The following is a 57,311-nucleotide window of genomic DNA, read 5'->3' as shown; positions in this document are numbered from 1 at the left end:
GCAACTGCTCGCGCAGCTCGGCGATCACCGCCGGCTTGATGTAGTCGCCACCCTGGGCCAGCAGGCGCAGGCTCCGCAGACCATCGCCCTGGCGGCAGGCCAGGAGCATTTCGAGAATGGCCGGCACCGAGCACCACAGGCTCACACCGTGCTGCCTGACCAGCTGGTTCCAGCGCAACGCGTCCTTTTCCTCGCCGGGCTCGGGCAGCACCAGCGCCGCTCCGGCGCAAAGGCTGCCGAACACGTCGAACACCGACATGTCGTGGTGCAGCGGGGTCACCGAGATGAACACGTCATCGCGGCTGACCTGCCACTGCGCCAGGGTGCTGCCGATGACGTTGGCCGTGGCGCGGTTGTTCAGCACCACGCACTTGGGCTTGCCGGTGGTGCCGGAGGTATAGAGGTAGTAGGCCGGCGCGCTGCTGGCCGACAACGCCGCCAGGCCCGTCAGGTCCAGGACGGCCGGCGGGCTGGCCAGCAGTGGCGCGGCGCTGTCGACCACCAGCGCCGGCTGGCAGTTGTCCAGCAGGTAGCGCAGGCGCTCCTCGGGCGCCGCCGCGTCGATCGGCACCCAGACCAGCCCGCTCAGGGCGCAGGCCAGGGTCGTCATGCTGTGCTCAGGGCCGCGCGGCAGGCAGATCGCGACCACTTGGCCAGGCTGCAGGCCCCGGGCCTTGAAAGCCTGGACGATACGGGCGACACCCTCGCCCAGTTCGGCGTAGCTGATCCGCCGCTCGCCGTGCAGCAAGGCGATGCGTCCGCTGTCCGGGCCGAACAGGTTGTGGGCGATGCGCCCGAGGAAATCGACAGGTTCGGCCTGCGCCTCGCTGCTGTTCAGGCGGTAGTGGTCAAGGTCGATGAACTGCCGTGCCTGGACTTCGAACGCGCCCTGCCCGGCCAGTTGCGCCACCGCCTGGCCAAAGGCCGCGAGCAACTGCCCGACCCAGCGGCCATCGACCGCTTCGCGGGCATAGTCGATCTCGAATGCCAACCCTCCTTCGGCGGTGTTGCAGAAACGGATGTCCATGGCCACCTGGGGCGTCTGGGTCAGGCCCGCGCTCAAGGTCATCGGAGCATCGACCGCGCCCACCGGCCAGGACAGGCCATTGGTCAGCACCACCGGCAGTGCCGGGCCCGGGCCGTTGCTGTCGTACAGCAGGCGCGCCAGGTCCACGCCGGAGAACGCCAGGTGCTGCAGGCCCTCCAGCACATCGGCCTGCAGGCGCTTGGCGCGCTCGGCGAGCGTGGGCAGTTTGTGTTGCCAGTCGAGGGCGATGAAGCTGGAACGGTTGGCGAACGCGCCGTCCTGGGGTGGCGCCACCGGCACCGCCACGCACAGGCTGCCCTCGTCGAGCCAGTGGTCGAGCACTTCCAGCACCACGGCCATGATCGTCGAGTTCTTGAACAGCCCCTTACGCGCACCGGCGCGGCTCAACGCCTTGAACACCGGCGCCGGGATCACCTGGCGCTGGCGTGCGTATCGCGCCACGCCGACCTTGTCCAGGGCGCAGCGCCACGGCAGCCGTGGCGCGCCATCGACCTCGGCCAGCTTTGACTTCCAATACTCGGCATCGGCCTTGCGCACCTCGCTCCGGTCGACGACAGCCGCCGTCGGCTCGCTGGCGGTCAGCGGCTGGCAATGCCCGTCGAACAGCTCGACCATCAGGGTGGCGATGGAGCGTCCATCGAGGATCAGCGCATCGAAGCGCACGAACACCACCAGCTCACCCTGCGGCAACTGGAAGGCGGTGACATTCCAGGGCGGCCCGGCCAGGTCGAATAGCTCATGGGCATAAACCTCGCGGCGGACCTCGAGCTGCGCCTGGGCCTGCTCGGCCGTCAAGGCGTGCAGGTCGATCACCTCCAGGTTGACCTGCACCTGGTCGCTCAACGACTGGGTCAGTGCCTGGGCGTCGATGCGGGTGCGCAGGCCGTCGTGGCGACGCACCATGTCCGTGAGGCGGCTGCGCAGCAGCGCCAGGTCCATGCGCCCGCGGTACTCACGGAACTCCTGCATGGCCACGCCGCCCAGCGGCAGATGCTCGCCACGCCCCAGCAGGTAGGCCTGCTGCAGGGCATTCAAGGGGCGATCCCGGCTGGCCGCGATCGTCAAAGGCTGGTGCAGGGCGCCCGTGTCGGCAGCCACCGCGACGGCCAGGGCAATGAAGCGCTCGAACAGTGCCTGGACCCAATCCGCTGGCAGTGCGTCCAGGCGCACATCCCAGTTGACCAGCAAGCCGCCATCGACCTGGGCCACCTGCGCATCCAGCGCCACCTGCGGACCCTGGGAGATCACCCAGTCCATCGGCCCGAACACCCGGCCCACGCGCTCGGAGAACAGCTCGCCACCGGGCAGGTCCAGCCCTGCGGTGAACACCACCGGCGCCAGTTGCGGCGTGCCGTGATGGCGAGACAGGTCGCGCATCAGATCCACGCCTGGATAGGTGCTGTGCGCCAGGCGTTCCACCAGTTGTCGGTGCAAGTTCTGGCACAGTACGGCCAGGCTACCTGCACCGGTGAAATCGACATCGACCAGCACCAGGTTGGCGAACTCGCCGACGATGCGCTGCACCGGTTCCAGCACCGGCTCGCGCCAGAACACCGGGACGTTCAGGCGCAGACGCCGATCACCGGTGTGCTCGCCCAGGGCGGTGGCAAACAGCCCGAGCAGCAACGCCGACGAGGTGATCCGCTGCACCCGCGCCGCCTGCTGCAAGGCGCGGTACTGGTCGGGTTCGAGGCGGGTGGCAAAGCGCTCGCTGCGTGCAGGGCCCGGGGCAAGCAAGGGCAACGTCGGCGCCGGGGCGATCTGCGCCAGGCGTGCCCGCCACCAGGCGCGGTCGCGGCTGCGAGCATCGCGCAGGTCGGCATCGGCACGCGCCTGGTCCAGCCAGTCGAAGTAGCTCGGCGTGCTCGGCAGCATGGTTTCAGGGGTGTCGTACAGCCGGGCCAGGTCTTCCATCAGCACCCGGAAGCTCGACGGATCCACCGCGATCATGTCGGTGTCCACGTGCAGCCGGGTGGCATTGCCCGGCAGCAGGCTCAGGCCGAAGCGTGCACCCTGGCCAGCGCCCAGGTCCAGGCGCTGGTGGCTCCACTGGCGACGTTTCTCCAGCAGGCGCCGCTCCACGGCTGGACCGTCCAGATCACTGAAATCCTCCAGTTCCAGCTGGGCGCGCAGCGTCTCGTCGATGCTCTGCCGCCCCTGCCCGTCGATGCGCAGCCTGAGCATCGGATGTGCCCGGTACAGCCCCTCAAGTGCGCCCGCAAGGCGCGCCACATCGATGGCCTGGCCATCGAACTCGGCATACAGGTGCGCGCTGACGCCACCCAGTGCCGCATGTGCATCCCGCCCGATCCAACAGGCGGCCTGCATCGAAGTTAACTCTCTCATCGCTTACCCGCGTGGTTGACAAATCCATGTGTTTCGCGTCCTCATATTTACTAACGAGAATGATTATATTTCAAGGTTTTCTTTCTCACCCATCGGCCAAGGAGGCTACCCATGAAGACAGGCACCCTGCGTTTGCAAGACAGGGACACCGTGCCGCTCAGCCAAGAGGACTCGAGTTTTTCATTCACATCCGGCGACCGCGAGCTGAGCGTCAGCGGCCTGCGCGAGCGGATCGACACCCCAGCCCACGGCAGCCACCTGGCCGGCGGCGCGCTGCGGCGCAGCATCGACCAGGCCTTCGAACGCGCCCGCCAGGCCGGGCAGGACAACCCGATCGTGGTCGGCGCCATCCCCTTCGACACCACTCAGGCATCCAGTCTGTACGTTCCCCAGGCCTATGCCTGGCAGCAACGCACCGCGGCGCCCGCCCAGGCCGGCGCGCTGCCGGCGCTGCTCAGCCAGGCCAACATCCCCGACGAACACGGTTTCAAGCGCGCCGTGCGCCATGCCATCGTCAACTTCCAGCACAGCGATGTGCGCAAGGCCGTGCTCTCGGTGCAGCGTGAACTGCACTTCGCCGCGCCCGTGGACCCGGCACAGGTGCAGGCCAACCTCAAGGCGCTGAACCGCGAGGGCTACCACTTCCGCGTGCCCCTGGCCGATGGCGCCACCCTGCTGGGGGTGAGCCCGGAGCTGCTGGTGCACAAGCAAGGCACGGCGTTCGTCAGCAACCCGCTGGCCGGCTCGGTGCGGCGCATGGCCGACCCCGAGGCCGACCGCGCCAATGCGCAATGGCTGGCGGCGTCGGAGAAGGACCACTACGAGCACCGCCTGGTCACCGAGGACATCGCCCAGCGCGTCGGCGAACTGTGCAGCCGCCTGCAGGTCCCCGAGCGGCCGTCGCTGATCAGCACCGCCGCGCTGTGGCACCTGTCCACCCGCATCGAGGGCGAACTGGCCACGGCCGATATCGACGCCCTGCAACTGGCCTGCCGCCTGCACCCGACCCCCGCCGTGTGCGGCTACCCCACCGAGCGGGCCCGCCAGCTGATCCGCTTCGTCGAACCCTTCGAGCGCGGCCTGTTCACCGGCATGGTTGGTTGGTGCGACGCCCAGGGCAACGGCGAGTGGGTGGTGACCATCCGCTGCGGCACCTTCAGCGGCCAGCGCGTGCGCCTGTTCGCCGGCGCCGGCATCGTCGAGGCCTCCAGCCCCGACACCGAATGGAACGAAGTGCAGACCAAGCTCGGCACCATGCTGCGTGCCTGCGGCCTGGACCATTGACCTCAAATCCGCTTTCCGAGATTCCCATGACCATCGAATTCACCCCCTGGCCCGCGGACCGGGCGCAGCGCTATCGCGCCGCCGGCTACTGGAACGAACAGCCGCTCAGCCAACTGCTGATCGAGCGCGCCGCCGCGCAGCCACAGGCCCCGGCGATCCTCTGCGGCGAACGCCGCATCAGCTACGGCGAACTGGACCGGCGCGCCTCCAACCTGGCCTCGCGCCTGGCCGCCCACGGCCTGGGCCAGGGCGACACGGCACTGGTGCAGTTGCCCAACGTCGCCGAGTTCTACATCGTGCTGTTTGCCCTGTTCAAGGCCGGCATCGCCCCGGTAAACGCGCTCTACAGCCACCGCCAGCACGAGCTGGGCGCCTTCGCCCGGCAGATCCACCCCGCCCTGCTGATCGCCTCGGCCGAGCATGAAGTGTTCCGCAACGACGCGTTCCTCGACGACCTGGCCAGGGAAGGCCTGCGTCCAAAGTTGACACTGATGCTCGATGCCCTCGACGAATGGAGCGCCAGCGCCGATGTGCGCGGCACCCACTACGCGCCCAGCCCCGCTGGCGAGGTGGCGCTGTTCCAGCTGTCCGGCGGCAGCACCGGCACCCCCAAGCTGATCCCGCGCACCCACAACGACTACGCCTACAGCGTGCGGGCCAGCGCGCAGATCTGCGCCCTGGACAGCGCCACGCGCTTTCTCTGCGCCCTGCCCGCCGCGCACAACTACACCCTCAGCTCCCCCGGCGGCCTGGGCGTGCTGCATGCCGGTGGCTGCATCGTCATGGCGGCCAATCCGGAGCCGCTCAACTGCTTCGCCCTGATCGAACGCCATGCCGTGACCATGGCCGCCCTGGTGCCCAGCGCCGTGGCCCTGTGGCTGCAGGCCGCGCCCGGGCACGCGGCCAAGCTGCGCAGCCTGCGCCTGCTGCAGGTCGGCGGCGCCAGCTTCGCCGAGGCCCTGGCCCGCCAGGTCCCCGAGGTATTGGGCTGCCGCCTGCAACAGGTGTTCGGCATGGCCGAGGGCCTGGTCAACTACACCCGCCTGGACGACAGCGATGAACAGGTGTTCACCACCCAGGGCCGGCCGATCAGCGAGCTGGACGAAGTGCGCATCCTCGACGAGCAGGGCCAGCCAGTCGCCGACGGCGAGCCAGGCATGCTCGCCACCCGTGGCCCCTATACCTTCTGTGGCTACTACAAGAGCCCCGAGCACAACGCCCAGGTGTTCGACCAGGACGGCTTCTACCACTCCGGCGACATCGTCCAGCGCAGCGCCGACGGCAACCTGCGGGTGGTCGGGCGGGTCAAGGACCAGATCAACCGCGGCGGCGAGAAGGTCGCTTCGGAGGAGATCGAGAACCTGATCGTCATGCACCCGGACGTGACCCACGCCGCCCTGGTGGCGCTGCCCGACGACCTGCTCGGCGAAAAGAGCTGCGCCTTCATCGTCTCGCACAACCCACAGCTCAAGCCGATTGCCGTGCGCCGCCACCTGATGGGCCTGGGCATCGCCGAATACAAGCTCCCGGACCGGATCCGGCTGATCGACGCCATGCCGCTGACCGCGGTGGGCAAGATCGACAAGAAGCAACTGCGCGCGCTGCTCGCCGTCGCCCCGACCGCCTGACCGTCCAAGGACCCGACATGACCATTCCAACCATCCATGACTATGCCATGCCACAGCGGGCCAGCTACCCGGCCAACAAGACCCAGTGGCAACCCGATCCGGCCCGGGCCGTGCTGCTGATCCACGACATGCAGCGCTACTTCCTGCGCTTCTACCAGCCCGACGGCGCCCTACTCACCGCCCTGGTGGACAACCTGTCGCGGCTGATCCTGTGGGCCCGCGAGCAAGGCATTCCGGTGGTCTACACCGCCCAGCCCCATGAACAGCCGCCCGAGGACCGCGCCCTGCTCAACGCCATGTGGGGCCCGGGCCTGCCGGCGGCCAGCCCCGAGCAGCAACCGATCATCGACGCCCTGGCGCCGCAAGCGGGCGACACGGTGCTGACCAAGTGGCGCTACAGCGCCTTCCAGCGCTCCGACCTGCTTGAGCGCATGCGCGGCTGGCAGCGCGACCAGTTGCTGATCGGCGGCGTTTACGCCCATATCGGCTGCATGATCACCGCCGCCGACGCCTTCATGAACGATATCCAGGCGTTCCTGGTGGGTGACGCGGTGGCCGACTTCTCCGAGGAGGAGCACCGCCTGGCCCTGAAGTACGTGGCCACCCGCTGCGGCCATGTGACCGACACTGCCGCCCTGCTGACCCAACCCGCGGGCGAGACCACCCGCGACTGGCTGCATGGCCGGGTGCGCCAGATGATCGAGGACGACAGCGACCTCGACCCGCAGGAAAGCCTGATCTTCTACGGCCTGGACTCGCTGCAGGTGATGAAGCTGGCCGCCGAGCTCAAGCAGCGCGGCATCGCCGTCAGCTTCGAGGAGCTGGCCAACGCGCCGACCCTGGACGGCTGGTGGTCGCTGGTGCAAGCGCGGGGGGCCGCATGATGGCCATGGCCCGTTTCACCGGCCGGCGCGTGCTGGTCACCGGCGCCGCCAGCGGCATCGGTCGCTGTGTGGCGCAGCAGTTTCTCGAGGAAGGCGCCGAGGTCATCGGCCTGGACTGCGAGGAGGCCGACGTGCCGTTCGCGCTGCTGCATGTCGACCTGACCGACCCGGCCGACGTGCAGCGGGTCTGCGACCGCCTCAAGGAGCAGGCGCAGTACCTCGACGTGCTGGTCAATGTCGCCGGCGTGCTGCGCCTGGGGCGCAGCGACGAGGTGTCCTGCGAGGACTGGCAGCGCTGCCTGGATGTCAACGTGAGTGCGCCGTTCTACCTGATGCGCCAGTGGACCCCGGTGTTCCGTCGCCAACGCCGCGGCGCCATCATCAACGTCGCCTCCAACGCCGCCCACGTGCCGCGCCTGAACATGGCCGCCTACTGCGCCTCCAAGGCCGCGCTGGTCAGCCTCAGCCACTGCGTGGGCCTGGAGCTGGCGCCCTACGGCGTGCGCTGCAACGTGGTGTCGCCGGGCTCGACGCGCACGCCGATGCTCGCCGGCATGCTCGGCGACCCGGCGGGCGAGCGCCAGCTGGTCGACGGCCTGCCCGGGCAGTTCAAGCTCGGCGTGCCGCTGGGCAAGATCGCCACGCCCGACGACATCGCCCAGGTGGTGCTGTTCCTGGCCTCCGAGCAGGCCGGGCACGTGACCCTGCAGGATATCGTGGTCGACGGCGGCGCCACCCTGGCCGCCTGAGCCTGATGCGGCATTGACAAGGACTTTCACCCGCACCGCGCTCGGCCCTGGCCGGTCGAGCGCGCACCATGGAGCTGGACATGACATTCTCACCCGCCAACCACAAGCGCCTCGAGGCCTTCTGGCAGTACTGCCTTACCCACCAGTACTTCAATGTCGGCTACCCCGAGTCGGCCGACTTCGACTACAGCCTGCTGCACCGCTTCATGCGCTTTTCCATCAACAACTGCGGCGACTGGAACGAGCCCAGCAACTACCTGCTCAACTCATTCGACTTCGAGCGCGAGGTGATGCGCTTCTTCGCCGAGCTGTTTCACATCCCGTTCGAGGACAGCTGGGGCTATGTCACCAATGGCGGCACCGAAGGCAACATGTTCGGCTGCTACCTGGCCCGCGAGCTGTTTCCCGACGCCACCCTCTACTACTCCAAGGACACCCACTACTCGGTGGCCAAGATCGTCCGCCTGCTACGCATCAAGGCCCAGGTGGTGGAGTCCCAGGCCAACGGCGAGATGGACTATGACGACCTGGTCGCGCGGATCGCGGCCGACGGTGAACGCCACCCGATCATCTTTGCCAACCTCGGCACCACCCTGCGCGGCGCCACCGACAACATCGCCACCATCCAGCAGCGCCTGGCCCGGGCCGGCATCCGCCGCGAGGACTACTACCTGCATGCCGACGCGGCCCTGAGCGGCATGATCCTGCCCTTCGTCGACGCCCCCGAGCCCTACTCGTTCGCCGACGGCATCGACTCGATCTGCGTCTCCGGGCACAAGATGATCGGCTCGCCGATGCCCTGCGGCATCGTCGTGGCCCGGCGCGGCAACGTCGAGCGCATCTCGGTGGAAATCGACTACATCAGCGCCCGCGACCAGACCATCAGCGGTTCGCGCAACGGCCACACGCCACTGATGATGTGGGCCGCCCTGTGCAGCCGGTCGCTGGACGACTGGCGCGCACGCATCCAGCGCTGCCTGGACCTGGCCCAGCATGCGGTGGACCGGCTGCGGGCGGCCGGCATCGAGGCCTGGCGCAACCCCAACTCGATCACCGTGGTGTTCCCCTGCCCCTCGGCCAGCGTGTGGAAACGCCATTGCCTGGCCACCTCGGGCGACACCGCGCACCTGATCACCACCGCCCACCACCAGGACAGCACGCAGATCGACGCGCTGCTCGACGAGGTGATCGCCGACCTCAAGGCCCGCACCCGAAACCCGCTGCAGGCGCCCCTGGTGGAGGGTCTGGGCAGTCGTACCCGGGTCTACAGCACGGCAGGGCAACCCCGGTCGGAACCACTGCCGGGCCATGCCAGACCCGCACGCGACAGCGGCCTTGCCCGCCTCAAGGACAGCGATATCTGAACGCCTGGTCGTCATTACAACCATTTACATGTAAGCCTTTTCCTACAACGCACTGCTCCGGGACCTGACGTGCCGAAAAACAGGGGGCGGGCCTGCTCGCCGCCTCGGCACCTTGCCTACGCAACGCGTTGCCGCTTCCTGCCGATACCCGTTTGACGGCCCCCTGCGTGGCTCTATAGTCCCTTTCCTGCCAGCGCCAAGGATTTGCGCTGGCCTTGGACAAGAACCCTCCATGTACAGGAGTCGCATGATGGCCATGCTCACGGATGACGCCCCCTCGCCTCACCCTCTATACGAATCGCCCCGCCGCGCCGACCTGCGACGACATCCCCGTCACTGACCCCAGCCCCGCCACGTGCCCGTGACCTGCCCTGGGCGGTCACTGCCTTCGTTCGCCTTCAATAAAGACAAAAGGTGCGTCATGACTGCGACCCGTTCGCCGCAAACGGCCGTTGCGCCGTTGCCGGAAACCGAAACACTGCGCTATCGCTCGGCCAGCCCCGCCGATATCGAAGCCCTCGCCGCGCTGTTCCAGCAGGTCTATGGGCAGACCACCCACCCTTGCCAGAGCCCGGACTATATCCGCCACTCGCTCGGCAGCGGGCAACAGCAGTGGTTCGTCGCCGAGGCCCAAGGCCTACTGCTCGGATGCTGCTGCATCGCCCGCCGCCCCTGGAATCGCTCGTGGGAAGTCTGCCACGGGGTGATCCACCCCGATGCGCGCAGGACCGGCGCCATTTCCAGCCTGGTGCGCCTGGGCTTCGAGACCCACCGGCCCGAGCCCCTGGAGCTGGGCTTCTACATCACCCGCAACATCGCCAGCCACGGCGTCATGAAGAAGATCCGCCCCGCGGTGCTGGTGGGGCACGACGGCGGTCCGGACAAGGTCGACGGCCTGCGCGAGTATCACCTGACCGCCATCCACCCGGTGCCCCAGGCCGGCTTTGTGCATGTCGCGCCCTGGTACGTGACCACCCGCGCCGCCGACTTCGTCCGCCGCCTGCTCTACCCCGCCCTGCAGCTCGCCGTCACCCCCGGCAACTACCCGGACACCTTCCTCAGCGGTCCCACCGGCGCCGAACGTCATGGCCAGCTCAGCTACAGCCACGATCCCCAGGCCGGCGCGCTGATGCTGTCGGGCCAGTGTGGCCGTTACCCGTCGACCCAGGCCGTGCTGGCCGAGCTGGGCGCGCTGCTGCGCCAGCATGCGCAGGCCGAGTACGTCAGCCTGCTGATCCTGGCAGACAAGCTGGAGCTGCTGGCCAGCCTGCGTCGCCTGGGCTTTGCCATCACCGCCTACCTGCCGGCCTGGCACCTGGAGAACGGCAGCCGCTACGACTGCCTCCAGCTGGTGTTCCAGGACTTCGCCGTGGCCCCGCGCAGCCATGGTTTCGACGACGACATCGCCCGTTTCGACCTGGCCTACGCGCACCTGGCCAACAACCTCTGCAGCATTCCCGCAGCCCCGGCTTCCCGGGCCGCCAGCTAACCGATCGGAGTTTTTGCAAGTGACCAAGGACCAATGGCTTAGTGTAAGAAAACAGATCCCCGACGGCGCCCGGGAACCCTGGACCGTGATGCTCTGGGTCGCCGACCTGCTGTTGTTGGCGGTGGCCTGGAACCTGTGGCTCGCCGACTCCTCCGCCTTGCAGTTGCTGGGACTGGCGCTGGCCGGCCTGGCTACCGTGCAGCTCTACCTGATCATGCACGAGGCGACCCACGGCGCCGCCTCGGCCAACCGCCGGCTCAACGACTTCATCGGCCACTGCGACGGCTGGCTGATCGCCTTGCCGTTCCTGGTCCGCCGGCGCTTCCACATGGCCCACCACACCTGGACCGCGCACCCGGTGAACGACCCGGAGAACCGCGGCATGATCGAGCGCTTCTCGGTGATGACGAAAAAACAGGAGCGCACCCTGGAGTTCGTCTGGAAGCACTGGATCCCGATGATCGCCGCCAACCATTTCCTGCTCAACTGGCGCGCGCCATTCATTGCCCGGGCCAAGGGCGACAGTTCGCCGAGGATTCTCAAGGAGATCCGCTTCGCCCGCCTGTACCTGGCCGGTTATCTGGCGGCGGCGGTGCTGGCCTGGAGCCTGGGGCACCTGCTGGACCTGGTGCTGTTCTACGGGATCACCTGGGTATTCCTGTTCTTCATGGTCGAGCTGCTCAACCTGCCTCACCATGCCGAGGCGCCGTTGCTTGCGCGGGACGCCGACCGCCTGCAGTTCTGGGAGCAGGACGGGGTGTCCCACGACTGCAAGGACCTGCCGCTGTGGTCGCGCTATGTGATCCTCAACTTCAACCTGCACATCGTCCACCACGCCTTCCCCTCGGTGCCGTGGTACCGGTTGGCCCAGGTGCAGAAGCTGCTGAGCGAACATGAGGTCGGCCATGCGCCGTCGCAGACCCATGAGTGGGAGTTCGCCGTGAAGAACCGGCGGCGGCCGTTGTTGCAGCTGATGGGGCATTTCTTCGATCAGCGGGGTTGAGCTGCCCCTCCGGGTCAGTACAGGTATTCGTGGGAGCGGGCTTGCCCCGCGATAGCGTCAGTTCGCTAATGACGCCATCGCGGGGCAAGCCCGCTCCCACAGCTGCCATGCTCAGTTCGAAAAATGGCGATTGGGCACATACCGCAACCCCAGATTCTCCCGCAACGTAAGCCCCTCATACTCACGCCGGAACAACCCCAGCCGCTGCAACTCGGGCACCACCTGCCCGACAAAGTCATCCAGCCCACCCGGCATGTGGGTGAACAGCAGGTTGAAGCCATCCGCCGCCCCTTCCTCGAACCAGCAGGCCATCTCCTCGACGATCTGCCTTGGCGTGCCCACCAGCAGCCGGTGCCCGCCCGCGCCGAGCCTGGCCAGCAACTGCCTGGCGGTGGGCCGTTCGCGGCGGATCAGGTCCATCACCAACTGCTGGCGGCTCTGGTGCCGCTCAGTCAGCGGCAACGGCTCCGGCAGCACCACCGGGGCATCCGCCGGCAGCCGCTCCAGGTCGATGCCAATGTCCAGCAGGAACGACAACGCCTTGAGCGCCGCCTCTGGATCCACCAGCGCCTGCAGTTGCTCGTGCTTCTCCTGGGCTTCACTGGTCGTGCGCCCCACCACCGGCGCCAGGCCCGGAAACACCAGCAACGACTCCGGCGCCCGCCCGGCCAGGGCCAGGCGCTGGTGCATGTCGGCGTAGAACGCCCGACCCTCGCTCAAGGTCTGCTGGGCGGTGAACACCAGCTCGGCGCTGCGTGCCGCCAGCGCCCGGCCGGCCTGTGAGGAACCGGCCTGGGCGATCACCGGCCAGCCTTGCACGGGTCGTGGAGCATTCAACGGGCCCCGTACGCGGTAATGTTCGCCTTGGTGATCGAGCAGCCGCATGCGCGCGGGCTCCAGCCAGGTGCCGGAGGCCTTGTCCAGCGGGAAGGCGTCGTCTGCCCAGCTGTCCCAGAGCCCGGTGACCACGTCGAAGAACTCCTCGGCGCGGGCATAGCGATCGGCATGGGGCAGGTGCGCCGCCTGGTTGAAGTTCTCGCCACCGATCAGCGCGGTGACCAGGTTCCAGCCGGCGCGTCCAGCGGACAGGTGATCGAGGGAAGCGAAGCTGCGGGCGATGTTGTAGGGCTCGTTGAAACTGGTGTTGGCGGTGGCGATCAGGCCGATGTGACGGGTCACCACCGCCAGCGCCGGCAGCAGGGTCAGCGGGTCCCAGCGCAGGCTGTAGGCGCTGCTGCGCAGCACCCGTGGGTCCAGTTCGCCGACGGCGACATTGTCGTTGAGAAACAGCGCGTCGAAACGCCCGCGCTCCAGGGTCTGGGCGTACTGCCGGTAGCGCTCGAAGTTGATCGAGGCGTCGGCGTCGGCCTGCGGGTGTCGCCAGCTGCCGGCGTGAGCACCGGAGCCGGAGAGAAAGGCGCCCAGCCGCAGGCGGCCGTCACGCCTTGCCATGGCTGGGCTCCTGGGCGGGTACGCTTGCCTGCTTCGCTCGCAGCAGCAAGGTCACGCCACCCCAGACCAGCAACAGGCTGACCGCAAGGAACACCATCAGCGCCTGGTAACCATCGAGGAATGCGGCATGCACCCAGCTCTGCAGCACATCGCCGCCCTGCCCCAGGTGCTCGCCCAACAAAGCCGCCCCCTGCTCCGGCGCCGCCGCCGCCCGGGCCAGCCAGTCGGTCTGCGCGGGCACGCCGCTGGCGGCGGACAACGTATCGGTGGCCACCGCCCGGTACAACCCGACTCCCACCGCCAGCCCGAGCCCACCGCCGACGTTGTGCAGGGTCATCAGCGAGCCCATGGCCACCGAACTCACCTGCTGCGGCACCGAGGAAATCCCCAGTACCGTCGAAGGCCCGAGGATGCAGGCCCAACCCAGCCCCATCACGGCGAATGCGCCCAACAGATGCAACAGTGAGGTGTGCTCGCCAAATGCCGCCTGCAGCACGGCGGACAGCACGAACAGCAGCAACCCGGCCTGCACCAGCAGCGCCGGGCCCTTGCGATCCACCAGACGCCCCACCAACGGCGACAACAGCGCCACCCCGAGCGTCGTCGGCAGCAACAGCAGGCCGCTGGCCTGCACGCTCTCGCCACGGATCAACGCCAGGTACAGCGGCATCACGAAGAACGCCACGCAGTAGAACACCGCCAGGCCGAAGCTGGCGGTGACCGCCGCGACGAAGCGGCGGTTGGCGAACAGGCGCAGGTCGATGATCGGCGCCTCGACCCGCAACTCGACCGCGACGAAGGCCAGCAAGGCAAACAACGCCACCGTCGCAAGGCCCAGGGTAGTGGCCGAAGTCCAACCCCAGGCAGCACCCTGGACGATCACCAGCACCAGGCTTGGCAAGCCCACCAGCAACAGCACCGCACCCAGCCAGTCGAGCCGCGCGCCCTCCTCGCCGGCCCGCGACTCGTCCGCCGCCACGGCGATGATCGCCAGGCTCAGCAGCACGAACGGCACGTTGACCAGGAAGATCCACTGCCAGCCGAAGGCGCTGGTGATCAGCCCGCCCAGCACCGGCCCCGCGGCAAGACCAATGCCATTGACGCCGAACAGCACGCCGAAGGCCTTGCCCTGCTCCTCGCTGGCGAAGGTGGCCGCGACGATCGCCCCCGACGCGGTGTACAACACCGCGCAGGCCAGGCCCTGGGCGACTCGGGCGGCCACCAGGGTGTCGATGCCACTGGCCAGCCCCGCCGCCAGCGAGGCCAGCCCGAACACGCCCAGCCCGATGCCCAGTACCCGTCGGCGGCCTGTCAGGTCGGCCAGCCGGCCGACCAGCACCATGGCGCTGGACAGCGCCAGGATGAAACCGTTGATCACCCACTGCAGGCTGTCCACCGAGGCGCCGAGGTCGGCCTGCAGCGCCGGCAGCGCGGTGTTGACGATGGTGAAGTCGACGCAGCCGAGAAAACTGGCAATGCTCACGCCGAGCAAAGCCCACCATTTGCGTTGCTGTTGCGCAAAAACGCCCATGGAAACTCCTGTTCCGAATTTCAGTATGAAGGCCGTCGTCCGTGTGGCGTGGGGCCGGGGTTGCAGCAATTCAGATGGCGATGGCGCTGGCGGCCCAGGCCGGGTGCACCGCCCCTGGCAAGGTGAAGGGAATCGGGATGCCGCGCTTCTTGAACTTCAATGGCAGCCAGTGCACCCGCTCCGGCGCGTGCGGCTCGACCAGCAGGCGCCGGGCGGTGGCCATGGCATCGGTCATCTGCTGCGGGTAGATCACGTAGTCGTACCCCTCCTCGGCCCACTGCGGCAGGATGATCGGCACCTCCTCGAGGATGTACTCGCGGCACTGGGCGGCGGCGCGCTCCAGGTCCGCCTCGGGATCGCGCAATCGCAAACGCTCGATAAACACGCCGATGGTCGCCTCGATGGCACCGCGCAGGTCCTCGCTGTCGCGGTACAGCTGGTTCACCTGCTGGCGCAGCTCGGCGTAGCGGTCCGAGGCCAGCTCCTGGTTCCAGCGGCTGATGCGCACCGGCGCCTCGAGCCCGGCCAGGTACTTGCGGTTGCGCGCCAACCACGCGTCGCCGTCGCGGATCGACGCCGACAGCGCCTCGCCCGGCGACTTGCCGTGCTTGTTGTGGCGCTGCAGGGTATCGGCCACTACCACTTTCACCTGGCTGAAGCCGGACTTGTTGATCAGGTGCACGGTGGAGCTGAGCTTGTGCTCCTCGTGGTATTCCTGGCCCACGCTGACTGCCAGCACGCAACGCTTGCCGGTGAAGTCCAGTTCTTCGCCGCCCTTGTTGAAATAGGCTTTGAGGTTGATCGCTTCCACATTGCTCATGTCGCTTAGCTCCAGTAGGCCAAAGGCTGGTCGTCGCCGAAATAACCGATGAATACGCCGAGGGTGACCCGGGTGCTGGTGGCCGAAGGGCGCACTGCGTGGATCAGCCGCGGGTTGAGGAAAATCAGGTCGCCCGGCTCGGGCTTGACCACCAGGTCCGGCGGCGGCAGCAGGTGACGCTCGATGCCGTAGGCGCGCTGGCCACGCAGGCGCTGGTATTCGGCCTCGTCCGGGTGCAGGTTCCAGATCTCCAGCTCGCCGCCGTCCTCGGGGATCTGCAGGTAGATGTTGGTCGACAGCTGGGTGAGCAGCCGCGGCTGGTGATCGGCCGGGGCGTTGCGCGCCAGGTCGTCGGTATGCGGCGTGAGGTCGACATTGTTGCCCTGGAAGCGGGCGATGCCGACGAAGCACTTCTGCCCGTTCACATCCAGCAGCCGCGCCCCCTTGGGCCAGACCTCGTCGAGCAGCAGGCGCAGGTGATCGATGGGCGACGCCAGCGGGCCGAAGGCGCTGCGGATCTTGCGGATGTTGCCGATGGCCTGGCCGTGGTATTCGGCGCGGCTGGCCTCGTCCTTGATCTCGATATAGGCCTTGCCCAGGCGCACGAACTCGGTCTGCTCGCTGAACGCGCCGCGCAGTTCGTGATGGCTCAGGCGCTCCAGGGCCAGGGCCACGGTATCGGCGGGTGCGAAACCTTTGATCAGGATGCCCAGTGTACGGGCGTGAATCACATCGTCTAACTGTGCGGCGGTCAACTCCTCGACCGTGGTAATCGTCAGCATGAACACTCCCTCGCGTATTCCTGAACGGTTTGACTGCACCTGTGATGGGCGAATAACCGGCAACATCCGATGGTCGCCAGGCCATCTTCAACAAGCAGCAAGCGCTTGTGAAATATCGTTTTTCTCTAGCATCAAAACTTTTTTCAAAATATTACAGAGCAACTTCAGTCATTATCAGAAATGCGCATGAACATTATAAAAATGACAACTTACGTCACGCACCCAGGGTAACTTTCACTGAACTTCCGGCGCCTCATTGAACTGCCTGTCCACCTGTTGTTCGGCAACGAAACCCGGGCCGATCACCCCCTCGTCCCGGTACAGCCGGGCGGTGTCGGCCAGGTCCCTGACCAGGGCGTCGTCCACCGCGACCCGGCGTGGTTGTGAATAGCGGTTCGAGCGCAGGTGCACTTCCAATGGCAGCCCGCTCTGGCGGGCCTGGATCGCCGAGAACTGCTCGACATGAGCATTGGCCCAGTCCCAGGCGCGGCCGACCCGATGCAGGAAATCCCGCAGTTGCGCCGGCTTGTCGCGGATCGCCGCAGGGTTGGCCACCAGCAGCATGTTGCCGGCGAATAAACCTTCGCCGCTGACCAGCACCCGCGTGCCGCCTTCGAGCTGGACCATGCTGGTGTACGGATCCCAGGTGGCCCAGGCGTCGGCGCCGCCGTTGGCCAGCAGGCTGCGCGACTCGCCTGGCTGGAGGAACACGAACGTGGCGTCGCGGCCTTTGTGGCCGCTGGCGCGCAATGCGGCCAGCGCCAGGTAATGGCCGATGGAACCGCGGGTGGTGGTGATGCGCCGGCCCACCAGCGAAGCCGCGTCGGTCAGGGACGACGCCTCGGGCACGACGATCGCCACCGCCGTGGGCGTCACCTGCAGGCGCACCACCCCGACGGTCTTGAGCCCGGCGCCGGCCGCCGTGGCGAACACGAACGGCGCGGTGCCCAGGGTGCCGATATCCACCGCGCCGGCCGCCAGGGCCTCGGCGGTGGGCGCGGCGGCGCCGAAGGCGGCGAACTCCAGGGGGTATGGCACATCGTCGAGCTCGCCGGCAGCCTGCAGCAGCACCTGCAGCGAGTTTTTCTGGCTGGAGACGCGCAGGGTTTCGTCGGCGTGTGCCATACCCAACATGAGGCACAGCAAAACGCCAGCGAGCCACGCCCCTGTGGGAGCGGGCTTGCCCCGCGATGCAGGCAGCGTGTTGGATGGCACCGGCCCTGCCGGTGATCGCGGGGCAAGCCCGCTCCCACGCTCAACCATGCAGGAAGCTCCCATGGCTGAATGATTCATCAGAACGCCAGGCTCACACGGCCGTAGTAGTACCCACCACCCAGTCCATACGGCGAGAACATCCCGTACTCGTAGGTCCCGGCCCAGGGCACGATGCCGATCTTGTCCGGGTACTTGTCGAACAGGTTGTTGGCGCCCAGTGCCACCGTGATGTTCCGGGTCAGGTCATAGGCCACGTCGATATCGGTGATCCACTTGGCGCCGTAGGTCCGGTCGTTGGCCGGGATGTTCGAGCCTTCGGTGTACTCGCCGTAGCGGGTCAGGGTCAGGTTCACCGTCCAGTCGTCGACCTTGTAGTTGCTGTTGAGGATCCACTTGTCCTTGGGCGTGGCCTTGGTCAGGTCGATCTGCTGCTGGCGGTCGAACAGCACGTAGCCCGCCCCCAGGCTCGACAGGCTCGCCGGCGTGTCGGCCAGGTCGCGGATGCTGGTCTTGTTGTGGTTGTAGGCCAGGCTCCAGCGCACGGTGCCGTACTCGGCCAGCGGCTGGCGGTACTCGGCCACCAGGTCGACGCCCTTGGTGCGGGTGTCGGCGGCGTTGGCGAAGTACTGCCCCGAGAGGTCCGGCGACAGGCCGTTGGCCACCAGAATGCGCGACACCGCGGGGCCGGTGAGCACGCCGGTCTGCAGGATGCGATCGTCGATGTCGATCAGGTAGAAGTCGGCGGTCAGGCGCAGGCGGTCGGTGGGTTCGGCGGTGAAGCCCAGGCTGTAGTTGCGCGACTTTTCCGGCTCCAGGGTCTGGGCGCCGAGGGCGATGGCCTCGGGCGAGCCGGGGCGCATCTGCTTGGTGCGCGCCGTGCTGGTGCTGCCGCCGGCGCCGAAAATGGTCACCGAGCTGGTCGAGGAAAACACGTTCTGCGCCAGTGACGGCGCACGGAAGCCATTGCTCACCGCGGCCCTGACCGCATAGCCGGGGGCGAACTCGTAGCGGGTGGTGAACTTGCCGCTGACGGTCTCGCCGACCTCCTGGTTGTAGCGCTCGTAGCGCAGAGCGAAGGCGCTGTACCACTGCGGTGTGAGATTAATGCCGAAGTCGACATAGGCCGCGCCGCTGTGGCGGATCATCTGCCCGGCGTCCTCCGGGGTGGTGCCGTTGACCGAGAACAGCCCCGGGTCCGGGCGCCGCCCGGCCAGCGGACCGCTGGGGATGACATAGTCGCCGTAGTTATAGGAATTGGGCTCGCCCTCGGTGAGCTCGTACTTCTCCCAACGGTACTCGACGCCGAACGAGGTCTCCAGCGGGCTGCTCCAGCCGATGTCCAGGGCCCGGCTGAAATCCAGGTTGGTGGTCCACTGGTCGAAGATCTCGTCGGTCAGGTGAAAGCGCCGCTGGCTCAGCAACGGGTCGTTGGACAGGTTGAGGTTGTTGTCGGTGTACAGCTTGGCCTTGTCGCGGCCATAGGTGGTCGACAGGTCCCAATCCCAATTGGCGGCCAGGCCCTTGAGGCCGGCAAGCAACTGGTAGTCGGTCTCCTCCACTTCGCGGGTGGCCTGACCGCCTTTCGGATACGGCGGGTTGGCCAACCAGTTGGTCGCGGTGATGTCGGTGGGCGCGCGGTGGCCGAGGACCTTCTTGCCGTCGCGGTAGCTGAGGGTGGAGAACGAGTACAGCTTCAGTTCCTCGCCCAGGGGCAGCTCCAGGTTGTAGGCGCCGCTGTAGGTGCGGTCGCGGCCCAGGCCGTACTCCTCGCCCCAGCCGTGACGCTCTGTCAGGCGCGGGTCGGGCTGGCCGTTGGCCAGGGTGGTGAAGTTGCCGCGCACGGCACCGGCGCGGTCGTAGGGCTCCTGCACCTTGGCGTCGAACGACAGGTTGAGGAAGCCGCCGTCGCCCAGGCCGAAGCCGGCATTGGCCGCCTCATGGCCGCTGGTGCCGTCACCGGCGTAGTACTGGCCAACCGAACTGTCGGAGGTGATGCCCTCGGCGTCCTGCTTGAGGATGATGTTGATCACCCCGGCGATGGCGTCGGAGCCGTACTGCGCCGCCGCGCCGTCGCGCAGCACCTCGATGCGCTCGATCGCCGCGGTGGGAATCAGGTCCAGGTCCACCGGCACCGCAGCGGTGCCGACCCGCGCGTTGTTGTTGATCATTGCCGTGTTGTGCCGGCGCTTGCCGTTGACCAGGATCAGCACCTGGTCGCCGCCCAGCCCGCGCATGCTGATGCCGCGCACCAGGAAGGCGGTGCCGCCGCCGTTGATGGTCGGCGCGTTGAACGAGGGCAGCAGGCGCGTGAGCATGTCCTTGAGGCCGTTCTGGCCGCTGGTGCGCAACTGCTCACCGGAGATCACGTCCACCGGCACCGGGCTGTCGGTCACGGTGCGCTGCTGGCTGCCACGTACGCCGGTCACCACCACGGTGGACAGCGCCGGGTCTTCGGCGGCGATGGCCTCGCCGGCCAGGCTCAGGGCCAGGGCGGTGGCCACGGGGGAAAGCTTGAAGGTCTTGGGCATCTGCGGATATTCCTTGTGGCGGCCAAGGCCCGGCCGCCGCGCTCAGGTTCGGGGGCTCAACGGGCCTTGGCGGCTACCGCCTCGACTTCGATCAGGGCGCCGGGCAACACCAGCCCGGCCACCTGCACCGTGGTGCGGGTCGGTTTCAACGGCTGGCGCTCGCTGCCGAAGAACTGGCGGAAGCCGCGCTGCAGGCCGTCGAAATCCATGCGCCCCTGCAACCTCGGGTCGCCCACCAGGTACACCCGCAGTTGCACCACGTCGCCCAGGCCCAGTCCACGCGGGGCCAGGGCGGCCTCTACCTTGCGCAGCACCGCCACGGTCTGCGCCTCGGTGTCGCCGCTGGCGCGCAGCTCGTCCTTGGCCGCCTTGGGGTCGGCCGGGTCGGGCAGGATGCCCGAGACGAAGGTCAGCGCCGTGCCCGGCGGCAGGGTCGCCGACTGCAGGATCGGCGAGTTGGGATAGGTCGAGGGGACGCGCTCGATCTCGGCGGCCTGGCTGGCCGCGGCGAACAGGACCCCCAACCCCAGAAGGGCGTGCTTGAAAGGCATGGCGAAGCTCCACTGATGTGTAGGCGCCAGCCTCGGAGGTCCGCTACCTGGCAGATGGTTTTAGTTGTGTAGCGATCAGGCTGTCTGCTGGGTCTTCGAAGTGCCTTGGGCACGCTCGCACAGGTTGCGCACCACCCGCCGGGCGGCGCCGGCGGCGGTTTCCTGCCAGATGCCGATGCCGCTGTGGGCCAGGGCGTCGCTGGTCAGGTGCACCCGGCCCTGGGCCTGGTTGAGCAGGTCGTAGTCGGTGTCGGCCAGCGGGTGGCTGATCCACGGCCCGAGGCTGTGGGGTATGCGTCCCCAGTCCACCACCAGTGGCTTGCGCAGTTCGTGGCCGTGCCCGGGGTGCAGCAGTTCCACGGCCTGGCGCGACAAGGCGATCTGCTCGGCGACGGACTTGTCGGCAAACTGGCGGGCGGTCTCGCCGTTGTTGTAGGCGGCGACGAGAATACCCTCGGCCTGGTTGAAGCCGCCGCTGGGGTACCACAGGCCGGAAGACGCCTGGTTGATGAACGACAGGCCGCCGTAGATCTGGTAGTCGGTCTCCCAGAAGCGCCGGGACTGCCATGCCACCTTGTTGGCATGGCCGAACTGCACGGCGGCGATGGCCTGGCGCACCGGGGCACTGAAGTTGCTGTCGAGCCTGGCCAGCAGCGGCAACGGCAAGGCGATCACCGCATAGTCGCTGGTGATGCGCCGTGGCTGGCCATGCTGCTGGTAGCCGATCTCCACCCGGTCGTCGAAGTTGCGAATCGAGCGCACCTCGGCCCCCAGGCGCAGGACATCCTGCAGGTGACGCTGGAACGCCAGGGGAATGCGGTCCATGCCGCCCACCGGCTGGAACATGGTCGGCGAGAACTCCGGGTACTCGTCGATCATCAGCGCCGTGCCCAGCGCCGGGTTGAGCAAGGTGCGCAGGGGCAGCGGGTCGTTGCGCAGGGCTTGCTGGTCGCCGGCGCCGGGCCAGACCTTGTAGCCCGAGCGCGCCGAGCCCAGGTACTCGAGCTTGTCCGACAGATCGCCCCAGGTACGCAGGAAGCCCAGCAGGTTGCGTCGGTCGTCCAGGCTCAGCTCCTGGTCCAGGGCCTGGCGGTCGACGGCCTTGGCCAGCAGTTCGGCCAGGTGCCCGCGGCTGTCGTTGACCGCCTGGCGGATCTGCATCGGCGGTTGGTCGAGGTCGGGGCGTACCAGGGCGTTGCGGCTGGTGTTGACCAGTACCTCCAGCTCCACCCCCAGTTCGCGGCAGTAGCCGAGCATCAGCTGGTGATGGCTGGGCAGCCGGCCTGGGCCGGCGTTGAGGTAGAAGCCATCGTCGAATTCGGCGGTCTGCACGTCGCCATCGGTGAACGTGACCCGGTCACCCCGGCGCACGGTCCAGTTGCGCCCGCCGACCCGCTCGCGGGCCTCCAGCAGGGTGACGGCAAAGCCGGCCTTGCGCAGCTCGTAGGCCGCCACCAGGCCGCCGATGCCGGCGCCGACCACGGTGACACTGGCGCCCTGCCCCACACGGGCCAGCGGCAGCTGGGCGTAGTTCTCCTGGCTGGCCCGCGCCGGGCCCAGCGCCCCGAACAGCCCCAGGGCCGCCGTGGCGGCCTGCAGGCCACCGACCATACCGATACGGGCAATGAGCTGGCGTCTGGTCAATGGCATCGCGGGCACTCTCCCTGGTCCACGGTTATCGCTTTCGGTTATGGCTTGATGTTTTCAAGCTACGAAAACGCTCTATATGGAGCCATCCTAGAGAGCGGGATGGGCTAAGAGAAATACATTTTGAGCATATGCAAATATTAAAATGTGTAATGTCTTATGCCATGCATGCTGCACAGAACGCATAATTATTTTGAAACACCTGCTTTTTTTTTGTAGGAGCGGCCTTGTGCCGCGAAAGGGCCGCAAAGCGGCCCCGGCAGTCGACGATGTGACACCAATGCCTGGGGCTGCGATGCAGCCCTTTCGCGGCGCAAGGCCGCTCCTACAGCGATCGCGTTCATCAATGGGCGGCCTGCGCTTCCCCCATCACCCGCAACAGGTTCCCACCCCAGATATCCGCCAGGTCCTGCTCGCTGTACCCCGCCGCCAGCAACCGCGCAGTGATCTGCGGCAACTGGCTGACATCGCGCAGCCCCTCCACCCCACCACCGCCATCCCAGTCCGCGCCGATGCCGACATGCCGTGGGCCAACCACGTCGAGGATGTGCAGCAGATGCCGCATGAAGTCGTCCAGGCTGGTCGCCGGCAATGGATGCCGGGCCTCGGCCTCGCGTATGCGCCGGGCCAGGTCCGCCACCTGCGCCGGCGGCAGGCTGGCCGCCAGACGGAACTCCCGGTACAGCGGCGCCAGGGCCTTGTCCCGTTCCGGGTTTGGCGCACGCGGTACCAGGTCGCTGGCGTAGGTGTTGACCTGCACCACCCCGCCCCTGGCGGCGAGCCGGCGCAATCGTTCGTCATCGAGATTGCGCGGATGCGGGCCGATGGCCCGGGCCCCGGAATGCGAGGCGATCACCGGGGCGCTGGACAACGCCAGCACCTGGTCGAACACCGCATCGGAGGCATGGGACACATCGATGAGGATTCCCAGGCGGTTGGCCGCCTGCACCAGTTCGCGGCCAGCCGGGCTCAAGCCATGCCAGTGCGCCAATGCGGTGGCCGAGTCGGCGAAGTCGTTGTTCTGCGCATGTACCAGGCCCAGCATGCGCAGGCCCAGGCGGTGGTAGGTGGCCAATCGGCCAGGGTCGGCCGCCAGCGGTTCGGCATTTTCCATGCTGATCAGCACCACCCTACGGCCGGAGGCGATGATCGCCGGCACCTCCTGCGCCCGGGTGGCCAGGGCGAATGCGTCCGGCCGGGCGGCGACCATGTCGCGGATCCGGGTGATCACCGCCAGGCCATGCTCGCTGGCCAGGGTACGGCCCTCGGGCGTGAGCGGCCCCTGGGGGGTGAAGATGGCGAAGAAGCCGCCGTCCAGGCCGCCGTCGCGCATGCGCGGCAGGTCGACCTGGGACAGGTCGTCGGCATAGCTGTGACGCTGGCCGATGTCCCAGCCGGGCCGGGCCAGTTGCATGGGCGTGTCCAGGTGGCTGTCGAGGACGATCAGGCGTTCGTGGAGGGCGCGGACATCGGCCTGTGCGCAGCCGCAGGCAAGTACCAGCAGCAAGGCATATCGAGTTGAACGGGGCATGTGATTCCTTATTGCCAGGCCGCTCCTACAGGGCGCCGCGTTAATCACGAAGCCCAGCTGAAACTCCGATCCCACAACGGCGCCACATCCAGGCGCTGGGGCAGCACCCCGGCGGCGTAGAAGGTGTCGGCCACATCCTGCTGTGAACGCACCGCGGCATCGTCCACCGCCTGCAGCATCCGCGGCCCGCTCTGGGCCTTGTACTGGGCAATGAATACCTCCCGGGGAATGCCCAGCACCTGCTCGCAACGCGCGGCCCAGGCTTCGGGGTTATGCTGCACCCACTGCCAGCTGCGATACTCGCGGCGCACGTAGTCCTCGATCGCCGCGCGCTTGCGCGGTTCCTCGATCGCTCGCTGATTGGCGGCGATCACGTAGTTGCCCGACAGGTAGCCCTGCCCGGTGCGCAGCACCCGCGCCCCGCTGCGCAGCTCGGCCAGCTGGATGAAGTAGCCGAAGGTCACCCAGACATCCAGGTTGCCGTTCTGGAACGCGGCGAAACCGTCCTGGGGCGTCAGCGCCAGAGGCTGGATGTCCGCCAGGGTCAGGCCCTGGTCCTTGAGGGCGCGCAGCAGCATGTAGTGCGAGGATGTGGAGCGGATGTACCCCACCCGCTTGCCCGGCAGCTCGGCCAACGACTGCATCGTCGACCCCTTGGGCACGACGAAGGCCTGATTGTTGACGTCGCCGGTCAGTACGGCGATGAGCCTGACCGGCGCCTGGTTGCGAATGCCGAAGATCGGCGGGATCTCGCTCATCGGCGCCAGGTCCAGGGTGCCGCTGATCAACGCTTCGAAGCCGAGGTTGCCGCCATTGAACTCGGCATATTTCACCCCGTACGGAGGGCGCTCGATGCCTGCCTCCTCGAAGAAGGTCGGCGCGGCGCCCTTGTAGGTGGCCACGCCCAGGGTCAGCCCTTGCCAGTCGCGGGCAAAGGCGCCGGGCAGCGCGCAGGCGAGTCCGCCCAGGACGCTGTATTGCAGAAAACGACGGCGATTCATGGCGCCTCCTTGCACTCAGTCGAGAAAGTCAGGTTCGTCGCGCAGCAGGCGGTCCCAGTACGGCTGGAAGCTGAACCAGCCGCCGAACTCGGTACCGACCTGGCGCGCAGTGTGCTCGGCCACCGCCGCCGGGATCGGCCGCGGCGTGCCGGCGGCCTCGGCCAGCAGTTGCGCATGGGCGGCGTTGTCCAGGGCGATGAAGCGCCATACTGCCGCTTCCACCGTGCGCCCGACGGTGAGCAGCCCATGGTTCTGCAGGATCAGCGCGACCTTGTCCGGCCCCAGGGTGGCGGCGATGCGCGCCCCCTCGCTGGCCTCCAGCACCACCCCGGTGAAGTTGTCGAACAGCGCGTGCTTGCCATGAAAGGCGCAGGCGTCCTGGGTCAGCGGGTCGAGCAGGCGCCCCAGGCTCGACCACGCCTTGCCGTACAACGAATGGGCATGGGCAGCGGCCACCACATCCGGGCGCGCCTCGTGCAGCGCCGCATGGATGGCGAAGGCGGCCAGGTTCAACGCGCCCTGCCCTTCGACGATCTCACCCCGAGGATTCACCAGCAGCAGGTCGCTGACGCGGATATGGCCGAAGTACACACCCACCGGATTGACCCAGAAGTGATCGGGGTACTGCGGGTCGCGCACGGTGATATGGCCGGCGCCGCCCATGTCGAAGCCGTGCCGGGCGAACAGGCGGAACGAACCGGCCAGGCGCTGCTTGCGCAACAGTCGCTCGGCCTCGTGGGTCGGTTGCTGGGGCGGGTCCTGCCAGCGATGCACGGTATGGCCGTCGCGGGGCAATGAATAGGCGGTGGGTAGGCGGCTCAGCCTGGCGCTCATGCGGTCTCTCCTTGGGCCAGCAGGTTCTCCAGCGGTCGTCCGCTACGGAAATGATCGAGGTTGCGCGCCAGCAGCGCGGCAAGGTTGCGGTACACCTGCGGCGTGTTGGCCGAGGTGTGGGGGCTCAGCCGGACCTTGGGGTGGCTGTACAGCCGATGCCCGGCCGGCAACGGCTCGGGGTCGGTGACGTCGAGGCTGGCCAACGCCACCTGGCCGCTGTCCAGGGCCTCGAGCAAGGCGTCCTGGTCGACCAGGGCGCCACGGGCGATATTGATCAGGTGCAGGCCAGGCTTGGCTTGGGCAAGGCTGCGCCGATCGACCACATGCCGGGTCGACGGATCGGCCGGTGCCGCCAGCACCAGGTGATCGGCACGGGCGAACAGTTCCTCGACGCTGCCCACGCCCCGCACACCGGCCACCTCGAACGGCCTGGCCGAGCGGCGCAGGGCGATCACTTCGATATCCAGCGCCAGGGCCTTGCGCGCCAGAGCCTGGCCGATACGCCCGAAACCGTAGAGCCCCAAGGCGCTGCCGGCCAGCGAGGCCAGCGGACGTGGCTGCCATTGCCCGGGCTCGTCGATCCACAGGTGTGGCAGTTGCTTGGCGGCGGCGAACATCGCCGCCAGGGCGAATTCGGCCAGGCTGTCCGCCGTTACCCCGCGAGCACTGGCCACGGGCAGTGGCTCGAGCAGCCAATCGGGAAAGTAGTCGATGCCGGAGCTGACCAGTTGCACGAAGCCAAGCCCGAACGGCCAGCCCGAGGGCGGCGCGGCGGCGTCACGCAGGCCAGGGTCGGGCGCGGCCAGCAGGACCCGTACATCATCCGGCAGCCCATGGGGCACGCCCCTGGGCAGCGCCAGGATCTCCACGCCCGGCACGGCGGCGGCCAGCAATGCGTTGAACCGCGCGTCCAGCTGGCTGGCGATGCGCACGCCGCTCATGCCTGGCCGCCACGGCTGGGCAAGGCGAGCGCGGCGCGACCGGCGGCGCCGAGCACCGCATCGTTCTGCGGCGTGTGGATACGGCTGCACAGCACATCGCGGTAATGCCGCTCAAGCGGGTTGCCCCGGGCTAGCGCCGGGTTGCCGATGGCCTCGACGCCCAACTCGACCGCGCTGATGGCCTGGGTGGTGACCAGGTACTTGACCTGGGTAGCCTCGCTTGCCGGGATGCGCCCTTCGGCGGCGGCGTCGAGCAACACCCGATTGGACAGCAGCAAGGCATCGATACGGCCCACCAGCTCCTGGAAGCGCGGCAGGCTCGACAGTGGCGCGCCGAGGTTGGCAGGCGTACGCCCGGCCAGCCAGCCCACCAGCCAGTCGCGGGCGGCGCGGGCGACGCCGTCGTAGATGCTCGACAGCAGCACCGCCAGCCACAGCACGCCATTGTGGTCGAGCTCGGACGGGCGTGGCTGGTGCGCCGGGAGGACATCCACGGCCTGTTCGGCGGGCACCAGTACATCGTCGAAAATCACATCGTGACTGCAGGTGGCGCGCATGCCCAGGTGGTCCCAGGTTTCCTCGATGCGAATGCCCGGCGTGTCGCGGTGCACCAGCCAGGTGCCGACCTGCGGCTCGGCCTCGTCGCTGCGCGCCCACACCGCCAGCCAAGTCAGCCCGGGGATGCCGGTGGAGTAGATCTTGCGCCCGCTGATCCGCCAGCCCTCGGCCACCCGCCGGGCGACGGTGCCCGGCAGGCCGCCCCGGGCCGGGGTGCCCAGCTCCGGCTCGACGCGCAGGGCGTTGACCAGCGCGCCGTCGGTCACCGCCTCGCGGGCCAGGCGCAGGCGCAGGTGCTCGGGCCAGGCCTGGTTCTGCTGCAATCGGGCGTGCTGCAGGTACTGCATCACCAGCACCAGGGCGGTGGACGGCTCGCCCCGGGCCACGGCGGCGATCACCCGCCGGGCCTGGGCCAGCGTTGCTTCGCCACCGCCCAGGCGGCGCGGCACGGTCAGAGCCAGCAGGCCGTGTTCATGCAAGCGACGCAGGTTGGCGTGGGGGAAGCTGCCCTGGCGATCATGCTCGGCGGCACTGGCGGCAAATTCGTCGCTCAGGTGGGCCAGCAGGTCGGCGAAGGCCGGTGAGTCGAGGTCGGGCGCCTGGGTGGCGCTGTGCAGGTCAAGGCTCATCGTTGGGCGGTCCGTGCGAGGGTGTGGGCATGGCTGGCCGCGGGCGCTTCGACGCCGAGCAGGGCCAGCAGGTGTTGACGCAGTTCCTGGAAGCCACGGCTGGCCACCTCGCGATGGCGCGGCAGGCGTATAGGGATCTGCTCGGCGATGCGCCCGGCATCCAGCACCACCACGCGGTCGGCCAGCAGCAGGGCCTCATCGACGTCGTGGGTGACCAGCAGCACTGACGGCTGATGGGTACGCCACAGTTCGAGGATCAGCTGGTGCATGCGGATGCGGGTCAAGGCATCCAGCGCGGCGAACGGCTCGTCGAGCAGCAGCAGTTGCGGCTCGCGCACCAATGCCCGGGCCAGGGCCACACGCTGGGCCTCGCCACCGGACAGGGTGCCCGGCCAGGCCTCGGTGCGGTGCGCCAGGCCTACTTCGCGCAGCGCGACCAGGGCGCGTACTTTAGGCTCGGCGCCCCTCAGACCCAGGACGACATTGCGCCAGGCCCGCTTCCAGGGCATCAGCCGTGGCTCCTGGAACACCGCCGCATGGGCGCCGGGCACCTCCAGGCTGCCCGCCTCTACCCGATCGAGCCCGGCCAGTGCCCGCAGCAGGGTGGTCTTGCCCGAGCCGCTGCGGCCGAGCAAGGCGACGAATTCGCCGGGCGCCAGGTCCAGGTCCAGGCCGTCGAGCACCGTGTGGCCCTGGAACCTGCGCGTGAGTCCGCGCACCCGCACCGGGGGGCGCAGGCGTTGCAGTGCGACTTCCATGGTCAGTTCCTTATGAAGGTGGGGCGCCAGGCCAGGGCCAGGCGTTCGAGCAGGCGCACCAGGGCGTCGATGGACAGGCCCAGCACGCTGTAGACGATCAGGCAGATGACGATGACATCGGTGCGCATGAAGTCGCGGGCATCATTGACCAGGTAGCCCAGGCCCGCACTGGCGTTGATCTGCTCGACCACCACCAGGCCCAGCCAGCTGATGCCGAAGGCATAGCGCAGGCCGACGAAGAACGCCGGCAGCGCGCCGGGCAGGATCACATGCCAGACCAGCCCCAGGCGGCCCAGGCCGAACAGCCGCCCGGCCTCCACCAGCTTGGGGTCGACGCCACGGATGCCGGAAAACAGAGTGAGGTACACCGGGAAGGTGGTGCCCAGGGCAATCAGGGCGATCTTGGGTGTTTCACCCACCCCGAACCACAGGATGAACAGCGGCACGATGGCCAGGAACGGCAAGGTGCGCAGCATCTGCACCGGCGAATCTATGGCCAGCTCGCCGCGTCGTGACAGGCCTGCGAGCAATGCCAGCAGAGTGCCCACGCTGACACCGATGGCCAGGCCGCTCAAGGCGCGCTTGAGGGACACCCACAAATGGCCGGCCAGCTCGCCGCTGACGATCATCTGCCAGAGGGTGTCGCCGATGGCGCTGGGCGCGGCGATGATTCGCGGCGGCAGCAGGCCGCTGCGCGAGGCCAGCTCCCAGGCCGCCAGCAGCAGCAACGGGCTGACCAGGCGCAGGCCAAGGTTGCGAAAGCCCTGCCAGTGCAGCAGGGCCATGATGGGTACCAGGGTGTTGCTTTGCCGGGACATTCCATCTCCTCGCTCAAGGCCGTTCCTTTGATTGCTGGCCGTGGCGGGAGTGTCGATCAAGCCCGCCGGTGCCTGGCTTGATCCTTATGCTATCGATCTTAAAAAGTGCCGTGAAATTCGATCTGCTTCTAACCTAATATACAAAAAATGCATTTATAACGACTTATTACATGCAACAATTTTAACCTCCGGATATGGGCGGCGATTGGTTTACAGCTGATTCGCCACCCGTTGCGCCACGGTCTCACCAAACAACGCCACCGGCGCCTGCAAATTTCCAAGAAATCGCGGATGGATCAGCCACAAGTCGATCACCGGCTTGAAATCGCTCACCTGCACAACCTCCAGGCGCTCGCGGTGACGGCTGTTGTCCAGCAACGGCCGTGGCACCAGGCCATAGCCCAGTCCATTGGCGATCAAGCCCAGCTGCAGCTCGGTACCGAAGGTCTCCAGGTTGATCCGCAGCGACAGCCCTTCGTCGTTCAGCGCCCGCTGCAGGCCGGCACGGAAGCCACAGCCGTCGGGGTTGAGCACCCAGCCGCGCTGGTAGCAGTCAGCGAGCTTGCAACTGCGCTTGCCCACCTCGCCACGGGCAGCCACCACCACCAGGTCCATGCGCGCCAACGAGCGGCCGACGATGCCCTCGGGGAACACCTTTCCAGCCGGGAACAGCGCCGCCACGGCGTCCAGCTCGCCATTTTCCATCTTACCCAGCAGATGGCTGCCCCAACCGGTGGCGACCTGGGTCTGCAGGTCGGGGTACAGCGCCTTGAGCTGGCTCAGGGCGTCGAGCAGCACCACATCGCCGACGGTCTGCGGCACCCCCAGGCGCAGTGCGCCGCTGGGCGAGGAGTCGCTGAGCACCAACTCGCGCAGCGCGTCCATCTCGCGCAGCACCGCCCGGCACTGCTCGTAGACGCGCATGCCCATGGGCGTGGGTTTCAGCGGTTTGGTGTTGCGGTCCAGCAGGCTGACGCCCAGGGCCTCCTCGAAGTTCTGCACCCGACGGGTGATGGCCGGCTGGGTCAGGCGCAGCGACTCGGCCGCCTGGCTGATGGACTGGCTGCGGATGACGGCCACGAATGCATCGATATCATCTATCTTCATTCTTTATTCGCATAATAAATATCTGGAAAAATACGCAACAAGAATAATACCTTTTCCCTCGCCACGGTAGCGCCCGGCGCTGCCTCACCTGACGGACATCGAGGGAACCCATGTCTCAAACGCCCAACCTCGGACGGCTACGCGGCTTCATCGGCGAGCTGGCCGACCTCCTCGCCCAGGCACCGGACGAGCCGCGCCTGCTCGACCACGGCGCGCGGCTGCTGCGCGAACTGGTCAGTGTCGACGACTGGCTGCCGGACGACTACGCCCGCCCCAGCCCGGAGCGCTACCAGCAATACCTGCTGCACGCCGATTCCAGCCAGCGGTTTTCCATCGTCAGTTTCGTCTGGGGGCCGGGCCAGGAAACGCCGGTGCACGACCATCGCACCTGGGGCCTGATCGGCATGCTGCGCGGCAGCGAGATCAGTCAGGGTTATGCCCTGGCACACGGTGCCCTGCAGCTGGACGGACCGGCCGAGCGGCTGGACCCCGGCCAAGTGATCGCGGTGTCGCCGCGCATTGGTGACCTGCACCAGGTGCGCAACGCCCACGCCGACCGCACCTCCATCAGCATCCATGTCTACGGCGCCAATATAGGCGCGGTGCGGCGTGCGGTGTACAGCACCGAGGGCGCAGAGAAGCCCTTCATTTCCGGCTATTCCAACAACCACCTGCCCAACCTCTGGGATCTGTCGAAAGAGAACCGCGCATGAGCCAGGCCACCCACCGCAGCTACCACGCCATCCGCACCGCCCTCCTTGCCGGCCAGGAGCTGGCCTTGCTCGATGTCCGCGAGGAAGACCCGTTCGCCCAGGCCCATCCGCTGTTCGCCGCCAATGTGCCGCTGTCACGGCTGGAGCTGGAGATCTACGCCCGAGTGCCACGCCGTGACACGCCCATCACCGTCTACGACGACGGCGAAGGCCTGGCGGCGACCGCCGCGCAGCGCCTGCTCGCCCTCGGCTACACCGACGTGGCGCTGCTCGAAAGCGGCCTGGCCGGTTGGCGCGAAGCGGGCGGCGAGTTGTTCCGCGACGTCAACGTACCGAGCAAGGCCTTCGGCGAATTGGTCGAGGCCGAGCGCCATACGCCCTCGTTGGCTGCCGAAGAAGTCAAGGCGCTGCTCGACGCCAACGCCGATGTGGTGGTGCTGGATGCCCGCCGCTTCGACGAATACCAGACCATGAGCATCCCCGGCGGCATCAGCGTGCCCGGCGCCGAACTGGTGCTGCGCGTGGCGGAGCTGGCCCCCGATCCGGCCACCCGGGTGATCGTCAACTGCGCAGGGCGCACCCGCAGCATCATCGGCACCCAGTCGCTGGTCAATGCCGGCGTCCCCAACCCCGTGGCGGCCCTGCGCAACGGCACCATCGGCTGGACCCTCGCCGGGCAGACGCTGGAGCAAGGCCAGTCGCGCCGTTTCCGCGCCGTGACCGCCACCATCCGCGACAGCGCCGCGCAGCGCGCCCGCCAGGTGGCCGACCGCGCCGGTGTGGCGCGCATCGATCTGGCAGGCCTGCGCCAATGGCAGGCCGAAGCACGGCGCACCACCTACCTGTTCGATGTGCGCACACCCGAGGAGTTTGCCCTGGGCCACCTGCCCGGCGCCCGCTCCACGCCCGGCGGCCAACTGGTGCAGGAAACCGACCATGTCGCCAGTGTGCGCGGCGCGCGCCTGGTGCTGGTGGACGACGACGGCGTGCGCGCCAACATGAGCGCGTCGTGGCTGGCCCAGATGGGCTGGGAGGTGGCGGTGCTCGAGGGGCTGTCCTCGGACGACTTCACGCAAACCGGTGCCTGGGTCGCGCCCGTGCCGGCGCCGCCCCAGGCCGAGACCATCAGCCCCGCCCGCCTCGCCGACTGGCTATCGGAGCCGGGCACCCAGGTGCTGGACTTCACCACCAGCGCCAACCATGTCAGGCAGCATGTTCCTGGCGCGGCGTGGGCGCTGCGCAGCCAGCTCAAGGACGTGCTGGCGTCGTTGTCCGGAGCGCGACGCTTCGTACTGACCTGCGGCTCGAGCCAACTGGCGCGCTATGCCGCGCTGGAGGTGGCGACCCTGAGCGGCAAGCCGGTGTTCGTGCTTGAAGGCGGCAACAGCGCCTGGATTGCCGAGGGACTTCCTACTGAGCAAGGCGAACAGCGTCTGGGCGCGCCACGTATCGATCGCTATCGTCGTCCCTATGAAGGCACCGATAGTCCTCGGGAAGCGATGCAGGGGTATCTGGATTGGGAGTTCGGGTTGGTGGACCAGTTGGGGCGGGATGGGACCCATGGGTTCTTTGTGATCTGACAAACCCATGAGGCTCATCCGTGCCACTGGACCTCACGCATTGGAGTCGGCCGCCGCTGGCTCCAGGCTGAAAAGTACATGATGTAGGTTCCTTGCGTGGCATGAGATGAAAGGTACGGAATCACCTGCCATCTCGGCCAGGAACAAGGTTAGCTATCACTACACCTTCTATTTCAAAGCATATCCTACCGAGCTCAGCCCCCCTCGAGCCGATCTTGCAAATACTCGATAAAGCGTTGGGTTTTAGCAGGAAGCAGGCGAGTTTCAGTCAGTGCATACACAGGTACCGGAGTCGCCTGCCACTGGGGTAGCACTTGTCGCAAGGCGCCGGACTCGACGTCTGGAGCGGCGATACCCGCTGGCAACAACGCAATGCCGAGATCCAGGCACGCAAGCCGGCGTAGCATTCCCACACTGTTCAGCTCGAAACGACCTACCACCTGAACATGCTCGACAGTTGCCTCGCAGGCCAGGGTCCACCTGTCCGAGCGCGAACCGGACATTCTCAGGCACTGGTGATGACCAAGCTCCGATGGATGGCTCGGTTCACCAGAAGCAGCCAGATATTGCGGGGACGCGTAAAGCCCCCGTTGCAGGGTTGCAAGCTTGCGTGCAATCAAGGTGGAGTTGGCCAGTTCTCCCATCCTGATGACCACGTCAACCGGATCACTGACCAGATCGACCTGGCGCGGTGTGAGATCCAGGTCAAAGGTGATACCTGGATAGCGCCTCGCGAAATCCGCAATCAACGGCGCCAGGTAAACATTGGCGAAGTCCACGGGCAACGACACGCGCAACAGGCCACTGGGACTGGCCAGCAGTTCACCCAGTTGCTCATGCGCCAACTTCGCTTCATCGACAATGCGCTTGCACCGTTCAAAGTAAAGCTGGCCAGCCTCCGTCAGCTCGATCTTACGCGTGGTGCGATGCAATAGGCGCAAGCCTATCCTCTTCTCAAGGCTGGTAATCCGCCGCGAGAGTGTCGAGCTTGGCATGTTCATCGACTCCGCCGCGCCGCGAAAACTGCGCATTCTGACCACCTCGACGAACAGCGCCATGTCCTTCAGGTATTCCAAGCATTGCTCCAAAAATGGATCAGTCTTTTCAATTTTTCCGGATTTATCCCGCCAGAGGATTGACTGATGATATCGCCATCACCGCCGAGGGGCACGGCAATGATCGCTCGCTGGATAATCACCCTTTCAATCTGCTGGCCCCCAAAAAAGCGAAGGTGAAAGCAGTTTCCCTTTCTGAACCAGGAGATACACCATGCCACATGAAAACTTCAGTGCTGATAACGCAGCCTTGCTGTTGATTGATCATCAAGTCGGAACCATGGGTTGGGCCAAGTCCATGCCTTTCGATGAACTGAAGCGTAATGCACTGATGCTCGCCAAGGCGGCACGCATTCTCAAGTTGCCCGTTGTCCTGACCTCCAGCATGGAGGAACACGCCCAAGGTCCACTGCTGAGCGAGCTGGAAGACATTCTCCCCGCGGCATTCGCTGCGCGCATCAAACGCCTGGGTATCGTCAATGCGATGGACGATGAACACTTTGCCGCGGCAGTAAAAGCCACTGGTCGCAAGCGGCTGATCATCGCTGGCGTAACCAACGATGTCTGCACTGTCTATCCTGCGCTATCGCTGGTCCGGGACGGCTTCGAAGTACAAGTAGTCGCCGACGCCGGCGCATCACCGACCGCAATGGCTGATGACATCGCATTGCGTCGGATGGACAAGGCAGGCGTCACCCTGACTACCACCAACCAGTTGATTGCCGAACTGGCCGGTAGCTGGGCGACTCCTGAAGGCGGGGAATTGGTCCAGGTGCTCATGGAGTCATTCAACAACTGAACATCCCACCAAAGCAGCCCCGCATTGACGGGGCTCTGCTGTCGACGCCAAGACGACACGGGATTAGAACCCTTGCATCCCACCCAGGAAAAAGCTGGAACAATCAGCCAAGCCCACCAAACCGCCGATAGTAACTCTCGTTGGCATCCGGCAACGGCCCATCCGCCGTCTCCAGCGCACTGGCCAGGTACTCCTCCGCCCTGCCCTGCACCAGCCGGTACAGGTTGCGGCACAGCTGGCGCGCCGCGCGCCCTTCCCAATCCCCCGGCAGAAGCTCGTCCGGCAGTTGCGGGTCACGCAACAACAGGCGGCGGTATTCGTGGATCAGCAGCGTGCGCGCCAGGAAGCAGTCCTGCGGGCTCGGCGCCTCTAGGTCCTTCATGGCCTGCCACAGCGGGCGGAACAGGCGGATGAATTCGCTGTAGTGCTGGCCCAGGTCCTCGATGTTCCAGCTTTCCCGCACCTGGGCGCGCAGGGCCTTGGAGGCCAACACTTCCTGGGCGAGGGTTTCGAAGACGATGCAGTCGTCCTCGGCATCCTGCTCGCGCAGGGTCGCGGCGAGGTCGGCGCGGTCGGTGCGCGGGCAGCCCAGCAGGTTCGCGCCCATGGCGCCGAAGCCCTGCCATTCGAGTTCCTCGCGCACGGCCTTGCGCTTGCCGGCGTCGAGTTGCGACAGCAGCACCAGGGTCCAGGCGCCGTTCCAGGCCGGCAGGCTGGCGCTGTAGACGCGCTTGAAGGCTTTCTCGAAACGCCGCCGACCGGTGCCGGTAAGGCTGTAGTAGCTGCGCCGGCCAACCTTCTCGGCGGTCAGCCAGCCTTCCTTGGTCAGGCGGAAGATCGAGGTACGGATCAGCCGCTCGTTGATGCCCATCGGCTCCAGCAGGTTGATCAGGCTGCCCAGCCAGACCGTGCCGCCATGGGGTTCGATGGCATCGCCATAGAGGGTGATGATCAGGGAGCTGGCGCGGATCGGCGTCTGCTCCTGGAAACGGGTGATCAGGTGATTCAGGGGGGCAAGGCTGCTCATGGGGGAACGAGGCGCGGCTAAAGCCTCGACTATACCTGCCTGCCGCGACCGCGCAAGGCTCATGCGCCGCCCTCGGCCTTGGGCCTGAAGCCGGAGTCGCCCATGCGTGGGCGGTCCGCTTCGGGCGCGGTCAGCGGCGGGCACTCCACCAGCGCGGTCATGCAGCGCCGGGCCAGGCTGTGGTACTCGGCGGTGCCGCGCTGTTTCCAGGCCAGCTCCTGGTCGCTGAGCGGGCGCTTGACCTCGGCCGGCGCGCCAACCACCAGGCGCTGCTCCGGGCAGGAGAACCCCGCCTTGACGAAGGCCGTGGCGGCGACGATGCAGCGCGCAGCGATATGCGCGCCGTCCATGACCACCGCGTTCATGCCGACCAGGGCGTCCTCGCCTATCCGACAGCCGTGCAGCACCGCGCCATGGCCGATATGGCCGTTGCGCTCGACCAGCGTGTCGCCGCCGGGGAAACCGTGCATCACGCAAGTGTCCTGCAGGTTCGCGCCCTCTTCCAGGATGATTCGCCCGAAATCGCCGCGCAACGAGGCCAGGGGGCCGATGTAGCAGTTGGGGCCGACCAGCACGTCGCCGATCAGCACGGCGCTGGGGTGCACGTAGGCGCTGGGATGAACCACTGGGGTCAGGCCGTCAAGGCGATAGCAGGGCATGGGCTGGGTGCTCGATATGATTCAGAAGACATGGCGATCCTGTATCAGGTCAAATCACTTAGTCAATGCCTTGCTGGGGTATCGCTTTCTTCACAACGTTTCAGGCCAGTGATGACCTGATACTTGGACAAGCCAGCTCCCACAAATGGCTACAACAGCTAGGCAGCGTGGGAGCGGGCTTGCCCCGCGATAGCGTCACCTGCCTCAAATATAGATACGTAATTACAATTTCAATGTTGATTTTGCGTATCGCTTTGTACATATACTTGCCCCAGCACCACGAACAATTCCAAAAAAGCCGGCCCCAGCCGGCGCCAAACGTGCAGCCTGAGGTACCCCCATGCCAAGCAACCTCATCGTGCAGGCCCCGGCGGACGGCGTCCGTCTGATCACCCTGCACCGCCCGCAAGCCCTCAACGCCTTGAACACGGCGCTGCTGGAAGAGCTGGCCGCAGAACTGGATGCCGCCGACCAGGATCCAGAGATCCGCGCCGTGGTCATCACCGGCAGCCGCAAGGCCTTCGCCGCCGGCGCCGACATCAACGAAATGGCCCAGCGCGACCTGGTCGGCATCCTCAACGATCCGCGCGTGGCCCACTGGCAGCGCATCGCCGGCTTTGGCAAACCCCTGATCGCCGCCGTCAACGGCTTCGCCCTCGGCGGCGGCTGCGAACTGGTGATGTGCGCCGACATCGTCATCGCCGGCAGCGACGCCCGTTTCGGCCAGCCGGAAATCAACCTCGGCATCATCCCCGGCGCCGGCGGCACCCAACGCCTGCTGCGCGCCGTGGGCAAGCCGCTGGCCATGCAGATGGTCCTCGGCGGCGAAGCCATCGATGCCCGTCATGCCCTGCAGGCAGGCCTGGTCGGCGAAGTCACCCAGCCCGAACTCACCGTCGAGCGCGCCCTGCAGGTGGCCACCGCCATCGCCGCCAAGGCGCCGCTGGCGGTACGCCTGGCCAAAGAGGCGTTGCTCAAGGCCCAGGACATGAACCTGGCCTGCGGCCTGCGCTTCGAGCGCCACGCCTTCACCCTGCTGGCCGGCACCACCGACCGCAACGAAGGCATCCAAGCCTTCCAGGAAAAACGCCCGGCCCGATTCCAAGGGCTGTAAGCCTTCCACCGACTGACGGAGCGAGCCAGTCATGTCCTTCCAGCACATCCTGTTTTCCATTGGCGACGACGGCGTCGCCCTGCTTTCGCTGAACCGGCCCGAGCAGCTCAACAGCTTCAACAGCGCCATGCACCTGGAAGTGCGCGAGGCGCTAAAGCTGGTGCGCCAGAGCGAAACCGCCCGGGTGCTGCTGCTGACCGGCGAAGGCCGTGGCTTCTGTGCCGGCCAGGACCTGGCCGACCGCAACGTCGCGCCCGGCGCCGAGCTGCCCGACCTGGGCCAGTCCATCGAACAGTTCTACAACCCGCTGGTGCGCAGCCTGCGCGACCTGCCGCTGCCGGTGATCTGCGCGGTCAACGGCGTGGCCGCCGGCGCCGGGGCCAACCTGCCGCTGGCCTGCGACCTGGTGCTGGCGGCGCGCTCGGCAAGCTTCATCCAGGCGTTCTGCAAGATCGGCCTGGTGCCGGACTCCGGCGGCACCTGGCTGCTGCCGCGCCTGGTCGGCATGGCCCGGGCCAAGGCGCTGACCCTGCTGGGTGAGCGCCTGAGCCCCGAGCAGGCCGAGCAATGGGGGCTGATCCACCGGGTGGTGGACGATGCCGCGTTGCGCGACGAAGCACTCAAGCTCGCCCGCCACCTGGCGACCCAGCCCACCTATGGCCTGGCCCTGATCAAGCGCGCCCTCAACCAGAGCTTCGACAACCGCTTCGACGAACAGCTGGAACTGGAGCGCGACCTGCAACGCCTGGCCGGACGCAGCGAGGACTACCGCGAGGGCGTCGGCGCCTTCATGAACAAACGTACACCTGTGTTCAAGGGGTGCTGACCATGGCCGCACTCGACAATCATGCCTTGGTGGCGGTGATCGGCGCCGGCGCCATGGGTGCCGGCATCGCCCAGGTGGCGGCCCAGGCAGGCCATCCGGTATGCCTTTATGACAACCGCCCCGGCGCCGCCGCGCAGGCCATCGAGGGTATCGACCGGCAACTCGGCCGACTGGTCGAGAAAGGCAGGCTCACCCCTGACAACCACAGCGCCATCCGCGCTCGCCTGCAACCGATCGACAGCCTCGACGGCCTTGCCGATGCCCGCCTGGTAATCGAGGCCATCGTCGAAAGCCTGCCGATCAAGCAGGATCTGCTACGCCAGCTTGAAGCCAGGTGCGCCGACGACTGCATCCTGGCCAGCAACACCTCTTCACTGTCGATCACCAGCCTTGCCGCCGGGCTCCGGCTCCCACAACGGGTGATCGGCATGCACTTCTTCAACCCGGCACCGCTGATGGCGCTGGTGGAGGTCGTGTCCGGTCTGGCCACGGCGCCGACACTGGCGACCACCCTGTACGACACCGCCCGCAACTGGGGCAAGCAACCGGTGCACACCCGTTCGACGCCGGGCTTTATCGTCAATCGCGTGGCTCGGCCCTTCTACGCCGAAAGCCTGCGCCTGCTGCAGGAGAGCGCCGCCGACTGCGCCACCCTCGATGCCCTGCTGCGCGACGCCGGGGGCTTTCGCATGGGCGCCTTCGAGTTGACTGACTTGATCGGTCACGACGTCAACTACGCGGTGACTTGCTCGGTGTTCGAAGCGTTCTATGGCGATTTCCGCTTCCAGCCATCGCTGGTGCAAAAAGAGCTGGTCGACGCCGGGCGCCTCGGGCGCAAGTCTGGCCAGGGCTTCTACAGCTACGCCGAAGGTGCCGAGCGACCAGCGCCTGCGGCACTCACCAGCCAGGCGCCTGTCGAGCGCTGCACGGTGGAAGGTGACCTCGGTGTCCTGCAGCCCCTGGTCGAGCGCCTGCGCGCCAAGGGTATCGGCGTTACCAAGCGCGCTGGCAGCGGCCTGCTGCGGGTGGGAGACGCCACCCTGGCGCTGTCCGATGGTCGCCTGGCCAGCCAGCGCGCCCGCGAGGACGGCTTGCGCAACCTGGTGCTGCTGGACCTCGCCCTGGACTACGCCAGCGCCACGCGCCTGGCCATCAGCCACGGCGCCGAATGCAGTGCCGAGGCCCTGGACCAGGCCGTCGCCCTGCTCTCCCGGGCCGGGCTGAGCGTCTGTCCGGTGGCCGACCTGCCCGGTCTGGTGGTGCTGCGCACCGTGGCCATGCTCGCCAACGAGGCCGCCGACGCGGTACTGCAAGGCGTCGGCACGCCCGGCGACATCGACCTGGCGATGCGCGCCGGGGTCAATTACCCGCGCGGCCCGCTGGCCTGGGCCGACGATCTGGGGGTCGGCTTCACCCTGAACGTACTCGACAACCTGCAACGCAGCTATGGTGAGGAGCGTTACCGCCCGTCCCTGCTGCTACGCCGTACCCACGCCGAAGGAGGCCGCCTGCATGGCTGAACAATCCGCACACACCCTGGCCCGCGCCTGTGCCCAGGCCATGTTCGCCCGCGACGCCGCCAGCCAGGGCCTGGGCATTGAACTGCTTGACGCCGGCCCCGGCAGCGCACGGCTGAGCATGCGCGTGCGCGCCGACATGCTCCAGGGCCACGGCACCTGCCACGGCGGCTACCTGTTCGCCCTGGCCGACTCGGCCTTCGCCTTTGCCTGTAACAGCTACGATGAAGCCGCCGTGGCCCTGGGGTGCAGCATCGACTATGTGGCGCCGGCGCGTCTGGGCGATCAGTTGCTGGCCACCGCCGGCGAACAGAGCCGCAAGGGCCGCACCGGCAACTACGACGTGCGCATCGAGAACCAGCAGGGCGAGCTGATCGCCCTGTTCCACGGCAAATCCTACAAAGTGCGCGGCACCGTGCTGTCGCCGGAGACCTCCCATGACTGACGCCACCCTGCCCCACGCGCTGATCATCGATGCCGTGCGCACGCCCATCGGTCGCTATGGCGGCGCCCTGGCGAGCGTGCGCCCCGACGACCTGGCCGCGGTGCCGATCAAGGCACTGATGGCGCGCCATCCGGAGCTGGACTGGGCAGCCGTGGACGATGTGATCCTCGGCTGCGCCAACCAGGCCGGCGAAGACAACCGCAACGTCGCGCGCATGGCCGGCCTGCTGGCCGGGCTGCCGATCGAGGTCCCCGGCACCACCCTCAACCGCCTGTGCGGCTCGGGCCTGGACGCCATCGGCACCGCCGCCCGCGCCCTGCGCTGCGGCGAGGCCGGGTTGATGCTGGCTGGCGGCGTCGAATCGATGTCGCGGGCGCCCTTCGTCATGGGCAAGTCGGAACAGGCCTTCGGCCGCAGCGCGCAGCTGTTCGACACCACCATCGGCTGGCGCTTCGTCAACCCGTTGATGCAGGCGCAATACGGCATCGACTCGATGCCCGAGACCGCCGAGAACGTCGCCGAGCGCTTCGCCATCTCCCGCGAGGACCAGGACGCCTTCGCACTGCGCAGCCAGCTCAAGGCCGCCGCCGCCCAGGCCAATGGCCGCCTGGCCCGGGAGATCGTCGCAGTCGATATTCCCCAGCGTAAAGGCCCGCCTAAGCGCGTCGAACAGGACGAACACCCACGGGGCGACACCACCCTTGAGCAACTGGCGCGCCTGGGCACGCCGTTCCGCGACGGTGGCAGCGTCACCGCCGGCAATGCCTCGGGGGTCAACGACGGCGCCTGCGCCCTGCTCCTGGCCAGCCCCGCGGCAGCTCGGCTACATGGCCTCAAGGCTCGCGGCCGGGTCCTTGGCCTCGCCGTTGCGGGCGTCGAGCCGCGACTCATGGGCATCGGTCCGGTACCGGCCAGCCGCAAGGTACTGGACTTGACCGGCCTGTCCCTGGCCGACATGGACGTGATCGAACTCAACGAAGCCTTCGCCGCCCAGGGCTTGGCCGTGCTGCGCGAGCTGGGCCTGGCCGACGACGATCCCCGGGTCAACCCCAACGGCGGCGCCATCGCCCTGGGTCACCCGCTGGGCATGAGCGGCGCACGGCTGGTCACCACCGCCCTGCACCAGCTGGAGCAGACCGGCGGGCGCTACGCCCTGTGCACCATGTGCATCGGCGTCGGCCAGGGCATCGCCCTGGTGCTCGAACGCCTCTGATCAGCCGCCAGAGACGCCACGCGACGCGGGCAGTATGCTGCCTGCCATGACACTCAGGGCTTCGGCCCACGACAAGAACAACTCGAGTGAAACCATGAATCTCTACCACGATGCCGACCGCGCCCTGCTCGACCCGATGGAAACCGCCAGCCTCGACGCGCTGCGCCAGCACCAGCTGGAGCGCCTGCGCTGGAGCCTGAACCACGCCTACGCCAACGTGCCGCTGTATCGCCAGCGCTTCGACGCCTGCGGCGCCCACCCCGATGACCTGAAGTCGCTGGACGACCTGGCGAAGTTCCCCTTCACCGGCAAGAATGACCTGCGCGACAACTACCCCTACGGCATGTTCGCCGTGCCCCAGGACCAGGTGGTGCGTCTGCATGCCTCCAGCGGCACCACCGGCAAGCCGACGGTGGTCGGCTACACCCAGAACGACATCGACACCTGGGCCAACGTGGTGGCGCGCTCGATCCGCGCCGCCGGCGGGCGCCGTGGCGACAAGGTACATGTGTCCTACGGCTACGGCCTGTTCACCGGCGGCCTGGGCGCGCACTACGGCGCCGAGCGCCTGGGCTGCACGGTGATCCCCATGTCCGGCGGCCAGACCGAGAAGCAGGTGCAACTGATCCGCGACTTCCAGCCGGACATCATCATGGTCACGCCTTCGTACATGCTCAACCTGGCCGACGAGATCGAGCGCCAGGGTATCGACCCGCACGACCTCAAGCTGCGCCTGGGCATCTTCGGCGCCGAACCCTGGACCGACGAACTGCGCCGCTCCATCGAGCAGCGCCTGGGCATCGATGCGCTGGACATCTACGGGCTGTCGGAAATCATGGGGCCGGGCGTGGCCATGGAATGCCTCGAGACCAAGGACGGCCCGACCATCTGGGAGGACCACTTCTACCCCGAGATCATCGACCCGGTCAGCGGCGACGTGCTGCCGGACGGCCAGCTCGGCGAGCTGGTGTTCACCTCGCTGAGCAAGGAGGCATTGCCGATGGTGCGCTACCGCACCCGCGACCTGACCCGCCTGCTACCCGGCACGGCGCGGCCGATGCGGCGCATCGGCAAGATCACCGGGCGCAGCGACGACATGCTGATCATCCGCGGGGTCAATGTGTTCCCGACGCAGATCGAGGAACAGGTACTCAAGATAAAACAACTTTCAGAGCTGTATGAGATTCATCTGTATCGCAATGGCAACCTCGACAGCGTCGAGGTGCATGTGGAGCTGCGCAGCGACAGCCAGTACCTCGACGACGGCCAGCGCAAGCAGGTGGTGGGCGAGCTGGCGCGGCAGATCAAGACCTATATCGGCATCAGCACGCAGATCCAGTTGCAGCCTTGCGGCACGTTGAAGCGTTCGGAGGGCAAGGCTTGTCATGTGTATGACAAGCGCTTGGCTGGCTGACCGCAAGCGCTGAGAAGGAAGCCCCGGCATGGTCCGGGGCTTTTTTTGGCCTTTAGAAAGTCGGGGGCGCTTTGCGCCCCTTTCGCGGCACAAGGCCGCGAAAGGGCTGCGCAGCAGGCCAATGCGATACACAAATCTTATTCGATACATCAAATACTGTTTGATGTTGTGTTTTGTATCGCTTATAAATGAGCCACGCCCCAAGCAGCCCACAACCGGGAGCCCGAACATGTACGCACAGCTCGTAGAAACCGGCGTCAAGCGCCTCAAGTCCCTGGAGGAGATGTCGCCCGAAGAACGCGCCTTCCAGGAGAAGATCGACGCCGAGATCAAGATCGAAGCCAAGAACTGGATGCCCGAGGCCTACCGCCAGACCCTCATCCGCCAGATCTCCCAGCACGCCCACTCGGAAATCGTCGGCATGCTCCCGGAAGGCAACTGGGTCACCCGCGCCCCGTCGCTCAAGCGCAAGCTGCAGCTGATGGCCAAGATCCAGGACGAAGCCGGCCATGGCCTGTACCTGTACAGCGCCATGGAAACCCTCGGCGCCGACCGCGACGAAGAGATCGCCAGGCTGCACAGCGGCAAGGCCAAGTACTCGAGCATCTTCAACTACCCAACCCTGAGCTGGGCCGACATGGGCGCGGTGGGCTGGCTGGTGGACGGCGCGGCGATCGTCAACCAGGTGGTGCTGCAGCGCACCTCCTACGGCCCCTACTCCCGCGCCATGATCCGCATCTGCAAGGAAGAGAGCTTCCACCAGCGCCAGGGCTACGAGCTGCTGCTGACCATGATGCGCCACGGCACCCAGGCGCAGAAGGACATGGTCCAGGACGCCATCGACCGCCTGTGGTGGCCGGCGCTGATGATGTTCGGCCCCAGCGACGAGCACTCGCCCAACAGCGCCCAGTCCATGGCCTGGAAGATCAAGCGCCAGACCAACGACGAACTGCGCCAGCGTTTCATCGACCAGACTGTGCCCCAGCTCGAACTGCTCGGCTGCACCGCGCCGGATCCGGCCCTGAAGTGGAACGAGGCCCGCGGCCACTACGACTTCGGCGAGATCCAGTGGGACGAGTTCTACGAAGTGCTCAAGGGCAATGGCCCGTGCAACCAGGAACGCCTGGCCACCCGGCGCAACGCCATCGAAAGCGGTGCCTGGGTGCGCGAGGCCGCCGTGGCCTATGCCCGCAAGCAACAGAACAAGAACGCCGCCTGAAGCGGCGAATGATGCGGAGATACCCCCAATGTCTGTCTGGACCCTGTTCGAAGTCTTCGTGCGCAGCAAGCACGGCCTGAACCACAAGCACGTCGGCAGCGTGCACGCCGCCGACGCCGCCATGGCCATCGAGAACGCCCGCGAGCTGTACACCCGCCGCAGCGAGGGGGTGAGCCTGTGGGTGGTGCCCTCGGCGCTGATCACCGCCTCCTCCCCCGACGAGAAGGACCCGCTGTTCGCCCCGGCGGATGACAAGGTCTATCGCCACGCCAGCTTCTACGAGCTGCCGGCCGAAGTCGGACACATGTGAGGCGCGCCATGCACAAGCAAGCACTGATTCAATACCTGCTGCTGCTCGGCGACAGCGCCCTGGTCCAGGGCCAGCGCCTGTGCGAGTGGTGCGGCAAGGCCCCGGCGCTGGAGGAAGAACTGGCGCTGATGAACGTCGGCCTCGACCTGGTCGGCCAGGCCCGCAACTGGCTGGACTATACCGCCGAACTGCAGGGCGACGGCCACGACGCCGACGCCCTGGCCTTCCGTCGCGACGAGCGTGCCTACCGCAACCTGCTGCTGGTCGAGCAACCCAACGGCGACTACGCCGTGACGATGCTCAAGCAGTTCCTCTACGACGCCTGGCACCACGCCATGCTCGATGGCTTGAGTGCCTCGGGCGATGAGCGTATCGCCGGCATCGCCGCCAAAGCCCTGAAGGAGGTGACCTACCACCTGCGCCGCTCCGGCGAGTGGGTGCAGCGCCTGGGCGGCGGCACCGAGGAAAGCCGCCGGCGCATGCTCGATGCCATCCCCGTGCTGTGGCGCTTCACCGTCGAGCTGACGGTCGCCAGCGACAGCGAAGTGCAACTGGCCCAGGCCGGCATCGCCGCCGACCCGACCCAGGTCGCCCAGCGCTGGCACGCCGCTGTGGAGGCGATCTTCGCCTCGGTCGAGCTGCCGCTGCCCAAAGCCGCCAGCCACTTCTACCTGGACGGGCGCAAGGGCCTGCACACCGAGCACCTGGGCCTGCTGCTGGCCGAGATGCAGTTTCTGCCGCGAGCCTACCCCGATGCGACCTGGTGAGCTGATCGCGGGTGACCGCGGCGCCCGCGCCCTGCGCGACGGCGACCTGGGCCAGGCCTGGGCGGTACTGGCCGAGGTGATGGACCCGGAGGTGCCGGTGGTCAGCGTGGTCGACCTAGGGATCGTCCGCGACCTCGACTGGCGCGCCGGCCACCTGCACCTGGTGGTCACCCCGACCTACTCCGGTTGTCCGGCCACCGAGGTGATCGAGGGCGATATCCGCCAGGCCCTGGAACAGGCCGGGTTCGCCGAGCCAGCGCTGGAGCGCAGGCTTACCCCGGCCTGGAGCACCGACTGGATCAGCGACCAGGGCCGCGAGCGCCTGCGCGCCTACGGCATCGCGCCGCCCGCCGGCAGTGCCAGCCTGCGCGGGGCCTCGCCCACGGTGTGCTGCCCGCAATGCGCCAGCAGCGATACCGAACTGCTCAGCCAGTTCGGCTCCACCGCCTGCAAGGCCCTGTACCGCTGCCGTGCCTGCCTGGAACCGTTCGACTATTTCAAATGCCTTTGAGCCGTGGAGAACGCCATGAGCCAGTTTCACAGCCTGACCGTCCGGCAAGTGCGCCAGGAGACCCGCGACGCGGTGTCCATCGCCTTCGACGTGCCCGCGCACCTGCGCGAAGAGTTCCGCTTCACCCAGGGCCAGTACCTGGTCATGCGCACCCGACTGGATGACGAAGAGGTGCGCCGCTCCTACTCGATCTGCAGCGCGGTGCAGGACGGCGAATTGCGCGTGGCGGTCAAACGCGTGCCGGGCGGTCGTTTCTCGGCCTTCGCCAACGAAGTGCTCAAGGCCGGCCAGCAGTTGGAGGTGATGCCGCCGTCGGGCAGCTTCTTCGTGCCGCTGGAGCCGGCGCGCCGGGGGCACTACCTGGGCGTGGCCGCCGGCAGCGGCATCACCCCCATCCTGTCGCTGGTCGCAACTACCCTGGCCTGCGAGCCTCACAGCCGCTTCACCTTGCTGTACGGCAATCGTGCCAGCAACAGCGCGCTGTTCCGCGATCGCCTGGAAGACCTGAAGAACCAGTACCTCGACCGCCTCAACCTGATCTTCGTGTTCAGCCGCGAGCAGCAGGATGTCGACCTGTACAACGGCCGCATCGACGCCGACAAGTGCGGCCAGCTGTTCGCCCGCTGGCTCGACGTGCAGTCACTCGACGCGGCGTTCATCTGCGGCCCGCAGGCGATGACCGAGACCGTGCGCGACAGCCTGCAGGCCAATGGCCTGGCCAGGGAGCGCATCCACTTCGAGCTGTTCGCCGCCGCCGGTGGCGAGGCCCGTCGCGAAGCCCGCGAGGCGGCGCGCCAGGTGGATTCGGCGGTCAGCCACGTCACCGTGATCAGCGATGGCCGCGCCCTGGCCTTCGACCTGCCGCGCAACACCCGCAGCGTGCTCGAGGCCGGCAACGCCATCGGCGCCGAACTGCCCTGGTCGTGCAAGGCCGGGGTGTGCTCAACCTGCAAGTGCAAGGTGATCGAGGGCGAGGTGGAGATGGACAGCAACCATGCCCTGGAGGACTACGAAGTGGCGGCCGGGTATGTGCTGTCGTGCCAGACCTACCCGCTGAGCGACAAGGTGGTGCTCGATTTCGATCAGCTTTGAACCCCATCGCGGGGCAAGCCCGCTCCCACGAAGGCAGCTGAAACCCGTGGGGGCGGACTTGCCCCGCGATCTCCCAAAGCAACACCCGCGTGACCTGAAAAAACAATTACAACAGCCAGAGAGAACGCCCCCATGACACCCGAACACCTCGAATCCATCAGCAAGCACCCCGCCTTCGTGCAACTGATCCAGCGCAAGCGCCGTCTCAACGGCTCGCTGACCCTGACCATGCTCGTCGCCTACTACGGCTTCGTCCTGCTGGTGGCCTTCGCCCCCGGCGTGCTCGGCCAGTCCCTCAGCGGCGGCGTGACCAGCGTCGGCATGCTGGTGGGCGTGCTGATGGTGCTGCTGTCCTTCGCCCTCACCGGCGTCTACATGCACCGCGCCAACCGCGTCATCGACCCGCTCAACGAGGTGGTCAAGCAGGAGTGCGCGCGATGAACTGGACCGCCATCTCGATGTTCCTGGTGTTCGTTGGTTTCACCCTGCTGGTGACCCGCTGGGCCGCCCTGCGCACCCGTTCGGCCAGTGACTTCTACACCGCCGGCGGCGGCCTGACCGGCATGCAGAACGGCCTGGCGATCGCCGGCGACATGATCAGCGCCGCGTCCTTCCTCGGCATCTCGGCAATGATGTTCATGAACGGCTACGACGGCCTGCTCTACGCCCTGGGCGTGCTGGCCGGCTGGCCGATCATCCTGTTCCTGATCGCCGAGCGCCTGCGCAACCTGGGCAAGTACACCTTCGCCGACGTGGTTTCCTACCGCCTGGCCCAGGCCCCGGTGCGCCTGACCTCGGCCTTCGGCACCCTGGCCGTGGCATTGATGTACCTGGTGGCGCAAATGGTCGGCGCCGGCAAGCTGATCGAGCTGCTGTTCGGCATCAGCTACCTGTACGCGGTGATGCTGGTGGGCGTGCTGATGGTGCTGTACGTCACCTTCGGCGGCATGCTCGCCACCACCTGGGTGCAGATCATCAAGGCGGTGATGCTGCTGTCGGGCACCACCTTCATGGCCTTCATGGTGCTCAGGCACTTCGGCTTCAGCACCGAGGCGATGTTCGCCAGCGCCGTGGCCGTGCACGCCAAGGGCCAGGCGATCATGGCGCCGGGGGCGCTGCTGTCCAACCCGGTGGACGCCATCTCCCTGGGCCTGGGCATGATGTTCGGCACGGCCGGCCTGCCGCATATCCTCATGCGCTTCTTCACCGTCAGCGACGCCAAGGAAGCGCGCAAGAGCGTGTTCTACGCCACCGGCTTCATCGGCTACTTCTACCTGCTGCTGATCGTCATCGGCTTCGGCGCCATCGTCATGGTCGGCACCGAGCCGTCCTACCGCGACGCCACCGGTGCGATCATCGGCGGCGGCAACATGGTCGCGGTGCACCTGGCCCAGGCCGTGGGCGGCAACCTGTTCCTCGGTTTCATCTCGGCGGTGGCCTTCGCCACCATCCTCGCCGTGGTCGCGGGCCTGGCGCTGTCCGGCGCCTCGGCGGTGTCCCACGACCTGTACGCCTGCGTGGTGCGCAAGGGCCAGGCTAGCGAGCAGCAAGAGATGCGTGTCTCGCGCCTCGCCACCCTGGGGATCGGCCTGTTCGCGGTACTGCTGGGGCTGATGTTCGAGTCGCAGAACATCGCCTTCCTCTCCGGCCTGGTGCTGGCGGTGGCCGCCTCGGTCAACTTCCCGGTGCTGCTGCTCTCGATGTTCTGGAAAGGCCTGACCACCCGCGGTGCGGTGGGCGGCAGCCTGGCCGGGCTGGTCTCGGCCATCGTCCTGGTGGTGCTGGGGCCGGCGGTGTGGGTCAACGTGCTGCACAACGAGCGGGCACTGTTCCCCTACAGCAACCCGGCGCTGTTCTCCATGTCGCTGGCCTTCCTCGCCGCCTGGGCCTTCTCGGTCACCGACGGCTCGGAGCGGGCGCGGGAAGAACGTGGGCGCTACCTGGCCCAGTTCATCCGCTCGATGACCGGTATCGGCGCCGCCGGTGCCAGCAAGCACTGACCTCAAGAACAATAACAATGTCGGGTACAACAACAATGAACCGCACGCACCTCAAGTCAGCCGCCTGGCTGGCCACCCTCGCCCTGCCCCTGCCGGCCATGGCGGACTTTGTCGCTGACAGCCACGCACGCCTGGAACTGCGCAACCACTACATCAACCGCGACTTCCGCCAGAACAACGCCCCGCAGAGCAAGGCCGAGGAATGGGGCCAGGGCTTCACCGCCCGCTTCGAATCGGGTTTCACCGAGGGGCCGGTCGGTGTCGGGGTGGACGCCATGGGCCAACTGGGCATCAAGCTCGATTCCAGCCGCGACCGACGCAACACCGGCCTGCTGCCCTACGGACCGCGCAGCCTGGAGCCGGTGGACGACTACAGCGAACTGGGCCTGACCGGCAAACTGAGGGTGTCCAAGAGCACCCTGCGCCTGGGCACCTTGCAGCCGATTTTGCCGGTGGTGGTGTACAACGACACCCGCCTGCTGGCCTCGACCTTCCAGGGCGGCCTGGCGACCAGCCAGGAGCTGGACGGCCTGACCTTCAACGGCGGCCGCCTGACCAAGGCCAACCTGCGCGACTCTTCCGGGCGCGACGACATCGGCTACGGCGCCGCCAGCAGCGACCACTTCGACTTCGGCGGCGGCAGCTACGCCATCACCCCGCAGACCAGCGTCAGCTATTACTACGCCAAGCTCGAGGACATCTACCGCCAGCAGTATGTGGGCTTGCTGCACACCCAGCCCCTGGCCGAAGGCGTCAGCCTGCGCAGCGACCTGCGCTACTTCGACAGCCGCGGCGACGGCGCCGAGCGTGCCGGGCGCATCGACAACCGCAACTTCAACGCCATGTTCACCCTGGGCGTGAAGGCCCACAAGTTCACCGCCACCTGGCAGCAGATGTCCGGCGACAGCGCCTTCCCGTTCCTCAACGGCGGCGATCCGTACACCGTCAACCTGGTCACCTACAACACCTTCACCCGCGCCGGGCTCGACTCCTGGCAGGTGCGCTACGACTACGACTTCGTCGCGATGGGCATCCCCGGGCTGAGTTTCATGACCCGCTACACCGACGGCCGCCACGCCGAAACCGCCACGCTCAGCAATGGCCGCGAGCGCGAGCGCGACACCGACATCACCTACGTCATCCAGAGCGGCCCGTTCAAGGACGTCAGCCTGCGCTGGCGCAACGTCACCTTCCGTTCCGGCAATGGCCTGACCAACGCCGTGGACGAGAACCGCCTGATCATCGGCTACACCGTGGCGCTCTGGTAACCGCGCCCCTTCAAAGGAGAACAGCATGTCCGCCGCCCCTACCCTGCAAAGCTTCATCGCCGGCCGCTGGATCGGCCAGCACGGCGCCCAGGCCCTGCGCAGCGCCCTCGACGGCCACGTCCTGGCCTACAGTCACGAAGAGCGCCCGGACTTCGCCGAGGCCGTGGATTTCGCCCGAGCCCAGGGCCTCAAGCAGCTGCTGGCCATGGATTTCCAGCAGCGCGCCGCCCGGCTCAAGGCCCTGGCGCTGTACTTGGCCGAGCGCAAGGAGCAGCTCTACGCCCTGTCTCACCATTCCGGCGCCACCCGCGCTGACAGCTGGATCGACATCGAGGGCGGCAACGCCACGCTGTTCGCCTATTCCAGCATGGGCCGGCGCGAACTGCCGTCGGGCAACCTGGTACATGAGGGCCCGGCAATTCCGCTGGGCAAGCAAGGCCATTTCGCCGGCAGCCATATCCTGGTGCCGCGCGCAGGGGTGGCCGTGCATATCAACGCCTTCAACTTCCCGATCTGGGGCATGCTGGAGAAGTTCGCCCCGACCTTCCTCGCCGGCATGCCGTGCATCGTCAAGCCCGCTACCGCCACCAGCTACCTGACCGAGGCCGTGGTACGCCTGATGAATGAATCGGGCCTGTTGCCGGCCGGCAGCCTGCAACTGGTGATCGGCAGCACGGGCGATCTGCTCGACCGTCTGCAGGGCCAGGACGTGGTGACCTTCACCGGTTCCGCCGACACGGCGGCCAAGCTGCGCGTCACCCCGAACCTGATCCGCCACTCGGTGCCCTTCACCGCCGAGGCCGACTCGCTGAACTGCGCCATCCTCGGCCCGGACGTCAGCCCCGACAGCGAGGAGTTCGAGCTGTACATCAAGGAAGTGGCGCGGGAGATGACCACCAAGGCCGGGCAGAAATGCACGGCGATCCGCCGCGCCATCGTCCCGGCCAGGCACATCGACGCGGTGGCCAGCCGCCTGCGCGAACGCCTGCGCAAGGTGGTGGTGGGCGATCCTGCGGTCGAGGGCGTGCGCATGGGCGCGCTGGCCTCCCACGACCAGCAGCGCGATGTCGGCGAGCGCGTGCGCCAATTGCTGGACAGCTGCGACCAGCTGCTGGGCGCCAGTGACGGTTTCACACCAGTCGGCGATGGCGTGGCCGAGGGCGCGTTCTTCGCCCCGACCCTGCTGTTGGCCCGAGACCCACATGCCGAGGGCGGCGCCCATGATATCGAGGCATTCGGCCCGGTGAGCACGCTGATGGCCTACGACGACCTCGATGAGGCCCTGGCCCTGGCCGCCCGCGGCAAGGGCAGCCTGGTGGCATCGCTGGTGACCGCCGACCGCGCCGTGGCGGCCAAGGCCATCCCGCTGGCGGCGGCCTGGCACGGGCGGCTGCTGGTGCTCGACAGCGAGGCGGCCAAGGAATCCACCGGCCATGGCTCGCCATTGCCGCAACTCAAGCATGGCGGCCCCGGCCGTGCGGGCGGCGGCGAGGAGCTGGGCGGCCTGCGAGCGGTCAAGCACTACCTGCAACGCGCCGCCGTGCAAGGCTCGCCAAGCATGCTGATGGCGGTGACAGGTGAATACGTGCGCGGCGCCGAGGTGATCGAGACCGAGGTGCACCCGTTCCGCCGCCATTTTGACGACCTGCGCATCGGCGAGTCGCTGCTGACCCACCGCCGCACTGTGACCGAGGCCGACCTGGTCAATTTCGGCTGCCTGTCGGGCGATCACTTCTACATGCACTTCGACGAGATCGCGGCGAAGCAGTCGCAGTTCGGCAAGCGCATCGCCCATGGCTATTTCGTGCTGTCGGCGGCGGCCGGGTTGTTCGTCAGCCCAGGCGAAGGGCCGGTGCTGGCCAACTATGGCCTGGACACGCTGCGCTTCATCACCCCGGTGGGGATCGGCGACACCATCCAGGCGCGGTTGACCTGCAAGCGCAAGATCGACCAGGGCAAGACCAGCCCGCAGGGGCAGGCGCAAGGGGTGGTGGCCTGGGATGTGGAGGTGACCAACCAGCTGGGTGAGCTGGTGGCCAGTTATGACATCTTGACGTTGGTGATGAAGCGGTGAACGTGGTTGGGTGGCGAGGGGCCTGGTGATAGGCGGCCACCCCTTTCAAGGTCTTGCGACCCTTTCGCGGCACAAGGCCGCTCCTACAGGAGATTCGCCTTGTGCCACGAAAGGGCTGCAAAGCAGCCCCGGCAAGTCCAAGCCGGACGCCAATGCTCAGCATCTTGAAATTGCCATCACTATGCCACCTCGCACATCCGCCCTACATCGTGCAACGCCCCCTCGGCGCTATAGTCGGCCCATCGCCCCACCGCCAGCCCCCCTTCCTGGCGGTGGGTGCGCCGTACCGAGAACAATGCCAAGGAAGCAACGCGATGATCCCCATGTCCTTCCCCTTCAAGTCCCTGTTCCTGCTCGCCGGCCTCGCTGCCCTGGCCGGTTGCCAGACCGCCAGCCCCAGCGCCGACACCCTCAAGCAGCGTACCGAGGTCACCCTCGGCGTGCCGGTAAGCAAGGTCAGCAACCTGCGCAGCGACTCCAACACCACCTACTTCACCGCCAGCACCGCGAAGGGCCAGTTTGACTGCCAGGTGCCCAGCGGCGGCCTGGTCGCCGTGGCCGGCATGGGCATCTACACCCCGTCACCGACCTGCTGGAAGGAAGGCCAGGCCCCCGTCTTCCAGTGACACCCTCAAGCGCCGGCCTGAACCGCCGGCGCCGCTGCCGTCTCGCGCAGGGCGCGCAACGCCGCGCGCAACTCGGCCGGTCGTACCGGCTTGGCCAGCACCGCGATGCCCCGCGCCTGCAAGGCGCCCTGCAGCCTGTCGATGTCGTGACCGGTCATGATCAGCGCCGGCACATCGGCGCCGCGCTGCGCGCGCAACTGGTCGATGCAGTCGATGCCGGTAGCCTGCAGCCCCAGGTCGTAGTCGGCGACGATCACATCGCAGTCGCTGACCAGGTCGTAGGGCGAACTCTCGGCCTGCACCTCGCATCCCCAGCGTTGCAGCAAGGCGCTGGTGGCCTGCAGCACGTTGTGGTCGTCCTCCACCAGGCACACCCGCAGCCCCGTGAGCAGGCCCGCCTGCACGGCCTGGTCGAACGTGGCCCGCGGCACCTGCGCGGGGGCCTTGGCCAACCCCTGCAGGGTCACGCAGGTACCATGCCCCAGGCGCGAGCGCAGGCTGACCTCCAGGCCCATCAAGCGCCCCAGGCGCTTGACGATGGCCAAGCCCAGGCCGACCCCCTCGACATCCTTGTCGCGCACTTCGCGCACCCGGTAGAACTCCTCGAACACCCGGCCCTGGTGCTCCTCGGCAATCCCCCGACCCTGGTCGCAGACGACGATGGCCAGGCCCTGCCCGCGAGGCCGCACACCGATCAGCAGCGGGCGGCCGGCGGCGTACTTGAAGCTGTTGGACAGCACGTTCTGCACCATGGTCGCCAGCATGCCCGGGTCGGCGCAAATCCAGTGACGGCTGGGCACCAGGCGCATCTCGACCCCGGCCCAGCGCGCCGCTTCGCTGTTCTGGCGCAGCAGCTCGCGCAGGAAGCCGTCCACGGCAATGGTCTCCCATTTCGGCTGCACCCGGCCGTTGTCCAGGGTGTACAGGTCGAGGATCGAGCGGAACAGCTGCGAGACGTTGAGCAGCGAGCGGTCGATGCTGTCCACCAGGCGCCGCTCCTCCTCGCCCAGGCGCGCCTCACGCAGGCAGGCGGTGAACAGGCCGATGGAATGGATCGGCTGGCGCAGGTCGTGGCTGGCCTGAGCCAGGAAGCGGGATTTCTCGCGGGTCGCGGCCTCGGCCAGGGCCGTGGCCTTGCGCGTGCGCTCCAGCAGCAGGTGGGCGTAGAACGGGATCAGGGTGCTGGTGGTCAGCAGCATCGGCAGCAGGAACGGCTGCTCCTGCCAGTAGGGCGTCAGTCGCCACACCACCAGCAACGCCCCGAGGGCCAGTACCGTGGCGATGGCCAGGTAACGCGAGCCGAAGCGCATGCCGTTGCCCAGGTTGATCCACACCATCACCGCATACAGCGGCAATGCGGTCTCGCCGCCGACCACCAGGCCGAAGCAGGTACCGGTGTAGTCGCCGAGCATGCCGAAGATCCGCCGCGCCGGGTAATGCCCGGGCCAGCGCTTGATGGCCTGGCGCATGCCGATCGACACCACCACGAAACCCGCGTAGTAGAGCAGTACCGGCAGGTAGGTGGCCGGCGAGCGCCCCGGCAGGAAGCCCAACAGCGCCACGTAGCTGATCGCGCAGGAGGCGACGATGATGCGCAGGTTGGCTTGGTCCAGTTCGTTGTTCTTCTCGAACCTCATGGGGTAACGTCCTTGTGCGCCAGTCGGCATTTGCGGCATCCATCATGGGAAAATGCCACAGGTGACTGCTAAATTAGCATGTGTCGGACGACAGGGAGTTCCTCGACGTGAGTTGCCGCATCATCGTGGCGGATGACCATCCGCTGTTCAGGGAAGCCATGGTCAACACCGTGCGACGCATCCTGCCCGACGCCCGGCTGGAGGAAGCCGGCAGCCTGGCCGATGTGTTGCGCCTGGCCTCCTTGGGCGCCACGCCCGACACCCTGATCCTCGACCTGCGCTTTCCCGGCCTGACCTGCATCGGCCGCCTAGCCGAGCTGCGCCGGCAGTTGCCGCGCACCACGCTGATCGTGGTGTCGATGGTCGACGACCCGGAGGTGATCTGCGAAGTCATGGCCGCCGGTGTAGATGGCTTTATCGGCAAGAGCGTCAGCCCTGCGGAAATCGGCGCGGCCATCCTCGCCATCCGCGCCGGCGAGGTGGTGGTCAACTACCTGCCCAGCGGCCTGCTGCCGCAACTGGGGGCCTCCAGCGAGCTGGAACAGCTCACCCACCGCCAGCAGGACGTGCTGCGCCTGATCGCCCAGGGCAAGACCAACAAGGAGATCGCACGGGCGCTGGATATCTCGCCGTTTACCGTGCGTATTCACGTGTCTTCGCTGCTCAAGACCCTCAACGTGCCGACCCGCACGGCGGCGGCGGTGAAGTATTCAGGGAACTGAGAAACCACCAGACGATTGTGTGTGACTGCGTGGGAGCGGGCTTGCCCCGCGAACACCGGCAAAGCCGGTGCCAGGCATCGCATCGCGGGGCAAGCCCACGCTGATTCAGATGCCAGGCCAATCTCCTGGGGGGTTGCTTATGAAGCCTCACACCCGCCAGTGCACATCGGTAATGCCATGCCGCTCGGCCATCGGCCGGCTGACCTTCTTGATCTTTTCCCGCCCGAACTTCGGGATGATCCCCAACCCCGCATCGCAACTTGCCCAGTGCCAGGCTTCGGCATTGTCCATGTGCTCCTGGCGGATGATGAAACGCCGCGGCTCTCCGTGCAGCCGGTATTCAATGGTGTACAGCTGGGGACTTGGCATCGACGCAGGCCCTCCTCTTCTCCATGGATGACTCTCTGACAGATCACCCTGTGCGCTGAAAATTCAAAAAAGATTGGCAGCCAAGGCCTGCCTCACGCATGCACGCTCCACTGCGTGGCATCGGGCTCGATCGGCAAGTCGTCGATCGCATGGATCAAGCCGCAGGCCAGCGCCTCGTCGGGCCCGAGGATGCGCGGATAGGCCATCAGGTAGCGCGGCACATCCAGCGCCTCGCCAGCACCCGCGGTTCGTTCGGCGACGATCTGTACATACAGGCGCAGGTCGTAGTCCAGGCTCATGGCGTACTCGGCCATGCGCGCATGGTCCACCGAGCCGTGCAAGGTCCAGTGAAACGGGTGGAACAGGAACTTGCTCAAGGCGCAGGCGGTACGGTGGCTGCCGGCCAGGAACAGGATGTTGCCCATCGACTCGACCGTGCCGAGGTTGTGGGTGTGCACCGGCACCGGCAACGCGCGCAGGAAGTTGTAGAGGGTAAAGCCGTAGCTGCATTCTCCGCCCATGGTGGCGATGTTCAGTTGCAATAATTCGGCGCCCTGCTGCAAGGCTCGCGAGCAGGTGTTGATGAGATTACCGCAGGTGGCCGAGTTGATCGGGCCGGTGAAATGGATGATGTGTCTGGCCATGGCGTCCTCCAGGTCAGTCGGCGCCGTGCGGATCGTCACCGCGCTCGCCCAGCCGTTGATACTGCCTGCGCAGGGCATGCAGCTCGGCCGGGCTCAGGCCCCGCAGGTCGAATTTCACGGCAAACCGTCCTGCAGTTTGTCTACCCGGCAAGCGGTGGAGGCTACACCCGCCCCTAAAGTTCCGCCGCGACTCCGCTCATCCATCGGGCTGAACCCTGGCGCTTCGGAGCCGGTCGCTATGCAATAACGACTGCCAGGGACGCGAACGTGAACGCATGTCATAGCGAACTTCCCGAACGTCCGGAGACGGTGCGATGAGCAGCCCCGCATCCGCCTCTTGCCATATCGGGGAGCAGATGATGGCCGTGCACCGGCTGACGGTGCTGACCCTCAACGTGCACAAGGGTTTCACCCTGTTCAACCGCCGCTTCATCTTGCCGGAGCTGCGCGAGGCGGTGCGCGCCACCGGGGCCGACCTGGTGTTCCTGCAAGAGGTGCACGGCAGCCACCAGCGGCATGCCGAACGCCATCCGACCTGGCCGACGGCACCTCAGTACGAATTCCTCGCCGACAGCATGTGGCCGCAGTTCGCCTACGGGCGCAACGCGGTCTATCCCCATGGCGACCATGGCAATGCCCTGCTGTCCAGGTTTCCGATCCGCGCCCACGACAACCTCGACGTCACGATCCACGGCAACGAGGAGCGCGGTCTATTGCACTGCCTCCTCGAAGTGCCCGGCCATGAGCAGCTGCACGCGATCTGCGTGCACCTGGGACTGCGCGAAGACCATCGTCAGCGTCAGGTCGGCCTGCTGCTGGCATTGCTCGACAGCCTGCCGCCGGACGAGCCGGTCATCGTCGCCGGCGACTTCAACGACTGGCGCCTGAAAGCGGATGCGCGGCTGTCGGGCCATCTGCGCGAAGCCTTTGGCAAACCGGCGCGCAGCTTTCCCGCGCGCCTGCCGCTGCTGCGCCTGGATCGCATCTACCTGCGCAATGCACAAGCCTGCGAAGCGCGGGTGTTGTCCCGATACCCATGGCCACACCTCTCCGACCATGCTCCGTTGGTGGCGCAGGTGACGCTATGAAGCAGTCCTGGAGCGACGGCAACCGTGTCGAACTGTTGATCAACGGTGAGCAGTACTACCCGCGCGTGTTCGAGGCCATGGCCCAGGCACGGGAGGAAATCCTCCTGGAGACCTTCATCATCTA

At 67.1% G+C, this 57,311-nt stretch carries 51 protein-coding genes and 1 pseudogene (1 of these 52 running past the window's edge); 29 read left to right on the top strand and 23 right to left on the bottom strand.

What is annotated here, in order from left to right; all coding sequences use genetic code 11:
• Positions 1–3,376 carry the 5' portion of an amino acid adenylation domain-containing protein gene (locus tag HU735_RS09800; RefSeq protein WP_238349781.1) on the bottom strand. Its footprint begins 917 nt before the window's first position, so 3,376 of the gene's 4,293 nt are visible here — the first part of the coding sequence; it begins with the start codon at positions 3,374–3,376; the stop codon falls past the left edge of the window.
• 129 nt (positions 3,377–3,505) lie between these two features.
• Here HU735_RS09800 and HU735_RS09795 point away from each other — a divergent pair, with 129 nt between their 5' ends.
• The 7 genes from HU735_RS09795 to HU735_RS09765 all read left to right on the top strand — a co-directional run bounded on the left by HU735_RS09795 (position 3,506) and on the right by HU735_RS09765 (position 11,795).
• The gene (locus HU735_RS09795; protein ID WP_186713313.1) at positions 3,506–4,678 is read left to right on the top strand and encodes an isochorismate synthase MenF; all 1,173 of its coding nucleotides are present in this window, start codon (positions 3,506–3,508) and stop codon (positions 4,676–4,678) included.
• 26 nt (positions 4,679–4,704) lie between these two features.
• Entirely contained in the window at positions 4,705–6,306 is a 1,602-nt protein-coding gene (locus tag HU735_RS09790) for a (2,3-dihydroxybenzoyl)adenylate synthase (RefSeq protein WP_186713312.1), read from the top strand.
• A 17-nt stretch (positions 6,307–6,323) separates the two neighbouring features.
• Positions 6,324–7,190 carry an isochorismatase gene (locus HU735_RS09785; RefSeq protein WP_186713311.1) on the top strand — a complete coding sequence of 289 codons (867 nt, stop codon included), beginning with the start codon at positions 6,324–6,326 and terminating at the stop codon, positions 7,188–7,190.
• Positions 7,191–7,195: 5 nt separating this feature from the next.
• On the top strand, positions 7,196–7,939 hold the full coding sequence (gene dhbA, locus HU735_RS09780) for a 2,3-dihydro-2,3-dihydroxybenzoate dehydrogenase (protein WP_273018699.1): 744 nt from the start codon (positions 7,196–7,198) through the stop codon (positions 7,937–7,939).
• An 80-nt stretch (positions 7,940–8,019) separates the two neighbouring features.
• Positions 8,020–9,303: a histidine decarboxylase gene (locus tag HU735_RS09775; RefSeq protein WP_186713310.1), complete on the top strand. Its 1,284-nt coding sequence runs from the start codon at positions 8,020–8,022 to the stop codon at positions 9,301–9,303.
• 421 nt (positions 9,304–9,724) lie between these two features.
• Positions 9,725–10,792 (top strand): GNAT family N-acetyltransferase, encoded by a 1,068-nt coding sequence (locus HU735_RS09770; RefSeq protein WP_186713309.1) that lies wholly within the window; start codon positions 9,725–9,727, stop codon positions 10,790–10,792.
• 19 nt (positions 10,793–10,811) lie between these two features.
• Positions 10,812–11,795 (top strand): fatty acid desaturase, encoded by a 984-nt coding sequence (locus HU735_RS09765; protein WP_186713308.1) that lies wholly within the window; start codon positions 10,812–10,814, stop codon positions 11,793–11,795.
• A 111-nt stretch (positions 11,796–11,906) separates the two neighbouring features.
• On the opposite strand, the gene HU735_RS09760 is transcribed toward HU735_RS09765, so the two are convergent.
• The 16 genes from HU735_RS09760 to HU735_RS09685 all read right to left on the bottom strand — a co-directional run bounded on the left by HU735_RS09760 (position 11,907) and on the right by HU735_RS09685 (position 30,498).
• Positions 11,907–13,247 (bottom strand): LLM class flavin-dependent oxidoreductase, encoded by a 1,341-nt coding sequence (locus HU735_RS09760; protein ID WP_186713307.1) that lies wholly within the window; start codon positions 13,245–13,247, stop codon positions 11,907–11,909.
• Positions 13,234–14,778 (bottom strand): DHA2 family efflux MFS transporter permease subunit, encoded by a 1,545-nt coding sequence (locus HU735_RS09755; RefSeq protein ID WP_186713306.1) that lies wholly within the window; start codon positions 14,776–14,778, stop codon positions 13,234–13,236. Before HU735_RS09755 ends, HU735_RS09760 begins: the two co-directional genes overlap by 14 nt.
• 70 nt (positions 14,779–14,848) lie before the next feature.
• A complete protein-coding gene (locus HU735_RS09750; RefSeq protein ID WP_050705754.1) occupies positions 14,849–15,598 on the bottom strand; it encodes a tRNA-dependent cyclodipeptide synthase in 750 nt (249 codons plus the stop codon).
• Between the two features lie 5 nt (positions 15,599–15,603).
• On the bottom strand, positions 15,604–16,380 hold the full coding sequence (locus HU735_RS09745) for a 2OG-Fe(II) oxygenase (protein ID WP_050705786.1): 777 nt from the start codon (positions 16,378–16,380) through the stop codon (positions 15,604–15,606).
• Positions 16,381–16,614: 234 nt separating this feature from the next.
• Positions 16,615–17,505: an aliphatic sulfonate ABC transporter substrate-binding protein gene (locus tag HU735_RS09740; RefSeq protein WP_238349780.1), complete on the bottom strand. Its 891-nt coding sequence runs from the start codon at positions 17,503–17,505 to the stop codon at positions 16,615–16,617.
• A 167-nt stretch (positions 17,506–17,672) separates the two neighbouring features.
• Positions 17,673–20,123, bottom strand: coding sequence for a TonB-dependent receptor (locus tag HU735_RS09735; protein WP_186713304.1), 2,451 nt, complete (start codon positions 20,121–20,123; stop codon positions 17,673–17,675).
• A gap of 56 nt (positions 20,124–20,179) precedes the next feature.
• Positions 20,180–20,674, bottom strand: coding sequence for a RidA family protein (locus HU735_RS09730; RefSeq protein WP_186713303.1), 495 nt, complete (start codon positions 20,672–20,674; stop codon positions 20,180–20,182).
• 75 nt (positions 20,675–20,749) lie between these two features.
• Positions 20,750–22,324, bottom strand: a complete 1,575-nt coding sequence (locus HU735_RS09725) for an FAD-dependent oxidoreductase (protein ID WP_186713302.1) — start codon at positions 22,322–22,324, stop codon at positions 20,750–20,752.
• A gap of 340 nt (positions 22,325–22,664) precedes the next feature.
• Complete coding sequence (locus HU735_RS09720; protein WP_186713301.1) at positions 22,665–23,852, bottom strand: dipeptidase; 1,188 nt, start codon at positions 23,850–23,852, stop codon at positions 22,665–22,667.
• 44 nt (positions 23,853–23,896) lie between these two features.
• Entirely contained in the window at positions 23,897–24,853 is a 957-nt protein-coding gene (locus HU735_RS09715; RefSeq protein ID WP_186713300.1) for an ABC transporter substrate-binding protein, read from the bottom strand.
• Positions 24,854–24,868: 15 nt separating this feature from the next.
• Positions 24,869–25,687 (bottom strand): class II aldolase/adducin family protein, encoded by an 819-nt coding sequence (locus HU735_RS09710; protein WP_186713299.1) that lies wholly within the window; start codon positions 25,685–25,687, stop codon positions 24,869–24,871.
• Complete coding sequence (locus tag HU735_RS09705) at positions 25,684–26,628, bottom strand: NAD(P)-dependent oxidoreductase (protein ID WP_186713298.1); 945 nt, start codon at positions 26,626–26,628, stop codon at positions 25,684–25,686. The genes HU735_RS09710 and HU735_RS09705 overlap by 4 nt, the downstream gene beginning before the upstream one ends.
• Positions 26,625–27,815, bottom strand: a complete 1,191-nt coding sequence (locus HU735_RS09700) for an acyl-CoA dehydrogenase family protein (RefSeq protein WP_186713297.1) — start codon at positions 27,813–27,815, stop codon at positions 26,625–26,627. Before HU735_RS09700 ends, HU735_RS09705 begins: the two co-directional genes overlap by 4 nt.
• Positions 27,812–28,579 carry an ABC transporter ATP-binding protein gene (locus tag HU735_RS09695; RefSeq protein WP_186713422.1) on the bottom strand — a complete coding sequence of 256 codons (768 nt, stop codon included), beginning with the start codon at positions 28,577–28,579 and terminating at the stop codon, positions 27,812–27,814. The genes HU735_RS09700 and HU735_RS09695 overlap by 4 nt, the downstream gene beginning before the upstream one ends.
• Entirely contained in the window at positions 28,576–29,358 is a 783-nt protein-coding gene (locus HU735_RS09690) for an ABC transporter permease subunit (RefSeq protein ID WP_238349788.1), read from the bottom strand. Before HU735_RS09690 ends, HU735_RS09695 begins: the two co-directional genes overlap by 4 nt.
• A 243-nt stretch (positions 29,359–29,601) precedes the next feature.
• Complete coding sequence (locus HU735_RS09685; RefSeq protein ID WP_186713295.1) at positions 29,602–30,498, bottom strand: LysR family transcriptional regulator; 897 nt, start codon at positions 30,496–30,498, stop codon at positions 29,602–29,604.
• A 110-nt stretch (positions 30,499–30,608) separates the two neighbouring features.
• Here HU735_RS09685 and HU735_RS09680 point away from each other — a divergent pair, with 110 nt between their 5' ends.
• Both HU735_RS09680 and HU735_RS09675 read left to right on the top strand, forming a co-directional pair.
• A complete protein-coding gene (locus HU735_RS09680) occupies positions 30,609–31,211 on the top strand; it encodes a cysteine dioxygenase (protein WP_186713294.1) in 603 nt (200 codons plus the stop codon).
• The gene (locus tag HU735_RS09675; RefSeq protein WP_186713293.1) at positions 31,208–32,791 is read left to right on the top strand and encodes a rhodanese-related sulfurtransferase; all 1,584 of its coding nucleotides are present in this window, start codon (positions 31,208–31,210) and stop codon (positions 32,789–32,791) included. Before HU735_RS09680 ends, HU735_RS09675 begins: the two co-directional genes overlap by 4 nt.
• 194 nt (positions 32,792–32,985) lie before the next feature.
• Here the strand turns inward: HU735_RS09675 and HU735_RS09670 are convergent, their stop codons facing one another.
• A complete protein-coding gene (locus HU735_RS09670; RefSeq protein WP_186713292.1) occupies positions 32,986–33,867 on the bottom strand; it encodes a LysR family transcriptional regulator in 882 nt (293 codons plus the stop codon).
• A 193-nt stretch (positions 33,868–34,060) separates the two neighbouring features.
• Here HU735_RS09670 and HU735_RS09665 point away from each other — a divergent pair, with 193 nt between their 5' ends.
• On the top strand, positions 34,061–34,645 hold the full coding sequence (locus tag HU735_RS09665; RefSeq protein WP_186713291.1) for an isochorismatase family protein: 585 nt from the start codon (positions 34,061–34,063) through the stop codon (positions 34,643–34,645).
• Positions 34,646–34,748: 103 nt separating this feature from the next.
• Here the strand turns inward: HU735_RS09665 and paaX are convergent, their stop codons facing one another.
• Both paaX and paaY read right to left on the bottom strand, forming a co-directional pair.
• Entirely contained in the window at positions 34,749–35,672 is a 924-nt protein-coding gene (gene paaX / locus HU735_RS09660; protein WP_186713290.1) for a phenylacetic acid degradation operon negative regulatory protein PaaX, read from the bottom strand.
• Positions 35,673–35,731: 59 nt separating this feature from the next.
• Positions 35,732–36,331, bottom strand: coding sequence for a phenylacetic acid degradation protein PaaY (gene paaY, locus HU735_RS09655; RefSeq protein ID WP_186713289.1), 600 nt, complete (start codon positions 36,329–36,331; stop codon positions 35,732–35,734).
• 340 nt (positions 36,332–36,671) lie between these two features.
• Here paaY and paaF point away from each other — a divergent pair, with 340 nt between their 5' ends.
• The 16 genes from paaF (at position 36,672) to HU735_RS09575 (ending at position 52,727) form a co-directional block, all read left to right on the top strand.
• Positions 36,672–37,445: a 2,3-dehydroadipyl-CoA hydratase PaaF gene (paaF, locus tag HU735_RS09650; protein ID WP_186713288.1), complete on the top strand. Its 774-nt coding sequence runs from the start codon at positions 36,672–36,674 to the stop codon at positions 37,443–37,445.
• A gap of 31 nt (positions 37,446–37,476) precedes the next feature.
• A complete protein-coding gene (gene paaG / locus HU735_RS09645; protein ID WP_186713287.1) occupies positions 37,477–38,271 on the top strand; it encodes a 2-(1,2-epoxy-1,2-dihydrophenyl)acetyl-CoA isomerase PaaG in 795 nt (264 codons plus the stop codon).
• A 2-nt stretch (positions 38,272–38,273) separates the two neighbouring features.
• On the top strand, positions 38,274–39,791 hold the full coding sequence (paaH, locus tag HU735_RS09640; RefSeq protein ID WP_186713286.1) for a 3-hydroxyacyl-CoA dehydrogenase PaaH: 1,518 nt from the start codon (positions 38,274–38,276) through the stop codon (positions 39,789–39,791).
• Positions 39,784–40,233, top strand: coding sequence for a hydroxyphenylacetyl-CoA thioesterase PaaI (gene paaI / locus HU735_RS09635; protein WP_186713285.1), 450 nt, complete (start codon positions 39,784–39,786; stop codon positions 40,231–40,233). Before paaH ends, paaI begins: the two co-directional genes overlap by 8 nt.
• Positions 40,226–41,446 carry a 3-oxoadipyl-CoA thiolase gene (gene pcaF, locus HU735_RS09630; protein WP_186713284.1) on the top strand — a complete coding sequence of 407 codons (1,221 nt, stop codon included), beginning with the start codon at positions 40,226–40,228 and terminating at the stop codon, positions 41,444–41,446. Before paaI ends, pcaF begins: the two co-directional genes overlap by 8 nt.
• 94 nt (positions 41,447–41,540) lie before the next feature.
• Positions 41,541–42,860: a phenylacetate--CoA ligase PaaK gene (paaK, locus tag HU735_RS09625; RefSeq protein ID WP_186713283.1), complete on the top strand. Its 1,320-nt coding sequence runs from the start codon at positions 41,541–41,543 to the stop codon at positions 42,858–42,860.
• A gap of 229 nt (positions 42,861–43,089) precedes the next feature.
• Positions 43,090–44,079: a 1,2-phenylacetyl-CoA epoxidase subunit PaaA gene (paaA, locus tag HU735_RS09620; protein WP_186713282.1), complete on the top strand. Its 990-nt coding sequence runs from the start codon at positions 43,090–43,092 to the stop codon at positions 44,077–44,079.
• A gap of 28 nt (positions 44,080–44,107) precedes the next feature.
• Entirely contained in the window at positions 44,108–44,389 is a 282-nt protein-coding gene (gene paaB, locus HU735_RS09615; protein ID WP_011533969.1) for a 1,2-phenylacetyl-CoA epoxidase subunit PaaB, read from the top strand.
• Positions 44,390–44,397: 8 nt separating this feature from the next.
• Positions 44,398–45,156, top strand: coding sequence for a 1,2-phenylacetyl-CoA epoxidase subunit PaaC (gene paaC / locus HU735_RS09610; RefSeq protein ID WP_186713281.1), 759 nt, complete (start codon positions 44,398–44,400; stop codon positions 45,154–45,156).
• Positions 45,143–45,667, top strand: coding sequence for a 1,2-phenylacetyl-CoA epoxidase subunit PaaD (gene paaD / locus HU735_RS09605; RefSeq protein WP_186713280.1), 525 nt, complete (start codon positions 45,143–45,145; stop codon positions 45,665–45,667). Before paaC ends, paaD begins: the two co-directional genes overlap by 14 nt.
• Positions 45,668–45,682: 15 nt before the next feature.
• The gene (gene paaE / locus HU735_RS09600) at positions 45,683–46,759 is read left to right on the top strand and encodes a 1,2-phenylacetyl-CoA epoxidase subunit PaaE (RefSeq protein ID WP_186713279.1); all 1,077 of its coding nucleotides are present in this window, start codon (positions 45,683–45,685) and stop codon (positions 46,757–46,759) included.
• Positions 46,760–46,891: 132 nt separating this feature from the next.
• The gene (locus tag HU735_RS09595; RefSeq protein ID WP_028688889.1) at positions 46,892–47,200 is read left to right on the top strand and encodes a DUF485 domain-containing protein; all 309 of its coding nucleotides are present in this window, start codon (positions 46,892–46,894) and stop codon (positions 47,198–47,200) included.
• On the top strand, positions 47,197–48,759 hold the full coding sequence (locus HU735_RS09590) for a cation acetate symporter (RefSeq protein WP_186713278.1): 1,563 nt from the start codon (positions 47,197–47,199) through the stop codon (positions 48,757–48,759). The genes HU735_RS09595 and HU735_RS09590 overlap by 4 nt, the downstream gene beginning before the upstream one ends.
• 35 nt (positions 48,760–48,794) lie before the next feature.
• Positions 48,795–50,027 (top strand): OprD family porin, encoded by a 1,233-nt coding sequence (locus HU735_RS09585; protein ID WP_186713277.1) that lies wholly within the window; start codon positions 48,795–48,797, stop codon positions 50,025–50,027.
• Between the two features lie 25 nt (positions 50,028–50,052).
• A complete protein-coding gene (gene paaZ / locus HU735_RS09580; RefSeq protein WP_186713276.1) occupies positions 50,053–52,101 on the top strand; it encodes a phenylacetic acid degradation bifunctional protein PaaZ in 2,049 nt (682 codons plus the stop codon).
• A 314-nt stretch (positions 52,102–52,415) separates the two neighbouring features.
• Positions 52,416–52,727: a hypothetical protein gene (locus tag HU735_RS09575; protein WP_238349779.1), complete on the top strand. Its 312-nt coding sequence runs from the start codon at positions 52,416–52,418 to the stop codon at positions 52,725–52,727.
• Positions 52,728–52,732: 5 nt separating this feature from the next.
• Here the strand turns inward: HU735_RS09575 and HU735_RS09570 are convergent, their stop codons facing one another.
• Complete coding sequence (locus HU735_RS09570) at positions 52,733–54,364, bottom strand: hybrid sensor histidine kinase/response regulator (protein ID WP_186713275.1); 1,632 nt, start codon at positions 54,362–54,364, stop codon at positions 52,733–52,735.
• Between the two features lie 107 nt (positions 54,365–54,471).
• On the opposite strand from HU735_RS09570, the gene HU735_RS09565 reads away from it, so the two are divergent.
• Positions 54,472–55,086, top strand: coding sequence for a LuxR C-terminal-related transcriptional regulator (locus tag HU735_RS09565; RefSeq protein WP_186713274.1), 615 nt, complete (start codon positions 54,472–54,474; stop codon positions 55,084–55,086).
• A gap of 147 nt (positions 55,087–55,233) precedes the next feature.
• Here HU735_RS09565 and HU735_RS09560 read toward each other — a convergent pair whose 3' ends face one another.
• Together HU735_RS09560 and HU735_RS09555 are read right to left on the bottom strand one after the other, a co-directional pair.
• Positions 55,234–55,455: a DUF6555 family protein gene (locus HU735_RS09560; protein ID WP_186713273.1), complete on the bottom strand. Its 222-nt coding sequence runs from the start codon at positions 55,453–55,455 to the stop codon at positions 55,234–55,236.
• A 92-nt stretch (positions 55,456–55,547) separates the two neighbouring features.
• Positions 55,548–56,099 carry an ATP-dependent Clp protease proteolytic subunit gene (locus HU735_RS09555; protein ID WP_186713272.1) on the bottom strand — a complete coding sequence of 184 codons (552 nt, stop codon included), beginning with the start codon at positions 56,097–56,099 and terminating at the stop codon, positions 55,548–55,550.
• Between the two features lie 314 nt (positions 56,100–56,413).
• Here HU735_RS09555 and HU735_RS09550 point away from each other — a divergent pair, with 314 nt between their 5' ends.
• Both HU735_RS09550 and HU735_RS09545 read left to right on the top strand, forming a co-directional pair.
• Positions 56,414–57,187, top strand: a complete 774-nt coding sequence (locus HU735_RS09550; RefSeq protein WP_186713271.1) for an endonuclease/exonuclease/phosphatase family protein — start codon at positions 56,414–56,416, stop codon at positions 57,185–57,187.
• Positions 57,184–57,311: pseudogene (locus HU735_RS09545) on the top strand (cardiolipin synthase B); the annotation flags it as partial. The gene HU735_RS09550 and the pseudogene HU735_RS09545, both read left to right, overlap by 4 nt.

The organism is Pseudomonas sp. BW16M2, from assembly GCF_014268865.1.
Taxonomy (GTDB): Bacteria; Pseudomonadota; Gammaproteobacteria; order Pseudomonadales; family Pseudomonadaceae; genus Aquipseudomonas; species Aquipseudomonas peradeniyensis.
Note: the sequence above shows the minus strand (reverse complement) of the source record. Positions and strands in the feature narration are given on the sequence as shown.

Coding starts and splice junctions, on each gene's coding strand:
- HU735_RS09550 (WP_186713271.1), top strand. CDS start 56,414: ATGAGCAGCCCCGCATCCGCCTCTTGCCATATCGGGGAGCAGATGATG.
- paaI (WP_186713285.1), top strand. CDS start 39,784: ATGGCTGAACAATCCGCACACACCCTGGCCCGCGCCTGTGCCCAGGCC.
- HU735_RS09665 (WP_186713291.1), top strand. CDS start 34,061: ATGCCACATGAAAACTTCAGTGCTGATAACGCAGCCTTGCTGTTGATT.
- HU735_RS09755 (WP_186713306.1), bottom strand. CDS start 14,778: ATGGGCGTTTTTGCGCAACAGCAACGCAAATGGTGGGCTTTGCTCGGC.
- dhbA (WP_273018699.1), top strand. CDS start 7,196: ATGGCCCGTTTCACCGGCCGGCGCGTGCTGGTCACCGGCGCCGCCAGC.
- paaA (WP_186713282.1), top strand. CDS start 43,090: ATGTACGCACAGCTCGTAGAAACCGGCGTCAAGCGCCTCAAGTCCCTG.
- paaK (WP_186713283.1), top strand. CDS start 41,541: ATGAATCTCTACCACGATGCCGACCGCGCCCTGCTCGACCCGATGGAA.
- paaE (WP_186713279.1), top strand. CDS start 45,683: ATGAGCCAGTTTCACAGCCTGACCGTCCGGCAAGTGCGCCAGGAGACC.
- HU735_RS09725 (WP_186713302.1), bottom strand. CDS start 22,324: ATGCCATTGACCAGACGCCAGCTCATTGCCCGTATCGGTATGGTCGGT.
- HU735_RS09770 (WP_186713309.1), top strand. CDS start 9,725: ATGACTGCGACCCGTTCGCCGCAAACGGCCGTTGCGCCGTTGCCGGAA.
- paaF (WP_186713288.1), top strand. CDS start 36,672: ATGCCAAGCAACCTCATCGTGCAGGCCCCGGCGGACGGCGTCCGTCTG.
- paaH (WP_186713286.1), top strand. CDS start 38,274: ATGGCCGCACTCGACAATCATGCCTTGGTGGCGGTGATCGGCGCCGGC.
- HU735_RS09760 (WP_186713307.1), bottom strand. CDS start 13,247: ATGGCAAGGCGTGACGGCCGCCTGCGGCTGGGCGCCTTTCTCTCCGGC.
- HU735_RS09710 (WP_186713299.1), bottom strand. CDS start 25,687: ATGAGCGCCAGGCTGAGCCGCCTACCCACCGCCTATTCATTGCCCCGC.
- HU735_RS09750 (WP_050705754.1), bottom strand. CDS start 15,598: ATGAGCAATGTGGAAGCGATCAACCTCAAAGCCTATTTCAACAAGGGC.
- HU735_RS09715 (WP_186713300.1), bottom strand. CDS start 24,853: ATGAATCGCCGTCGTTTTCTGCAATACAGCGTCCTGGGCGGACTCGCC.
- HU735_RS09745 (WP_050705786.1), bottom strand. CDS start 16,380: ATGCTGACGATTACCACGGTCGAGGAGTTGACCGCCGCACAGTTAGAC.
- HU735_RS09675 (WP_186713293.1), top strand. CDS start 31,208: ATGAGCCAGGCCACCCACCGCAGCTACCACGCCATCCGCACCGCCCTC.
- HU735_RS09790 (WP_186713312.1), top strand. CDS start 4,705: ATGACCATCGAATTCACCCCCTGGCCCGCGGACCGGGCGCAGCGCTAT.
- paaC (WP_186713281.1), top strand. CDS start 44,398: ATGCACAAGCAAGCACTGATTCAATACCTGCTGCTGCTCGGCGACAGC.
- HU735_RS09560 (WP_186713273.1), bottom strand. CDS start 55,455: ATGCCAAGTCCCCAGCTGTACACCATTGAATACCGGCTGCACGGAGAG.
- HU735_RS09730 (WP_186713303.1), bottom strand. CDS start 20,674: ATGCCTTTCAAGCACGCCCTTCTGGGGTTGGGGGTCCTGTTCGCCGCG.
- pcaF (WP_186713284.1), top strand. CDS start 40,226: ATGACTGACGCCACCCTGCCCCACGCGCTGATCATCGATGCCGTGCGC.
- HU735_RS09785 (WP_186713311.1), top strand. CDS start 6,324: ATGACCATTCCAACCATCCATGACTATGCCATGCCACAGCGGGCCAGC.
- paaX (WP_186713290.1), bottom strand. CDS start 35,672: ATGAGCAGCCTTGCCCCCCTGAATCACCTGATCACCCGTTTCCAGGAG.
- HU735_RS09575 (WP_238349779.1), top strand. CDS start 52,416: ATGATCCCCATGTCCTTCCCCTTCAAGTCCCTGTTCCTGCTCGCCGGC.
- HU735_RS09585 (WP_186713277.1), top strand. CDS start 48,795: ATGAACCGCACGCACCTCAAGTCAGCCGCCTGGCTGGCCACCCTCGCC.
- HU735_RS09595 (WP_028688889.1), top strand. CDS start 46,892: ATGACACCCGAACACCTCGAATCCATCAGCAAGCACCCCGCCTTCGTG.
- HU735_RS09680 (WP_186713294.1), top strand. CDS start 30,609: ATGTCTCAAACGCCCAACCTCGGACGGCTACGCGGCTTCATCGGCGAG.
- HU735_RS09775 (WP_186713310.1), top strand. CDS start 8,020: ATGACATTCTCACCCGCCAACCACAAGCGCCTCGAGGCCTTCTGGCAG.
- paaY (WP_186713289.1), bottom strand. CDS start 36,331: ATGCCCTGCTATCGCCTTGACGGCCTGACCCCAGTGGTTCATCCCAGC.
- HU735_RS09570 (WP_186713275.1), bottom strand. CDS start 54,364: ATGAGGTTCGAGAAGAACAACGAACTGGACCAAGCCAACCTGCGCATC.
- HU735_RS09690 (WP_238349788.1), bottom strand. CDS start 29,358: ATGGCCCTGCTGCACTGGCAGGGCTTTCGCAACCTTGGCCTGCGCCTG.
- HU735_RS09735 (WP_186713304.1), bottom strand. CDS start 20,123: ATGCCCAAGACCTTCAAGCTTTCCCCCGTGGCCACCGCCCTGGCCCTG.
- HU735_RS09685 (WP_186713295.1), bottom strand. CDS start 30,498: ATGAAGATAGATGATATCGATGCATTCGTGGCCGTCATCCGCAGCCAG.
- HU735_RS09700 (WP_186713297.1), bottom strand. CDS start 27,815: ATGAGCCTTGACCTGCACAGCGCCACCCAGGCGCCCGACCTCGACTCA.
- HU735_RS09740 (WP_238349780.1), bottom strand. CDS start 17,505: ATGGCACACGCCGACGAAACCCTGCGCGTCTCCAGCCAGAAAAACTCG.
- HU735_RS09795 (WP_186713313.1), top strand. CDS start 3,506: ATGAAGACAGGCACCCTGCGTTTGCAAGACAGGGACACCGTGCCGCTC.
- HU735_RS09705 (WP_186713298.1), bottom strand. CDS start 26,628: ATGAGCGGCGTGCGCATCGCCAGCCAGCTGGACGCGCGGTTCAACGCA.
- HU735_RS09720 (WP_186713301.1), bottom strand. CDS start 23,852: ATGCCCCGTTCAACTCGATATGCCTTGCTGCTGGTACTTGCCTGCGGC.
- paaZ (WP_186713276.1), top strand. CDS start 50,053: ATGTCCGCCGCCCCTACCCTGCAAAGCTTCATCGCCGGCCGCTGGATC.
- paaD (WP_186713280.1), top strand. CDS start 45,143: ATGCGACCTGGTGAGCTGATCGCGGGTGACCGCGGCGCCCGCGCCCTG.
- paaB (WP_011533969.1), top strand. CDS start 44,108: ATGTCTGTCTGGACCCTGTTCGAAGTCTTCGTGCGCAGCAAGCACGGC.
- paaG (WP_186713287.1), top strand. CDS start 37,477: ATGTCCTTCCAGCACATCCTGTTTTCCATTGGCGACGACGGCGTCGCC.
- HU735_RS09555 (WP_186713272.1), bottom strand. CDS start 56,099: ATGGCCAGACACATCATCCATTTCACCGGCCCGATCAACTCGGCCACC.
- HU735_RS09590 (WP_186713278.1), top strand. CDS start 47,197: ATGAACTGGACCGCCATCTCGATGTTCCTGGTGTTCGTTGGTTTCACC.